The organism is Chlorobium sp. KB01, from assembly GCF_001975465.1.
GTDB lineage: Bacteria > Bacteroidota > Chlorobiia > Chlorobiales > Chlorobiaceae > Chlorobium.
The window spans coordinates 62,285-110,000 of sequence record NZ_MPJE01000115.1 but is presented as its reverse complement, the minus strand read 5'-3'; the positions used below and the strand labels follow the sequence as shown (position 1 = coordinate 110,000).

Annotated in this window: 63 protein-coding genes and 1 tRNA gene (2 of these 64 cut by a window edge); 6 read left to right on the top strand and 58 right to left on the bottom strand. The window is 49.0% G+C overall.

Going from position 1 to position 47,716, the window contains the following annotated elements:
• From BOO20_RS12490 to yihA, 7 genes are all read right to left on the bottom strand, one after another.
• A protein-coding gene (locus tag BOO20_RS12490) for a four helix bundle suffix domain-containing protein (protein ID WP_076793037.1) crosses the window boundary here: on the bottom strand, window positions 1–473 show its 5' portion. 112 nt of this gene lie to the left of the window's left edge; the window shows 473 of its 585 coding nt (coding positions 1–473); it begins with the start codon at window positions 471–473; the stop codon falls past the left edge of the window.
• Window positions 474–653: 180 nt separating this feature from the next.
• Window positions 654–1,481 carry a ferredoxin:protochlorophyllide reductase (ATP-dependent) iron-sulfur ATP-binding protein gene (bchL, locus tag BOO20_RS12485; protein WP_006366588.1) on the bottom strand — a complete coding sequence of 276 codons (828 nt, stop codon included), beginning with the start codon at window positions 1,479–1,481 and terminating at the stop codon, window positions 654–656.
• 34 nt (window positions 1,482–1,515) lie between these two features.
• Window positions 1,516–3,123, bottom strand: coding sequence for a ferredoxin:protochlorophyllide reductase (ATP-dependent) subunit B (locus BOO20_RS12480; protein ID WP_076793036.1), 1,608 nt, complete (start codon window positions 3,121–3,123; stop codon window positions 1,516–1,518).
• 39 nt (window positions 3,124–3,162) lie between these two features.
• Complete coding sequence (gene bchN / locus BOO20_RS12475; protein WP_076793034.1) at window positions 3,163–4,425, bottom strand: ferredoxin:protochlorophyllide reductase (ATP-dependent) subunit N; 1,263 nt, start codon at window positions 4,423–4,425, stop codon at window positions 3,163–3,165.
• Window positions 4,426–4,543: 118 nt separating this feature from the next.
• A complete protein-coding gene (locus tag BOO20_RS12470) occupies window positions 4,544–4,864 on the bottom strand; it encodes an MTH1187 family thiamine-binding protein (protein WP_006366585.1) in 321 nt (106 codons plus the stop codon).
• Window positions 4,865–4,882: 18 nt separating this feature from the next.
• Window positions 4,883–6,187: an adenylosuccinate synthase gene (locus BOO20_RS12465; RefSeq protein WP_076793033.1), complete on the bottom strand. Its 1,305-nt coding sequence runs from the start codon at window positions 6,185–6,187 to the stop codon at window positions 4,883–4,885.
• Between the two features lie 11 nt (window positions 6,188–6,198).
• On the bottom strand, window positions 6,199–6,777 hold the full coding sequence (gene yihA, locus BOO20_RS12460; protein WP_076793055.1) for a ribosome biogenesis GTP-binding protein YihA/YsxC: 579 nt from the start codon (window positions 6,775–6,777) through the stop codon (window positions 6,199–6,201).
• Between the two features lie 260 nt (window positions 6,778–7,037).
• On the opposite strand from yihA, the gene cysS reads away from it, so the two are divergent.
• Complete coding sequence (gene cysS, locus BOO20_RS12455) at window positions 7,038–8,483, top strand: cysteine--tRNA ligase (RefSeq protein ID WP_076793031.1); 1,446 nt, start codon at window positions 7,038–7,040, stop codon at window positions 8,481–8,483.
• A 117-nt stretch (window positions 8,484–8,600) separates the two neighbouring features.
• On the opposite strand, the gene BOO20_RS12450 is transcribed toward cysS, so the two are convergent.
• Window positions 8,601–9,722: a mannose-1-phosphate guanylyltransferase gene (locus BOO20_RS12450; protein ID WP_076793030.1), complete on the bottom strand. Its 1,122-nt coding sequence runs from the start codon at window positions 9,720–9,722 to the stop codon at window positions 8,601–8,603.
• Between the two features lie 157 nt (window positions 9,723–9,879).
• Here BOO20_RS12450 and rsmG point away from each other — a divergent pair, with 157 nt between their 5' ends.
• On the top strand, window positions 9,880–10,563 hold the full coding sequence (gene rsmG / locus BOO20_RS12445) for a 16S rRNA (guanine(527)-N(7))-methyltransferase RsmG (protein ID WP_083694701.1): 684 nt from the start codon (window positions 9,880–9,882) through the stop codon (window positions 10,561–10,563).
• Between the two features lie 62 nt (window positions 10,564–10,625).
• On the opposite strand, the gene rplQ is transcribed toward rsmG, so the two are convergent.
• The 35 genes from rplQ to rpsL all read right to left on the bottom strand — a co-directional run bounded on the left by rplQ (window position 10,626) and on the right by rpsL (window position 30,491).
• Complete coding sequence (gene rplQ / locus BOO20_RS12440; RefSeq protein WP_006366579.1) at window positions 10,626–11,084, bottom strand: 50S ribosomal protein L17; 459 nt, start codon at window positions 11,082–11,084, stop codon at window positions 10,626–10,628.
• 48 nt (window positions 11,085–11,132) lie between these two features.
• A complete protein-coding gene (locus BOO20_RS12435; RefSeq protein ID WP_006366578.1) occupies window positions 11,133–12,116 on the bottom strand; it encodes a DNA-directed RNA polymerase subunit alpha in 984 nt (327 codons plus the stop codon).
• 28 nt (window positions 12,117–12,144) lie between these two features.
• Window positions 12,145–12,756 (bottom strand): 30S ribosomal protein S4, encoded by a 612-nt coding sequence (rpsD, locus tag BOO20_RS12430; protein WP_076793027.1) that lies wholly within the window; start codon window positions 12,754–12,756, stop codon window positions 12,145–12,147.
• Window positions 12,757–12,793: 37 nt separating this feature from the next.
• Window positions 12,794–13,177 (bottom strand): 30S ribosomal protein S11, encoded by a 384-nt coding sequence (rpsK, locus tag BOO20_RS12425; RefSeq protein ID WP_006366575.1) that lies wholly within the window; start codon window positions 13,175–13,177, stop codon window positions 12,794–12,796.
• Window positions 13,178–13,221: 44 nt separating this feature from the next.
• A complete protein-coding gene (gene rpsM / locus BOO20_RS12420; protein WP_006366574.1) occupies window positions 13,222–13,599 on the bottom strand; it encodes a 30S ribosomal protein S13 in 378 nt (125 codons plus the stop codon).
• A 33-nt stretch (window positions 13,600–13,632) separates the two neighbouring features.
• On the bottom strand, window positions 13,633–13,749 hold the full coding sequence (gene rpmJ, locus BOO20_RS12415; protein WP_010933819.1) for a 50S ribosomal protein L36: 117 nt from the start codon (window positions 13,747–13,749) through the stop codon (window positions 13,633–13,635).
• Between the two features lie 109 nt (window positions 13,750–13,858).
• Window positions 13,859–14,077 carry a translation initiation factor IF-1 gene (gene infA, locus BOO20_RS12410; RefSeq protein WP_006366573.1) on the bottom strand — a complete coding sequence of 73 codons (219 nt, stop codon included), beginning with the start codon at window positions 14,075–14,077 and terminating at the stop codon, window positions 13,859–13,861.
• Between the two features lie 35 nt (window positions 14,078–14,112).
• The gene (gene map, locus BOO20_RS12405; protein ID WP_076793025.1) at window positions 14,113–14,910 is read right to left on the bottom strand and encodes a type I methionyl aminopeptidase; all 798 of its coding nucleotides are present in this window, start codon (window positions 14,908–14,910) and stop codon (window positions 14,113–14,115) included.
• 15 nt (window positions 14,911–14,925) lie between these two features.
• The gene (gene secY / locus BOO20_RS12400) at window positions 14,926–16,257 is read right to left on the bottom strand and encodes a preprotein translocase subunit SecY (protein ID WP_076793024.1); all 1,332 of its coding nucleotides are present in this window, start codon (window positions 16,255–16,257) and stop codon (window positions 14,926–14,928) included.
• Window positions 16,258–16,275: 18 nt separating this feature from the next.
• The gene (rplO, locus tag BOO20_RS12395) at window positions 16,276–16,833 is read right to left on the bottom strand and encodes a 50S ribosomal protein L15 (protein ID WP_076793022.1); all 558 of its coding nucleotides are present in this window, start codon (window positions 16,831–16,833) and stop codon (window positions 16,276–16,278) included.
• A 33-nt stretch (window positions 16,834–16,866) separates the two neighbouring features.
• A complete protein-coding gene (rpmD, locus tag BOO20_RS12390) occupies window positions 16,867–17,052 on the bottom strand; it encodes a 50S ribosomal protein L30 (RefSeq protein WP_006366569.1) in 186 nt (61 codons plus the stop codon).
• A 16-nt stretch (window positions 17,053–17,068) separates the two neighbouring features.
• Window positions 17,069–17,587: a 30S ribosomal protein S5 gene (gene rpsE / locus BOO20_RS12385; protein WP_006366568.1), complete on the bottom strand. Its 519-nt coding sequence runs from the start codon at window positions 17,585–17,587 to the stop codon at window positions 17,069–17,071.
• A gap of 23 nt (window positions 17,588–17,610) precedes the next feature.
• A complete protein-coding gene (rplR, locus tag BOO20_RS12380; RefSeq protein ID WP_076793020.1) occupies window positions 17,611–17,970 on the bottom strand; it encodes a 50S ribosomal protein L18 in 360 nt (119 codons plus the stop codon).
• Between the two features lie 57 nt (window positions 17,971–18,027).
• Window positions 18,028–18,567 carry a 50S ribosomal protein L6 gene (gene rplF, locus BOO20_RS12375; protein ID WP_006366566.1) on the bottom strand — a complete coding sequence of 180 codons (540 nt, stop codon included), beginning with the start codon at window positions 18,565–18,567 and terminating at the stop codon, window positions 18,028–18,030.
• 28 nt (window positions 18,568–18,595) lie between these two features.
• On the bottom strand, window positions 18,596–18,991 hold the full coding sequence (gene rpsH, locus BOO20_RS12370) for a 30S ribosomal protein S8 (RefSeq protein WP_006366565.1): 396 nt from the start codon (window positions 18,989–18,991) through the stop codon (window positions 18,596–18,598).
• A 63-nt stretch (window positions 18,992–19,054) separates the two neighbouring features.
• Entirely contained in the window at window positions 19,055–19,324 is a 270-nt protein-coding gene (gene rpsN / locus BOO20_RS12365; RefSeq protein WP_076793019.1) for a 30S ribosomal protein S14, read from the bottom strand.
• A gap of 16 nt (window positions 19,325–19,340) precedes the next feature.
• A complete protein-coding gene (gene rplE / locus BOO20_RS12360; RefSeq protein WP_076793017.1) occupies window positions 19,341–19,928 on the bottom strand; it encodes a 50S ribosomal protein L5 in 588 nt (195 codons plus the stop codon).
• Between the two features lie 57 nt (window positions 19,929–19,985).
• Window positions 19,986–20,228: a 50S ribosomal protein L24 gene (rplX, locus tag BOO20_RS12355; protein WP_006366562.1), complete on the bottom strand. Its 243-nt coding sequence runs from the start codon at window positions 20,226–20,228 to the stop codon at window positions 19,986–19,988.
• Window positions 20,229–20,262: 34 nt separating this feature from the next.
• A tRNA-Gly gene (locus BOO20_RS12350) sits at window positions 20,263–20,335 on the bottom strand.
• A 10-nt stretch (window positions 20,336–20,345) separates the two neighbouring features.
• Window positions 20,346–20,714: a 50S ribosomal protein L14 gene (rplN, locus tag BOO20_RS12345; protein ID WP_006366561.1), complete on the bottom strand. Its 369-nt coding sequence runs from the start codon at window positions 20,712–20,714 to the stop codon at window positions 20,346–20,348.
• Between the two features lie 38 nt (window positions 20,715–20,752).
• Complete coding sequence (gene rpsQ, locus BOO20_RS12340; RefSeq protein ID WP_233120986.1) at window positions 20,753–21,052, bottom strand: 30S ribosomal protein S17; 300 nt, start codon at window positions 21,050–21,052, stop codon at window positions 20,753–20,755.
• A gap of 32 nt (window positions 21,053–21,084) precedes the next feature.
• Complete coding sequence (gene rpmC, locus BOO20_RS12335) at window positions 21,085–21,291, bottom strand: 50S ribosomal protein L29 (protein WP_006366559.1); 207 nt, start codon at window positions 21,289–21,291, stop codon at window positions 21,085–21,087.
• Window positions 21,292–21,325: 34 nt separating this feature from the next.
• The gene (gene rplP, locus BOO20_RS12330; protein ID WP_006366558.1) at window positions 21,326–21,745 is read right to left on the bottom strand and encodes a 50S ribosomal protein L16; all 420 of its coding nucleotides are present in this window, start codon (window positions 21,743–21,745) and stop codon (window positions 21,326–21,328) included.
• A gap of 42 nt (window positions 21,746–21,787) precedes the next feature.
• The gene (rpsC, locus tag BOO20_RS12325) at window positions 21,788–22,543 is read right to left on the bottom strand and encodes a 30S ribosomal protein S3 (protein WP_006366557.1); all 756 of its coding nucleotides are present in this window, start codon (window positions 22,541–22,543) and stop codon (window positions 21,788–21,790) included.
• A 15-nt stretch (window positions 22,544–22,558) separates the two neighbouring features.
• On the bottom strand, window positions 22,559–22,918 hold the full coding sequence (gene rplV, locus BOO20_RS12320; protein WP_076793015.1) for a 50S ribosomal protein L22: 360 nt from the start codon (window positions 22,916–22,918) through the stop codon (window positions 22,559–22,561).
• 30 nt (window positions 22,919–22,948) lie between these two features.
• On the bottom strand, window positions 22,949–23,248 hold the full coding sequence (gene rpsS / locus BOO20_RS12315) for a 30S ribosomal protein S19 (RefSeq protein WP_076793013.1): 300 nt from the start codon (window positions 23,246–23,248) through the stop codon (window positions 22,949–22,951).
• Between the two features lie 33 nt (window positions 23,249–23,281).
• Complete coding sequence (gene rplB, locus BOO20_RS12310) at window positions 23,282–24,121, bottom strand: 50S ribosomal protein L2 (protein WP_076793011.1); 840 nt, start codon at window positions 24,119–24,121, stop codon at window positions 23,282–23,284.
• 31 nt (window positions 24,122–24,152) lie between these two features.
• A complete protein-coding gene (rplW, locus tag BOO20_RS12305; protein WP_076793009.1) occupies window positions 24,153–24,464 on the bottom strand; it encodes a 50S ribosomal protein L23 in 312 nt (103 codons plus the stop codon).
• A gap of 31 nt (window positions 24,465–24,495) precedes the next feature.
• A complete protein-coding gene (gene rplD, locus BOO20_RS12300) occupies window positions 24,496–25,122 on the bottom strand; it encodes a 50S ribosomal protein L4 (RefSeq protein ID WP_076793007.1) in 627 nt (208 codons plus the stop codon).
• 19 nt (window positions 25,123–25,141) lie between these two features.
• Window positions 25,142–25,771 (bottom strand): 50S ribosomal protein L3, encoded by a 630-nt coding sequence (gene rplC / locus BOO20_RS12295; RefSeq protein ID WP_076793006.1) that lies wholly within the window; start codon window positions 25,769–25,771, stop codon window positions 25,142–25,144.
• 21 nt (window positions 25,772–25,792) lie between these two features.
• Complete coding sequence (gene rpsJ, locus BOO20_RS12290) at window positions 25,793–26,104, bottom strand: 30S ribosomal protein S10 (protein ID WP_012507117.1); 312 nt, start codon at window positions 26,102–26,104, stop codon at window positions 25,793–25,795.
• A 77-nt stretch (window positions 26,105–26,181) separates the two neighbouring features.
• Window positions 26,182–27,363: an elongation factor Tu gene (gene tuf / locus BOO20_RS12285; RefSeq protein WP_076793004.1), complete on the bottom strand. Its 1,182-nt coding sequence runs from the start codon at window positions 27,361–27,363 to the stop codon at window positions 26,182–26,184.
• 69 nt (window positions 27,364–27,432) lie between these two features.
• Window positions 27,433–29,547 (bottom strand): elongation factor G, encoded by a 2,115-nt coding sequence (gene fusA, locus BOO20_RS12280; protein ID WP_076793003.1) that lies wholly within the window; start codon window positions 29,545–29,547, stop codon window positions 27,433–27,435.
• A 42-nt stretch (window positions 29,548–29,589) separates the two neighbouring features.
• Window positions 29,590–30,057, bottom strand: coding sequence for a 30S ribosomal protein S7 (gene rpsG, locus BOO20_RS12275; RefSeq protein ID WP_076793001.1), 468 nt, complete (start codon window positions 30,055–30,057; stop codon window positions 29,590–29,592).
• A gap of 26 nt (window positions 30,058–30,083) precedes the next feature.
• Entirely contained in the window at window positions 30,084–30,491 is a 408-nt protein-coding gene (gene rpsL / locus BOO20_RS12270; RefSeq protein ID WP_076793000.1) for a 30S ribosomal protein S12, read from the bottom strand.
• 431 nt (window positions 30,492–30,922) lie between these two features.
• Between rpsL and BOO20_RS12260 the strand changes: the two genes are divergently transcribed.
• Genes BOO20_RS12260 through BOO20_RS12250 form a run of 3 tightly spaced genes read left to right on the top strand, consistent with a single transcriptional unit; the run spans window position 30,923 to window position 31,922 of the window.
• On the top strand, window positions 30,923–31,258 hold the full coding sequence (locus tag BOO20_RS12260; RefSeq protein WP_083694699.1) for a helix-turn-helix domain-containing protein: 336 nt from the start codon (window positions 30,923–30,925) through the stop codon (window positions 31,256–31,258).
• A gap of 59 nt (window positions 31,259–31,317) precedes the next feature.
• On the top strand, window positions 31,318–31,575 hold the full coding sequence (locus tag BOO20_RS12255; RefSeq protein WP_076792996.1) for a type II toxin-antitoxin system HicA family toxin: 258 nt from the start codon (window positions 31,318–31,320) through the stop codon (window positions 31,573–31,575).
• Window positions 31,572–31,922, top strand: a complete 351-nt coding sequence (locus BOO20_RS12250) for a type II toxin-antitoxin system HicB family antitoxin (RefSeq protein ID WP_006367092.1) — start codon at window positions 31,572–31,574, stop codon at window positions 31,920–31,922. The genes BOO20_RS12255 and BOO20_RS12250 overlap by 4 nt, the downstream gene beginning before the upstream one ends.
• Window positions 31,923–31,931: 9 nt before the next feature.
• Here the strand turns inward: BOO20_RS12250 and BOO20_RS12245 are convergent, their stop codons facing one another.
• The 9 genes from BOO20_RS12245 to obgE all read right to left on the bottom strand — a co-directional run bounded on the left by BOO20_RS12245 (window position 31,932) and on the right by obgE (window position 41,455).
• The gene (locus tag BOO20_RS12245) at window positions 31,932–34,325 is read right to left on the bottom strand and encodes a hypothetical protein (RefSeq protein WP_076792995.1); all 2,394 of its coding nucleotides are present in this window, start codon (window positions 34,323–34,325) and stop codon (window positions 31,932–31,934) included.
• A 4-nt stretch (window positions 34,326–34,329) separates the two neighbouring features.
• Window positions 34,330–35,823 carry a flippase gene (locus BOO20_RS12240; RefSeq protein ID WP_076792993.1) on the bottom strand — a complete coding sequence of 498 codons (1,494 nt, stop codon included), beginning with the start codon at window positions 35,821–35,823 and terminating at the stop codon, window positions 34,330–34,332.
• The gene (locus BOO20_RS12235) at window positions 35,820–36,986 is read right to left on the bottom strand and encodes a glycosyltransferase (RefSeq protein WP_076792992.1); all 1,167 of its coding nucleotides are present in this window, start codon (window positions 36,984–36,986) and stop codon (window positions 35,820–35,822) included. Before BOO20_RS12235 ends, BOO20_RS12240 begins: the two co-directional genes overlap by 4 nt.
• Window positions 36,955–37,539 carry a methyltransferase domain-containing protein gene (locus BOO20_RS12230; RefSeq protein ID WP_076792990.1) on the bottom strand — a complete coding sequence of 195 codons (585 nt, stop codon included), beginning with the start codon at window positions 37,537–37,539 and terminating at the stop codon, window positions 36,955–36,957. Before BOO20_RS12230 ends, BOO20_RS12235 begins: the two co-directional genes overlap by 32 nt.
• Entirely contained in the window at window positions 37,529–38,386 is an 858-nt protein-coding gene (locus BOO20_RS12225) for a glycosyltransferase family 2 protein (protein ID WP_076792988.1), read from the bottom strand. The genes BOO20_RS12230 and BOO20_RS12225 overlap by 11 nt, the downstream gene beginning before the upstream one ends.
• Complete coding sequence (locus BOO20_RS12220) at window positions 38,386–39,531, bottom strand: glycosyltransferase family 4 protein (RefSeq protein ID WP_076792987.1); 1,146 nt, start codon at window positions 39,529–39,531, stop codon at window positions 38,386–38,388. The genes BOO20_RS12225 and BOO20_RS12220 overlap by 1 nt, the downstream gene beginning before the upstream one ends.
• A 99-nt stretch (window positions 39,532–39,630) precedes the next feature.
• Window positions 39,631–39,897, bottom strand: coding sequence for an HPr family phosphocarrier protein (locus tag BOO20_RS12215; protein ID WP_006367099.1), 267 nt, complete (start codon window positions 39,895–39,897; stop codon window positions 39,631–39,633).
• 75 nt (window positions 39,898–39,972) lie between these two features.
• Complete coding sequence (locus BOO20_RS12210; protein ID WP_076792986.1) at window positions 39,973–40,440, bottom strand: N-acetyltransferase; 468 nt, start codon at window positions 40,438–40,440, stop codon at window positions 39,973–39,975.
• On the bottom strand, window positions 40,427–41,455 hold the full coding sequence (gene obgE, locus BOO20_RS12205; RefSeq protein ID WP_076792985.1) for a GTPase ObgE: 1,029 nt from the start codon (window positions 41,453–41,455) through the stop codon (window positions 40,427–40,429). The genes BOO20_RS12210 and obgE overlap by 14 nt, the downstream gene beginning before the upstream one ends.
• Window positions 41,456–41,528: 73 nt before the next feature.
• Here obgE and xseB point away from each other — a divergent pair, with 73 nt between their 5' ends.
• Window positions 41,529–41,786, top strand: a complete 258-nt coding sequence (gene xseB, locus BOO20_RS12200; protein ID WP_076792983.1) for an exodeoxyribonuclease VII small subunit — start codon at window positions 41,529–41,531, stop codon at window positions 41,784–41,786.
• A 6-nt stretch (window positions 41,787–41,792) separates the two neighbouring features.
• Here the strand turns inward: xseB and gatB are convergent, their stop codons facing one another.
• From gatB to BOO20_RS12175, 6 genes are all read right to left on the bottom strand, one after another.
• Window positions 41,793–43,220, bottom strand: a complete 1,428-nt coding sequence (gatB, locus tag BOO20_RS12195; RefSeq protein WP_076792982.1) for an Asp-tRNA(Asn)/Glu-tRNA(Gln) amidotransferase subunit GatB — start codon at window positions 43,218–43,220, stop codon at window positions 41,793–41,795.
• Window positions 43,221–43,291: 71 nt separating this feature from the next.
• Window positions 43,292–43,828, bottom strand: a complete 537-nt coding sequence (locus BOO20_RS12190; protein WP_076792981.1) for a lipid-binding SYLF domain-containing protein — start codon at window positions 43,826–43,828, stop codon at window positions 43,292–43,294.
• Between the two features lie 164 nt (window positions 43,829–43,992).
• Window positions 43,993–46,194 carry a tetratricopeptide repeat protein gene (locus tag BOO20_RS12185; RefSeq protein ID WP_076792979.1) on the bottom strand — a complete coding sequence of 734 codons (2,202 nt, stop codon included), beginning with the start codon at window positions 46,192–46,194 and terminating at the stop codon, window positions 43,993–43,995.
• Window positions 46,195–46,198: 4 nt separating this feature from the next.
• Window positions 46,199–47,152: an ATP-binding protein gene (locus BOO20_RS12180; protein WP_233120985.1), complete on the bottom strand. Its 954-nt coding sequence runs from the start codon at window positions 47,150–47,152 to the stop codon at window positions 46,199–46,201.
• Between the two features lie 15 nt (window positions 47,153–47,167).
• The gene (locus tag BOO20_RS13195; RefSeq protein WP_233120984.1) at window positions 47,168–47,449 is read right to left on the bottom strand and encodes a hypothetical protein; all 282 of its coding nucleotides are present in this window, start codon (window positions 47,447–47,449) and stop codon (window positions 47,168–47,170) included.
• Window positions 47,450–47,640: 191 nt separating this feature from the next.
• Window positions 47,641–47,716 carry the end of a Clp protease N-terminal domain-containing protein gene (locus BOO20_RS12175; protein WP_076792977.1) on the bottom strand. Its footprint extends 1,250 nt past the window's final position, so only the last 76 of its 1,326 coding nucleotides appear in the window; its start codon lies beyond the right edge, outside the window; the stop codon is at window positions 47,641–47,643.

The following is a 47,716-nucleotide window of genomic DNA, read 5'->3' as shown; positions in this document are numbered from 1 at the left end:
TGCCGGTCAAGCAGGTAGTTTGCCTGATGAATCAGGCAAATAGCGATATTGGCAATCACTTCTGCAGGGCGGGTTTCAATGAACTCCCGATAAACTTCATAGCTGACATTTGCCTTGCTGCCAAGTTTTCTGACGTAATGGGCTTCTTTGGAATCTTTATCCCATACGGTAAAATCGCGCACCCTGAGAAAATCCTTATAATCTTCGAGCAGCTCATCAAGGCTTGCTCTGGCAACATTCGTCAGTTTGATCTCCGTCTCTTTGGAGGTTCCTGAAGCCTTGCATCCCTCAACAATATTCTGCTTGCCCGAGCGTGCAGCCTGCACCATCTGATCTATGGTACGATCACCACGAGCAAGGAAGCGCTGAGAGAAGCGAAAGGTAATATCGTAGATCACCTCCGCTTTCTGGTAAGAGAGAAGTGCCCGATAGTTGCCGTGAGGGAGAATGAACGATTTCGATGAATCTTTCATAAATTTTTCGCTTGTGTGATCAACCAATATCACAAGATAAAGCGAAATTTTCAAGTATTTCCTATAAGTCCTATGGGACCCATAAGACCTATAGGTCCTATAAATCTTCAACAACTTTCCCCTTGAACGCAAAAAGGCAGCCGGAAAGCTGCCTTTTTGTGAAATAATGTCCTGAAAAGCTTACTGCCAGCCGCCAACCATAGCGAATATTTCACGGTCACCGATCGGTACCGGTACTGCGGCAACCGGATTCTCCTGGATGAGGAAATCGGCAATTTCGTTGTATGGCTTGAGGCACTCGGGTTTGTCGGGGGTGTCATCCATGGCAAACATGGTTTTTCCGGCAAACCGGCTCTTGCGGATCAGTTCGTGGTAGGGCACTTTGGCAAGAAGCCTTGTTCCGACCTTCTCGGCAAACTGGTCGAGCATGTTGGTGCCGCCGCCAGTGGTATAGTCAACACGGTTGGCAACGATACCTGCCAGCTTCACCTTGTAGCGGGCACTCTTCTGCTGGATGGCCATACAGAGGCGATTGGCAGCAAAGATGCTGTCGAAGTCGTTGGTGGCAATGATGATGGCATAGTCGGCATAGTTCAGGGGGGCGCTGAAGCCGCCGCAAACAACGTCGCCAAGCACATCAAAGAGGATCACATCGTACTTGTCATACAGGCCGAGCTCCTGGAGCAGGGTAACGGATTCACCGACAACGTATCCGCCGCATCCGCTTCCGGCAGGAGGACCTCCGGCTTCAAGACAGTCAATACCGGCAAAACCGGTCTCAATGATATCCTCCGCACTCAGCTCCTCGTGATGAAAATCAACCTCTTCAAGAGCCTCGATAACGGTTTTCTGCAGCTTCCCGGTAATGGGGAATGTGCTGTCATGTTTCGGATCACAGCCTATCTGAAGAACCTTGGCGCCTTTCAGGGCAAGTGCCGCCGAAATGTTGGCACTGGTGGTGCTTTTTCCAATACCGCCCTTGCCATATACCGCTAATACTAAACTCATAATGATATCAGAGAAAATGATTGATAGTTAAACCTTACCCGCCAAGGGACTCCTTTGCCTGACGGAAAACCTCTACGGAGACCTCTGTTGCGCCGTTTTCGCGGGCAAAGGTCTCGGTGTTCTTTCTGACCTTCTTGCGGACAAAAAACGGAACTTTTTTCAGCATGGTTTCAGCATCGTCACTCCAGATCATATCACCCTCACCGGAACCCGGTTCCGCTGGAGCCGTAACACCATGTGCCGTATGACCGTTGCCGGAAGAGAGAGAAGTTGCAGCTGCATGCGGCTCACCGGAGGCGGAACTCTCCTCATATTCAAGGCCTGCATCACCGAAAAAGTCGATAAGATGCTTTTCAAGGCCGAGTTTGCAAGAGAGATAGACTCTGTCGGCAATAACATCAGAGCCGTCAAAACCGAAGAAGGGATAGTAACCGAGCAGATGATTTTCAATATGGGTCGGGGGACAGATCACCATACAGGGGACATCAAGCTTGCGACATGCGTGGCGCTCCATCTGGGTACCGCAGACCAGATCGGGCATCTCCTCATCAATCACTTTCGAGACATCCTGAAACTTGTCGGTCACCATAAGTTCACCGGGAAGGTACCCTTCAAGCTCTTTGCGTACCCAGTCGGCATGCTGTTCCAGATAGGTGCCTGCACCGATAATCTTCATGCCGAGTTCATCTTTCAGAAACTTGACAATACCGACCGTATGCGTTGCGTCGCCGAAAACAAAGGCCCGTTTGTTGCTGAAACTCTCCATATCAGCGGTTCTTGCAAACCAGGGAACTCCACTCGGAGCATTGATGCCGTCAAGTGAAAAGTTGTGGAGCTTCGGCATCGTAATGGGAGCAGCACCACGTTCAGCACCAACCCTGTTGAGCTGTTCAATCACGGAGCGGAGCCATTTCAGGGTAGGTTCAACGCCGATAGGTGCCTCATAGATCGCCGGCATGGCAAATTTGTCGGCAAGATATCCGGCCGCCGTGGTACCGATTTCACGGTAAGGGGCAATATTGAGCCATGCCGCAGGCAGCTTGCCGAGATCGTCAATTCCTGCACCCCAGGGAGCAACAACGTTGACCGTAACACCAAGGGTCTGGAGCATCCGGCGAAGAGAGGTGAGGTTGGCTCGCAGGTGAAATCCAAGCGAGGTAAAACCGAGCAGGTTCACTGAAGGAGCTGCGGTTTTTTCCTGCGGTGCAGCATAACGCTTGACCAGCGCGGTAAAGAGTCCGTCAGCCGCCTCATTTTCCGAGACCCTGAAGGGGTTGAGGGCATAGACCAGCAGCTTCTCCTCCGGTACGCCGGAGTGCAGCGCCAGCTGGTTGAGATCCTCCTGGAGCAGTGCGGTACTGCAGCTCGGAGCAATGACGGTAAGATCGGGATGATAGTGGTGCTCAACCTGCTGCAGTGTTGAAGGAAGCCGGGATACTCCCTGGGCCAGATCCCGTCCGCGGACAACGCTGATTGAGAGGCCCGGAAATGCCGGTGTCCGTTCAAGCATGGTGTAGGTTGCCGTGATGTAATCATCTCCCTGGGGAGCATGATAGACGGTGTGAACCCCTTTCATACTGTTGGTCACCCGGCTGATACCGTGAAGGGCTGTGCCCTCGTAGAGCCAGAAAGCTAAGCGCATACTTGTAAAACGTTTGTTATTGCATTTTCCTTCAGTGAATTATTCAGCGCTCGGCATGACCCCTTCAAGCCACACCTCCTCGTCAAACGCCGGCAGCAAGCTTCGGCGCTGGAGCGGTGATACAAACAAATTGGCCAGAGGAAAGACACCCGACCAGCTATGAATAGAGGTCAGCATGAACTCCATACTCCACTTCACAACAAATCCATGACCAACAAACGGGTTGGCGGTCATCAGGGAGGTAACAATCAGGTCCGGCTTGATGCGTTTGACATCCACAAGCTGTCGATGAAAGTTCGGCTGTTCGACCACGCGGACGCCTTCAAGCGCCTCAAGCTCACGTGAATGAAATTTCTTGTTGATGTAGGCACTGCTGCACTCCACAACGTCAGCTCCGGCATTTTTCAGGAAACGGCCCAGCGGCAGCTCCAGCATGGTATCCGCAGTCAGAAATACCTTCTTGCCCTTGAGCAGATCGGTCTGTTTGCGAATCTTCTCCCATGCGGCTTTTTCGCGGTCACGAAGATCGATGGTGATACCGAATTCCCGGGCGAGATCCTCCCAGAAGACTCTGGTTCCGTCAGGCCCGAAGGGGAAAAGCGAGTTAAGGACTCGGGCACCCCGCTCACGGGCAAGCTTGACGGCAACCCTTGAAAGGTATGGCTGGATCGGAGCCAGTACGGTATCAGGTCCAATCGCCGGCATCCTGTCAAAACGGGATTCAGGAAGAAAACCTCCTACAGCAATACCAAGCTCTTCGGCCTCAGCCCTGAGGTCATCGGCGGTGGCATCGTTGACTGATCCGAGAAAGACAACCTTTTTCTCTCCGGCGGGTGCTTCAGGGCAGAACGGTACCAGTGCATGAAGCACCGAATCCTCCGCCTGGGTAAAGTTATAGACCAGACCGCTGGCAGGAACAAAGAGCACCGGAACGTCCGGAGTGCTGAGATGGTGGGCAAGACCCTTGAAATCGACCTTCATAACCTCGGGTGTACATGACGAGAGCAGAAAGATCACTGAAGGGTGATGATCGGCCTTTATTTCACGGAGAATCTCCTCAAGGGTAGGCTCACTCTTGGAGAGATCACCCTCCTCAAGAAGGGCAATGCCAAAACGGGGTTTGGCAAAGATCATCATGCCGAGAGCATTCTGCAGAAAATGGGCGCAGGTATGTGTACCGAGAATGAGAAAAAAGCTGTCCTTGATCTTTTGATACATCCAACCGACACAGGCCAGGCCGCAAAAACTGTGTGTAACGTTATCTTCCTTGATTATCTGAACATCACCGGGAACCTGCATCATGAAGTATCTCCTCCTGATTGTTACTGGCCGCTGGTAACACCGCCTTCAGAGGGCGTAAAAAGGCGTTACAACGGTAAAACTTAAAGAAATTGAAGATAAAATATTTTCGGTAATCCCCCTACTCATCCAACGCCCTCTCTGAGGCTATTTTTGCTTTCACGGAAGCGGTTTTCTCACCAAGACGAACGGCCCGATCCCGGCGGTCATCAATTTTAATAACCGTGTAGACCCGCCTTCCTCCTTTGCTGAACGAATACTCATGGAGCTTCTGAGCCAGATCAAACAGGAGTGGTGCCGGTCCTTCAACCGTGGTCCCCATATCATGCAGCCTGAAGCTGCAGCCGCTTTCAGCCAGAAGCTCCTGAAGGCCGGCGACAAAGCCGCTCAGGCTCCCCTCCCTGCTGTCAAGGGGAATAACGGCAATATCCATCAAGGCCATGACAAACAGTTCTGAATGTTATCTGAAAACAGTCTCGTTACGGCCGGGTCCAACCGAAATAAAGGTAACCGGAAGCTGAAGTTCACGCTCAAGGAAGGTGACATAGTTTTGCGCTTCCGGCTGCATATCGGAAAAGGTGCGGGCATGCGCATTCGAGGCTTTCCACCCTTTCATAGTGGTAAATACCGGTTTGACTCTTGAAAGTGTGGGATGATCGGTCGGAAAATCATGGATCTCTCTGCCGTCGAGCATATAGGAGGTACACACCTTGACTTCGTCAAAAGTGTCAAGTACATCGAGCTTGGTAAGCGCAATTTCAGTAACGCCATTAACGGTAAGCGAGTAGCGCAGGGCAACAAGATCAATCCAGCCGCATCTGCGCTTTCGTCCTGTCGTGGCACCAAACTCGTGCCCGATACTGCCGAGCAGTTCGCCGGTTTCATCCTCAAGTTCGGAGGGGAATGCACCGTTGCCGACTCTGGTCATATATGCCTTGCTGATCCCAATCACCTTGCCGATATAGTTCGGAGCGATGCCGGATCCGGTACAGGCGCCACCGGATGTGGGGTTCGAGGAGGTCACATAGGGATAGGTTCCGTGATCCACATCGAGCAGGCACCCTTGGGCACCTTCAAGCAGAACCGTTTTTCCCTCCCTGAGCTGACGGTTCAGGTAGAACTGGGTATTGGTAACATAGGGGTCGATAATCTTGTCGAACTCCTGATACTCGCGCACCATCTCCTCAACATCAACCTCCTCCTTTTCATAGATATTTTTGAACACCTTGTTCTTGGCGGCAAGGTTCTCCCGAATCTTCTCCTCAAGCACCTGCGGGTTAAGCAGATCAACAACCCTGATGCCTTTTCGGGCAAACTTGTCCTCATAACTTGGTCCGATTCCACGACCGGTCGTACCGATCTTCTGGTCGCCCTGGGCGGTTTCGTGCAATGAATCAAGCAGTTTATGGTAAGGCATGATCAGGTGGGCATTGTGACTGATAAACAGCCTCCCTTTAACGGTGAAACCAAGCTCCTCGACTTTTTTAATCTCTTCAAGCAGCGCAACAGGGTCAATAACGACACCGTTACCGATAACACAGACACACCCTTCGTTAAAAATGCCGGAGGGGATCAAATGCAGAACAACTGTTTTATTATCGAAACAGATGGTATGGCCGGCATTCGCTCCACCCTGATAACGGACAACGATATCATACTTGTCTGAAAGGTAGTCTACAAGTTTTCCCTTGCCCTCATCACCGAACTGTGTGCCGACTATGACGGTTGCAGACCGGGAAGGTGTAATGAATTGATTTGGTTCCACGTCGATTGGTTTTAACGGATATAATGATCTAAATGAGCAAGCAGCTCGCTCTTCCCCTTTCCGGAAAAAGATGAATAATTTACAATAAATTTGGCTTTGGCCGCGCAACTTTCCATAATCCGCCTGGTCTTTGCCATCTCCTTTTGCGTCAGCTTGTCAAACTTGGTCAGCACAATACCATAAGGCCGCTCATGAAACTCAAGAAAATTGATCATTGCCCGGTCAGACTCCATGGCCGGATGACGGGAATCGAAAAGCAGCACAACCAGCGAAATGCTTTGGCGTTCTTCAATATATGATGAGAGCAGATGACCCCAGGCTGCTTTCTGTTCCTGGCCGACGGCCGCATACCCATATCCCGGAAGATCAACGAAATAAAACTCCTGGTTGATCAGAAAATAGTTGATCAGTCTTGTTTTTCCCGGTGTTGAGCTGGTTTTGGTAAGAGCTTTCAGCCCGGTAAGCGAGTTGAGAAGGGTCGATTTTCCTACATTGGATCGGCCCGCAAAAACAATTTCAGGAGTGGATTCTTCCGGCAGTCCGGAAAGAGCGGAAACACTGATGTGAAAGGCAGCACTGGTAATCTTCATACAAAAAGAGCAGTCAAAAGGGGTGCCCATAAAAAAGAGCAACAAAAAGGAAGCTAAAAACCTTGCGTTAAAAACCCAAATGTTTAACTTTCATCCGGCTTTTTACGTATTACATCAGGGCTCCTCTATAAATCGTCGTGATGCCCGATAGTTTCGGGAGATGAAAGTTTCTTTGCCGGCCTGCCGGAAGAACGAAGCAGTCGCAGTACATCATAAATTTAGAGCGGTGCTCATCCTCAAAAAGGAAGGAAAGAGAGAAGATGTCACTCTTCATATACAACTCCCTCAGCAGAACCAAAGAGCAGTTTGAACCCCTGCACCCCGGATTTGTCAGCATCTATGTATGCGGACCAACCGTCTATGGCCACTCCCACCTTGGTCATGCAAAAAGCTACGTCTCGTTTGACGTAGTCGTACGATGGCTGCGTCACTGCGGGTATCAGGTAAAATATGTACAGAACATCACCGATGTTGGTCACCTGACCGATGATGCCGATGAGGGTGAAGACAAGATCATGAAGCAGGCCCGGCTGGAAAAAACCGACCCCATGGAGATCGCGCAGTTCTATACCCGCAGTTTCTATGAGGATATGGATCGGCTCAGCATTCTCCGGCCCAACATTGCTCCGGCTGCGACCGCCCATATTCCGGAACAGATTGCACTGATTGAGCGACTGGTGGAAACCGGTCACGCCTATGAGGTCAACGGCAACGTCTACTTTTCCGTAGAGTCGTTTCCCGGATACGGCCGATTATCGGGACGAACCGACATGGAAGCGCAGCAGTCCGGCAACCGGGTGGAAGTGCGCTCTGAAAAACGGCACACATCTGATTTTGCGCTCTGGAAAAAAGCCGAAGAGAACCATCTGATGAAGTGGCGATCCCCCTGGGGTACCGGTTATCCCGGCTGGCACCTTGAGTGTTCGGCCATGTCGATGAAGTACCTCGGCGAAACGATTGACATTCACGGTGGCGGGATGGAAAACAAGTTTCCACACCATGAGTGTGAAATAGCCCAGGCTGAATCTGTCACCGGCAAACCCTACGTCAGGTTCTGGATGCACAACAACATGGTAACGGTCAACGGAATTAAAATGGGTAAATCCCTGAAAAATTCTGTCAACCTGAAGGAGCTCTTTTCAACCTTCGATCCGATTGTCATCAGATTCTTCATCCTGCAGTCGCATTATCGCTCACCGCTCGACTTCTCGGACGTTGCAATCCGTGCTTCGCAAACCGGCCTCGAAAAGCTGCATGAGACCTACCGGCGGCTCATGGAAACAAACTCCGGAAGCGGTATGTTTGCTGTTGAGCCTTATCTGGTCCGCTTTAACGAAGCGATGAATGATGATTTCAATACGCCGATTGCCGTTTCGGTTCTCTTTGATTGTGCAAAAGCACTCAATACGGCTCTTGACCGGAGTGAAGGCGTATCGGAAACCGCAAGAGAGGAAGCCGGGAAATTTCTGGATATGGCGGGAACGGAGGTTCTCGGAATCCTGCAGCCCGCGGGCAGGTCCGGTGATAAACAGAGTGAAGAAACGGGCAAAGCACTTGATGGTGTTATGGCTCTCATTCTTGAGCTTCGGGCAGAAGCCCGAAAGAACAAGGATTTCGCGCTCAGTGACAAGCTGCGCGACCGTCTGCTTGAAGCGGGAATCGAAATAAAGGATACCAGGGAAGGCGCTACCTGGTCAGCAAAATGAGTTGAATGAACAAACTGCTGACCTGGAACGAAAGAACGGGGCGATTGGGGAGATGAAGCAGATGACGATTGAATCAGAATTTATTCATCTTACCATAAAGTCCACCGCGTCCATTCTTCAAAGGTATTGCTGCAGCCCCTCCCTCCTCAGCACATCGGCTACCTCTTCTACACGATGAGAGAGCCCTTTGTTGCAGACCAGCAGTGCATCCTCTGTATCTATAATAATAACGTCACTGACACCTATGGTACAGACAATCTTGCCCGCAGGTTTTCTGACATAGATATTCTCACAATCTATCTGCACCAGACTTTTGCCGGAGTTGACTTCACCAAGCAATGCGCGACTCCCCGCAACCTTCATCACCTCATCCCAGGAGCCAAGGTCGGTCCAGCCAAACTCACCGGTCAGCATTAAAACCTCTTCAGCCTTCTCCATAACTCCCACATCTATTGAAACAGGGTGTATCCAGGAGTAGACATCCTCTATCACTTTCTTCTCTTCAGAAGTGCCAAGATGATGATAAATATTGAGCAGATCCTTGTGGAGATCAGGCATTGAACGTTCAAATGCCAGAGCAATGGCATCGATATGCCAGATAAAGACCCCGCTGTTCCAGAAAAAATCCCTGCTTTCCAGAAAATGAACCGCTGTCGTATAGTCCGGTTTTTCCGCAAACGCCTTTACCTTGAAGAACCTGAAATCATATCCCCCCGATAATGCAGCCGGAAGCGGCAGCTCCTCATCGGCCTGAATATAGCCGTAGACCGTTTCAGGCCTGTCGGCGTTTATGCCAATCGTAACAAGAGCATTTTTTTCCCGCGCCATCTCGATGCCTGCATCAACAATGGTTATAAATGCATCTTCATCGAGTACAAGATGATCGGAAGGGAGTACAACGGTAATGGCATCGGGATCCCTTTTTTTTATGTGGGCGGTTCCGAGAGCTATACACGGGGCTGTGTTGCGGCTTGAAGGCTCAACAATGATATTTTCAGGCAATATCCCGCATGGCGTATCCAAAAGCAGCTTACGACCGTTTTCTCCCGTTATAACCAGAATATTCTCATCCCTTACTGAACGCCGTATCCTCTTGACCGTTTGGGCAATCATGGTCCCTTCATCAAAAAGATCAAGAAACTGCTTTGGAATTTTTTTTCTCGAAACAGGCCACAGATTCCTGCCTGCTCCCCCGGCCATTATCAAGGCAAAAACATGATGAGTTGAACCGTCTTTCATGGATCCTGATTTCCTGTCGTGTTACTATTGCGGTGCTCACCGTTGAGCTGTTTATGAAATTTACGATTATTTACAGGCAAATGGATTGCTGTGAACGGGTGAAAGTCAAGTCTCATTTGTCATTCATCCTAAAATGTCGTTTTTTGGGGGTAAACCAATGAACAGAAGGATTACCCTGATGGAACAATTGCATGATGAGTTAACAACACTGCAGGCATTATGTGCAGAACACTCAATAGAACTTGACACCGAAAAGCTTGAAAAGCTGGTGCATTACGGCCACCTCCTCGAAGAGTGGAACCTTAAGGTAAACCTGATCAGCCGCAAGGAGGATTCGCCGGTCATCATCAAACATATCTTTCATTCGATTCTGATAAGCAGCTATCACTCGTTCAGAAAGGAGGAGAGAGTTCTTGATCTCGGTACAGGAGGGGGACTGCCGGGAATACCGCTCTCCATTGCATTTCCCGATACCCGATTTCTGCTTGTTGACGCAACAGGTAAAAAAATCACAGCCTGCCAGGCTATGATCAAGGAGCTTGGCATTACAAATGCCATAGCGATGCATACCAGGGTGGAGGAGCTAAAAGGGGTGGTGTTCGATACCGTACTCTCAAGACAGGTTGCCCCTCTTGAGCAGCTTTGCCGGTATGCAGCAAGATTGTTGAAGCCCGATGGTACTCTTATCTGCCTGAAGGGCGGAAACCTCGACAGGGAAATTTCCAAAGCAATCGAGTCGAGAGAAAAAAACAACGGATTGCCGTTGACTGTAGAGCTGCACCCGATAAGCGCTGTCAGCTCCTTTTTCTCGGAAAAACAAATAGTCATTGCCCGGAGATAGCGTCTATCTGTCAGGCAATGACTACTATATTTTCAAAACAGGTCGGTGCAGTCAGACCTCTGTCAGGCTGTTGCTGCTGCTGCTGTTTCTTCTGTCTTCTTGGAGCCTTTAACACGTTTTGCACGATCCTGCTTGCCTGCTTTTGGCGCTGCGGGATAGGCTTCCACATAATCAACAAGCTCAATAACGGCCATTTTTGCTGCATCACCAAAACGGGGAGCAAGTTTGATAACCCTTGTATATCCTCCGTTACGAGTGCCGACTTTGGCAACAATCTCTTCGAAAAGAATTCTTATTACCTGCTTGTCGCGGATATCCTTGAAGATTTCGCGCTGTGCATGAACGGTACCAACACGAGCTTTGGTAATGAGCTTTTCTGCTACGCGGCGCAACTCCTTTGCCTTTGCCTCAGTCGTCTCAATACGCTTGTGGAGGAACAGCTGTGTCGACAGGTTGCTGAGCGTTGCCTTTCTATGGGCAGCGGTTCTTCCGAGTTTTCTTGCCGGCTTAACTTTACGCATGACTTGTATCTGTTCTCAATATTTCTAAAAATCGGTAACTGTACTTTTCTACTTCATCTGATACTTGGTAATATCCATACCAAATTTCAGGTCAAACTTTTCAAGCTGCTCCTTCAGTTCCGTCAGGGATTTCTTGCCGAAGTTCTTGTAGTTGAGCAACTCATCCTCCTTGCGTGAAACCAGATCGCCGATGGTATCGATTTCAGCAAGCCTCAGGCAGTTATGTGAACGTACCGAAAGGTCAAGGTCTTCGATCTTGGTGTGCAGCAGTCTGCGCATGGTCTCAAACTCATCATCCTGCTGTTTGAACTCCTCTTCGGTAAACTCCTCCTCGGTTGGGGAGAAATTCGCAAAGAAGGTTACGTGATCGGTGATGATCTTTCCGGCAAGACTGATAGAGTCATCAGGGGTTACGGAGCCATCGGTTTCAACATCAAGAATCATCTTCTCATAATCAGTACGCTGGCCTACACGGGTATTCTCAACGGTAAACCTGACATTTCTGATCGGAGTGTAAATGGCATCAATAGCAATATATCCAATAGGCATTCCTTCGGGTCTGTTCTCCTCTGCAGGTACATAACCACGTCCACGTCCTACATAAAGGTCGATTTTCAGGGTTGCGCCGGCATTGACCGTAGCAATATGCATATCCTTGTTCAGCACCTCAAACTCGCCTTCCTGCGCAATAATATCACCGGCCGTAAACTCCTTTGGACCGACAATGGCCAGCGTGGTCTTGCAGTTTCTTTTACAGGTGGACTTGAAACGAACCCTCTTGAGATTCAGCACAATTTCCGGAACATCCTCGCGAACGCCATCAACTGCGGCAAACTCATGAAAAACGCCATCTATTTTCAGACCTGTTATTGCAGTTCCCGGAAGTGAGGCAAGCAGAACCCGTCTCATAACGTTCCCAAGGGTAACGCCGTAACCGCGCTCGAGCGGCTGAGCGATGAACCTGCCGAAACTGTCAGTATGATTGGCTTCGTCAACCTCTATTTTTGCAGGCATCTGCATCTGGTATATCATAGTATTTATACCTTTGAATTCGTTAAAATCACTTGGAATACAGCTCTACCACCAACTGCTCGTTATAGGGCTCCTGTATTTCCACTCTCTCTGGTATGCTCAGGAACACCGACTTCTGATTAGCCTTGTCTACCTGTATCCATGTTGGAATACGTGACTCCGGTGCTTTGTTGAGCGAATCCGTTACGGCATCCATGTTCTTGCTTCTCTGACGGAATTCAATCAAATCGCCGGGCGAGACAAGATAGGATGGTATGTTCACCTTCTTGCCGTTAATCAAAAGATGGCCATGTGTCACAAGCTGACGCGCACCTGCTCGGGAAGGAGCAAATCCGCTGCGGAATACAACATTATCAAAACGTCTTTCAATAAGCTTGACAAGGTTATCACCGGTTACACCTCTCTGCGATGCAGCCTTCATGAAGTAGTTGCGGAACTGCTTCTCAAGAATTCCGTAAATATACTTCATCTTCTGCTTTTCTCTAAGCTGCAGAGCATACTCGGATACTTTCCCTTTCCGGGACTGACCGTGCTGTCCGGGAGGAAACGGACGTCTTTCGAGATATTTTTCAGCCTTGGGTGTAAGTGCTACTCCCAACCTGCGTGATACTTTTGTTATCGAACCTCTGAATCTTGCCATATCAATTGCTTCATTGAAATTCTATGAATATATAAAATCAGACCCTTCTGCGTTTGGGAGGCCGACATCCATTATGAGGAAGCGGAGTGATATCCTTGATGGTACGCACATCAAGACCTGCTCCCTGTAACGCTCTGATCGCTGCATCACGTCCGGCACCAGGGCCTTTGATAAAGACATTGACATGCCTCATACCAAGGTCATAAGCTTCCTTTGCTGCGGCTTCCGATGTAATCTGGGATGCATAAGGGGTATTCTTTTTTGACCCTTTGAACCCGTTCTTACCGGCACTCGACCAGGAAACGGTGTTGCCCTGAAGATCGGTAATGGTTACCATAATATTATTAAAAGATGCCTTGATGTGTACAGCACCTTCCGGGGTAACCTTGACTTTCTTTTTCTTCCTGCTTATTGTAGCCATGAACTTACATTCTTTAGTCTCGAAGATTTATTGCCTGAACTCTACTACTTCTTGGCCGCCTTTTTCTTGCCGGCAACGGTCTTGCGCTTACCTTTTCTGGTCCTTGCATTTGTGGACGTTCTCTGACCGCGAACAGGCAGCGAACGACGATGACGCAGACCACGGTAACAACCGATATCCATAAGGCGCTTTACAGCGAGCTGCTGCTCACCGCGAGCCTGCCCTTCTACCTTGTAACTCTCAGCAATAATTTCTCTTATCGCATGCGCTTCTTCATCATTCAGCTCAGAGATCTTGCGGTCAGGAGCAATTCCTGCTCTCTGCAAAATGTTCTCCGCTGACACTCTCCCTATACCATAAACGTGCGTTAAAGCGATAACCGCATGTTTGTTTAACGGCAAATTTACCCCAGCTATCCTCATATGCTCTTTAAAGTTCTATTGTTTTTCTGAAGATCAACCCTGGCGCTGCTTATGGCTTGGATTCACTTTGCAAATCACAAATCTCTTACCTTTGCGCTTGATAATGCGGCAGTGCTCGCAACGTTTCTTAATAGAAGAATATATTTTCATAATAAATCCGAAATACAATAATTAATCCGAATAGTCCGAAATCTGAAAAGGCATGTAATGTAAATAATAATGATCAAAGAATCAAGATCAAGATCACTTATTTCGACACTTATTTGTATCGATAGGTGATCCGTCCTTTTGATATATCGTATGGAGATATCTGTACTTTCACCTTGTCACCGGGCAGAATCCTGATATAGTGCATCCTGATTTTTCCGGAAACATGCGCCAGGACTTCAAGACTGTTTTCAAGCTTTACCTTGAACTGCGCATTTGGAAGCGCTTCCAGAATTACGCCTTCAATCTCTATTGCTTCTTCCTTGGCCAAATTATTCTCTCCTTTGTTCTGTTCTGTTTTTTGCCTCAAGCCTCTTCAGTATTGAGAAAAGTGCGGGTCAGCACTTCTGCTTTTCCCGGCCTGACAACTATCGTATGTTCAAAATGTGCAGCGTGCTTTCCATCCTCTGTCACAGCAACCCATCCACCCCTGCGGCTGACAGCTTTGCGTGAGCGGCCGAGGGCGATCATCGGTTCAATGGCAAGCGTCATGCCTTCACGAAGCGGCACTCCTGTATGCTTCTTTCCATAATTCGGTACAGCCGGATCCTCATGCAATTCACTGCCAATGCCGTGCCCGACCATATTCTCTATCACACTGAACCCGAATGAACGGGCATAATCCTCAATAGCTGATGAGATGTCATGCAGGCGATTACCGGTTACTGCCATGGCAATCCCCCGTTCAAGACACTCCCTGGTAACATCAACAAGCTGCTGTACCTTCTCGTCAATAACACCAAGCACAAATGTTCTTGCGGCATCTCCGTGATAGCCACCCTTATAGGCACCACAGTCAACCGAGACAATATCACCCTCCCTTACGACACGCTTCTGGCTTGGGACTCCGTGAACAACCTCTTCATTGATCGATACACAAAGCGTTGCCGGATAGGGAGTCACATCGGGATCGCCTTTCGGAGCATAATTGAGAAAGCTTGGCACGCCATTATGGTCCCTGATAAACTCCTCCGCCATAGCATCAAGCTGCTTGGTGGTCATGCCCGGCTGTATTTCCTGCTCAAGAAGATCAAGAGCTTTTGCCACAAGGGCTCCGGACTCTCGCATCAACTCAATTTCGCGCTCGCTTTTAATCGTGATCATATCGTATATCCAGGCTTACCTGCCCTGTCGTCCGCGGGTTTTACCCGACTTCATGAAGCCGTCATAATGGCGCATGAGCAGATGGCTTTCAACCTGCTGGAGAGTATCAAGTCCGACACCAACGATGATGAGAAGACTTGTACCGCCGAAAAACTGTGCGAATCCGGGTGTCACGTTACCGAACTTTGTCAGAAAAGTCGGAAGAATAGCGATAATTGCAAGCGATATGGCACCAGGCAGTGTAATACGGGTGAGGATATTATCTATAAACTCAGCCGTGCCTTTTCCGGGCCGTACACCGGGAATGAAACCACCTTGGCGACGCATGGTATCGGCAACCTCCTTGGGGTTGAACGCTATCGCTGTATAAAAATAGGTAAAGAAAACAATCATGGTACCGAACATCAGCGCATACCACCAGGAATCATAGGCAAATACCGTGGCAATTTTCTGCATGACCTCACTGTCAGGAAAGAAAGAGACAAAGGTTCCGGGCAGGAACATAATCGACTGGGCGAAAATGATCGGCATGACTCCGGCGGTATTGATCCTCATGGGTATATACTGGGTACTGCCGCCATAAACCTTGCGCCCGACAACACGCTTTGCATGCTGAACAGGAATGCGCCGGGTTCCGACGGTAAGGACAACGACAAAAGCCACGATGGCGGCCATCATGGCAAGAATGATGATCTCTATAATCCAGTTCTTGCTCCCGAGCGATACCGAACGGAACTCGGCAACAAGCGCTTGTGGAAATCTTGCAAGAATACCGATCATGATAATGAGCGATATGCCGTTACCAATACCGCGTTCAGTAATCTTCTCACCGAGCCACATCACAAAAACCGTTGCTGATGTAAGAAGAATCACCGCCGTTATGGTAAAGAAAACACCGGGATCCGGCACAACAATCTTGCCGAATGATGATGGACTGGAGAGGCTCACACTTACACCCCATGACTGAAGTGCTGCAATCAGAACCGTACCGTATCTTGTCATCTGGCTGATTTTCTGGCGGCCATCCTCTCCCTCTTTCTGCAGTTTCTGAAAATAAGGGGTAACCGCACCAAGCAGCTGAACAATAATCGATGCTGAAATGTAGGGCATGATGCCCAGAGAGAAGATCGATGCCCTTGCGAATGCACCGCCTACAAAGAGATCAAAGAGTCCGAAGAGATCGTTGGAGTGGGCTTGTGATGCGCCTGATACTGCAGACGCATCTACACCGGGAATAGTAATGTGAGATCCAAGCCTGTAAACAAATAACAGAAGAAGCGTATAAAGGATCCTCTGACGAAGTTCAGGGATTTTATTTATGTTGCTTATACTTTCAGTAAGCTTCATAGCGGCCTTTTAACAGATTCAGGGCTTTGTGGATTTTTTGGCTCTCTTGACCAGCTTAGCCTTTGGTTTCAAGAGGGCATCTTCTACCGAAAGATCCCTGACTTTTGATGCCTCTTCAAGGGTACGGAATGCTTTTACCGCTTTACCACCGGCGGCCGTTATTTTTTCCTCTGCACTTTTACTGAAAGCATGTGCAGTGATAGTAACAGCACTGGTCAGTTCCCCATTTCCGAGAACCTTGAAATAATCTGCGTTGCTGGCATGAAGAAGTGCCTTGAGATCAAGGACGGTAATCTCTTTTTCGATGAGTCCGTCTTCAATCCATTTATTGATCTGGGCAATATTGACCGTACTGACCGGCTTTCTGTCTATCGGTGTGAAGCCGAATTTAGGAAGCCTGCGATAGACAGGTACCTGTCCACCCTCCATAATCGGTCTTTTGTAGCCGCTTCTGGCCTGCTGACCCTTGTTACCTTTGCCCGCTGTAGTTCCATTACCTGAACCCTGACCGCGGCCGACACGTTTAGTTGCTTTAACAGCGCCACCTTTTGCTGGACGAAGTGAGCTTAAATCCATGGTTTCAATTCCCGACTTGCTATTAGTAAAATCTTAGACTTCTTCAACCTTCACAAGGTGCTGAACAACCCTGATCTGTCCTCTTGTGCAGGGATTATCCTGCCGGTCTACATGGTAGTTTGGTCTGCCAAGTCCAAGTGCCTTGATGGTAGCCTTCTGCTTTTTGGTACCACCGATAATGCTGCGCACCTGGGTAATCTTTATTTTTTTCTCACTCATGATCACACTCTTTCGTTTAGCTTTCAAAAACCTCTTTCAGGCTCTTTGACCGTCTCTCTCCAACATCATAAGCATCAGATATACTCTGCAAGCCCAGGATTGCTGCTTTAACCACGTTGTGGGGGTTCGATGAACCAAGCGATTTGGTCAGAATATCATGGATACCAGCCATTTCAAGAACAGCTCTAACTGCTCCACCGGCAATAAGACCGGTACCGGGTGTTGCCGGCTTCATAAGTACCTTGGCAGATCCGTACTTGGCAATGATCTGATGAGGAATTGTTCCCTTGACAATCGGCACCTTGATGACATTTTTCTTGCCATCCTCAACACCTTTTGCAATTGCATCCTGAACTTCGTTTGCTTTTCCAAGCCCGTAGCCGACATGTCCCTCTTTATCGCCAACGACAACAATAGCATTGAATCCGAAACGTTTACCGCCCTTCACAACCTTTGCAGTCCTGTTGATATGTACCAGCTTCTCTTTCAGATTTAACTCACCGGGCCTGATACTCTTAGCAGATGTTTTCGCCATTTACCTATCTCTTTGAAAAGTTTTTAAAAGATCAGTCCTGCTTCTCTCGCGCCATCAGCCAATGCCTTGACCCTGCCGTGATAACGAAAACCATTCCTGTCAAATACTACATTTGTTATTCCTGCTGCGAGAGCTTTCTCTCCGATCTGCTTTCCGACTGTGCGGCAGCGATCAGATTTGGAACCCTGCAACCCTTTGTTCTCCTTCGACAAGGTCGAAGCGGCTACCAGGGTTTTGCCGTTCACATCATCAATCAGCTGTGCGTATATCTGGGAAAGGCTACGGTAGACACAAAGTCTCGGCTTTGCCTGTGATCCCTGGACACTGCTTCTGCTTCTGTCCTTGATTTTCTGCCTCCGGGAGGCTTTATCGATTTGACTCATTCTCTTGAACCGTTGTATAATGTTATTGCGTAAATTCCTGAACGCTTCATTCCACCCTTACTTGCCTGCAGCCTTTCCTTCCTTGCGGCGGATCACTTCCCCTTCATACTTGATACCCTTGCCGCGATATGGCTCCGGCTTCCTGAATGAGCGGATCTTGGCAGCAATCTGACCTACAAGAGCTTTATCAATACCACTGATAAGAATGGTTGTCTGATCCGGCACCTCAATTTTGATCTCGTCAGGAGCCTTGAAATAGATCATGTGTGAATAGCCAAGTGTGAGAGCAAGAAGATCGTTCTTCAGTTCCGCACGGTATCCTACACCTGATATTTCAAGCTTCCTCGTAAAGCCTTTGGTCACACCATCGATCATGTTGCTGATCAGCTGGCGATAAAGACCATGCTGTGCCTTGGCCTTCTTGCTCTCATCAATGCGCTGAACTGTAACAATACCGCCATCCTGTGTAACGATAACCTGATCGGTAAGCTGTTGTTCAAGAGCACCTTTTGGTCCTGATACCCTGACGCTTGACTCACTGATCTCTATCTTCGCCTGATTGCTCAGGGGTATTGGCATTTTTCCTATTCTTGACATGGTATTCTAATGCTCTTTGACTTATGAATTAATAGATACGGAACAGGATTTCACCACCAACACCCTGTACACGAGCCTCTTTATCAGTTATAACACCTTTCGATGATGAAAGAATGTAGAGTCCAAGACCGCCAAGATATTTTTTGATATCCTTTCCGTCATAGACACGACGCCCAGGCTTGCTGACCCTCGTAATTTCCTTGATAGCCGGATCACCCTGAGCAGTGTACTTCAGGTCAACACGGATAAAAGGAAACTTTTCAGCGGTAATGACCGTGAAGTTCTTGATGTATCCTTTTTCAAGAAGCAGTTGCGAGATATTCTCTCTAAGCTTCGAATACGGGATATCGGTCGTTTTATTTTTTGCTCTCCCCGCATTTCTGATCCGGGTGATATAATCTGCTACAGAATCCGTTACAGGCATAGCTAACGTTGGTTACTTTCGAAAATGATCAAATACCTTACTTTTTAAAACAGTCCGGGTGATTTACCAGCTTGCTTTTTTAACACCCGGCAGTTTTCCTTCAAGAGCGAACTTGCGGAATATATGCCGGCACAATCCATACTTCTCATATACACCTCTTCCACGGCCGGTAAGCACACAACGGTTGCGAACCCTCGTAGCAGAACTGTCTCTCGGCAGTTTGCGAAGAGCTTCGTAATCACCGGCTTTCAGCAGCTCTTCACGAAGAACAGCATACTTCTCCACAAGCCTTTTCCTTTTTTCGTTCCTTGCTATAACGCTTTTCTTGGCCATCTGATTTCTGAATTATTTAGTTGTTCTTCTTTTTGAATGGCATTCCAAGTTCCGAAAGCAGCACGTAAGCCTCTTCGTCTGAAGCTGCTGAAGTGACAAAGCTGATATCCATTCCGGATATTCTCGGTACTTTATCTATGTCTATTTCCGGAAAAATAATCTGCTCGCGAACACCGATGGTGTAATTGCCACGACCATCAAAACTGGTATCGCTCAGACCGCGGAAATCGCGGATCCTCGGAACCGCAAGACTGACAAAACGGTCGAAGAACTCATACATGGCCTTACGACGAAGGGTAACACGGCATCCGATAGCCTGTCCTTCACGAAGCTTGAAGTTGGATATTGCTTTTCTCGATTTACGTACCTGCGGTTTCTGTCCGGTAATCTGGGCAAGCTCCTGAATGGCGATTTCGAGCAGCTTTGGCTCGGAAGCAGCTTCACCAACACCGATGTTGATTGAGATTTTTTTTAGCCTCGGCACTCTCATTACATTCTTGTACTCAAAGCGCTCGATAAGCTTTGGTGTCACTTTTTCCTTATAGAAGGTCTCAAGCCTTGCTAATGAAGAACCTGCCGGTGTCGTCTCTTTGTTCTGGGCCATCGTATTCTTTATCTGTTTACCAGGATGGTCTTGGTCATCCTGTCTTTAGTGGAAAACTTAACTTTTCTTCACGTTGGAAGCATGAATAGGAAACTCGCGTTCGATAATTGCACCCTGCGGGTTTGACTGGGTCGGACGCGTATGGCGCTTGCGGATATTTACCCCTTCAACAATCACACGGGTTTTCAACGGGTAAACTTTCAGAATCTTTCCGCTCTTTCCTTTATCGTTGCCGCTGATAACGACGACTGTGTCGTTCTTTCTTACATGCAGCTTAACCTTTTTAATCCCTGTTTTCATTTTTCACTTATATGATTGTATTCATAAAATCCTGAGCGGGAGACGAGACTCGAACTCGCGACCAACAGCTTGGAAGGCTGTGACTCTACCAACTGAGTTACTCCCGCCTGTGACACATCAGAGAACCTCTGGTGCCAGCGAAACGATCTTCATATACTTTCTGTCGCGAAGCTCTCTTGCAACCGGTCCGAAAATACGGGTACCTCTTGGCTCGCCCTGCGCATTGAGAAGAACAACAGCATTTTCGTCAAAACGGATATACGATCCATCTTTTCTTCTCTGTTCCTTGACGCAGCGTACGACAACAGCCTTGCAGACATCCTTCTTTTTAACTACACCACCAGGTACAGCTGCTTTGACCGATACGATAATCTGATCACCCAATGAGGCATATCGCCTCCCGGTTCCGCCGAAAACATGAATGCAACGAACCTTCTTGGCTCCGCTGTTATCGGCAACAACCAGATTTGTTTCTTTCTGGATCATCCTGTTTCAAACTTTGTTAAATGTATAAAAATCGACTCTTACCTGGCTTTTTCGATAATCTCAACCAAACGGCAGCTCTTTCTCTTGCTGAGCGGACGGCACTCGACAACCTTTACAAGATCACCGATTCCAGCTTCATTCTTCTCATCATGAGCCATAAGTCTGGTGGTTTTCTTGAAATATTTCTTGTAAACCGGATGCTGAACCCTGCGCTCGACAACAACGACAATAGCCTTGTCCATCTTGTCACTGACAACCTTGCCTAACCAGCTCTTTTTTCTTCCCCTTACCGCAGCATTCTGTTCCATAGATGCACTGCCTGTTTTATTTTCTTCCATGTAAGTAAACAGTTTTTTGGTTTGCCTTGCCCTCAACCCTTGACCGCTTCAGCGGTTGCGAGTTGATGAAGCCGGGTTTTCATGCGCGCAATATCCCGCTTGGAATTGCGGAAAACCATCGGATTCTGCGGCTGCTCAATAACCTTATAAAAATTGATATCAGCGACCCGGTCTTCAAGCTCTTTGATCCGGTCGACCAGCTCCTGCTTGCCTAATGCCGCAATTTCATACTTTTTCATAATATGTAACCCTCTTGTCGAATTAGTTGCTCGGTTAATCTTCGTAATCAGGACGGACAATGAACTTCGTCTTGATCGGCAATTTCTGTGCTGCAAGTCTGAAAGCCTCGGTTGCTACCTCTCTTGGTACACCATCAGCTTCAAACATGATTCTGCCTGGCTTGACAACCGCTACCCAGAACTCGGGCGAACCTTTACCGGAACCCATTCGGGTTTCAGCTGCTTTCTTGGTTACCGGTTTATCCGGGAAAATTCTGATCCAGATTTTACCATCCCTCTTCATGAATCTGGTCATTGCCACACGTGCAGCTTCAATCTGACGGCTGGTAATCCATGCTGACTCAATAGCCTTTAAACCGAAAGAACCGAAAGTTACCAATGTTCCTCTGCCGGAATTGCCCTTCATCCGGCCTCTCATTGTCTTTCTATATTTGACTCTCTTTGGCATTAACATACCGGCGACTCCATTCGTTTTCTGATTTGTTGGTACTTGTAATTATGCTCGCTTGGTGCGACGACGGCGCTTGCTGTTGCGGCCATCACGATTTCTTGCACCGGCATCATTGCGTCTCTCCTTGATTCTCTTCAGCTCATCCTCTTCAATAGCATCAATACGCTGAACAAGTACCTCACCTTTGTAAACCCAGACCTTTATACCGATAGTACCGGCAATGGTATGTGCAGTGACACTTGCATAATCAACATTGGCACGAATAGTATGGAGCGGAATCTTGCCTTCCTTGTACTGCTCTGCACGGGCAATTTCAGCACCGCCAAGACGGCCTGCACAACGGATTCTGACTCCTTCAGCTCCGGAACGCATAGCCTGCTGTATAGCCTGTTTCATCGCCCTTCTGAAAGAGACACGGTTTTCAAGCTGATAGGCAATGTTGTCGCCGATAAGCTGTGCCTCGATCTCCGGCTTGACGACTTCAACAACATCAATTTTCACCTCTTTACCGGTGATACGGCTAAGTTCCTGTGAAAGATTATTGATCTCTTCGCCTTTTCTTCCAACCACTGCACCCGGACGGGCTGCATAGATATTGATCTTGACATGCTTTGTCGTTCTCTCTATAACGATACGGGCAATACCTGCTCTCTCTCTTTTCAGTCTTGCAATAACATAGTTACGGATAACATGATCCTGTTTGATCTTTTCAGATATAACAGGGCTGTCATCATACCAGCGTGAGGTCCAGTCCCTTATAATTCCAAGCCTGAATCCAGTAGGATTAACTTTCTGACCCAATGCGCTCTCCTTATTTTATTTAGTTACTGGATTTTTAACCTTATCAATGACAATCGTCAGATGATTCGATCTTTTGCGAATCCTGTATGCCCGGCCCATAGGAGCAGGAAGCATTCTTTTCAGTGTCGTTCCCTGATCAACAAATATAGCCTTGACGAATAGCTCCTGATCACTGACCCGCTCATCGGGATTCAGCTGCGCGTAATTGGCAACGGCTGATTTGAGCGTCTGCATGAGATTGCGTGACGCCGACTTTGTTGAGTTGAGCAGTATAGCCTTTGCCAGATCGACCTGCTTTCCACGAACGAGGCCAGCCACAAGACGCATCTTTCTTGGCGATGTTGGCGTGTGCCGTAAAATTGCTTTAGCTTCCATTATAATCTTTACCCTTTCGCGTTATTCAATTTATTTTTTCCTTGGAGCCGAGCCGCCTTTTTCAGCCTTACCGCCACCCGCATGGCCGCGAAACGTTCTTGTCGGGGAAAACTCTCCAAGCTTATGACCTACCATATTATCACCAACGTAGACCGGGACATGACTTTTGCCGTTGTGTACAGCAATCGTGTGACCTACAAAATCAGGCGAAATCATTGTACTTCTGGACCAGGTTTTGACAACCTTTTTTTCTCCCTTGCTGTTCATGTCAAGGATCCGTTTTTCCAGTTTTATATCAATGAACGGTCCCTTTTTAAGTGATCTTGGCATAGTTCCTCTGCTTGTTGTTATTAACCCCTATAGTTATTTGGCGTTTCTGCCGCGTACAATCAATTTCTGTGAAGCCTTCTTCTTGTTTCTGGTCTTGAGACCCTTGGCAAGCTGACCCCATGGTGACTTCGGATGCTTGCGTCCACCACCCGACTTCGACTTTCCTTCACCACCACCCATCGGATGATCGACCGGGTTCATAGCCATACCTCTGGTCTGCGGGCGAATTCCAAGCCAGCGGCTTCTTCCTGCCTTGCCGAGAACAATGTTCTCATGATCGGCATTTCCAAGCACACCAATGGTTGCACGACACTCAACCCTGAGCTTGCGGATTTCACCGGAAGGAAGCTTCAGTGTGACATAATCGCCTTCACGGGCTGCAAGTACGGCAAATCCACCTGCCGAGCGAACAATCTGACCGCCCTTTCCAGCCTTCATCTCAATATTATGAATATCCGTACCAAGCGGGATGTTTTTCAGCGGCATGGTGTTTCCGGTCTTGATTTCGACCTTCTCTCCGCTCTCCACCTTGTCACCGACATTCAAACCTTTCGGGGCGAGAATATAACGCTTTTCTCCATCAATGTAATGCAATAATGCAATTCTTGATGAACGATTCGGATCATACTCAATAGCAGCAACGGTTGCAGGCACGCCATCCTTGTTGCGTTTGAAATCGATAATCCTGTAATGGCGTTTATGTCCGCCGCCTCTATGCCTTGAGGTCTTGCGTCCCGCAGCATTACGTCCACCGGATTTCTTTAAGGGCACAAGCAGGCTTTTTTCAGGCGTGCTTTTTGTGATTTCATCGAATGCAGGGTATGACATAAACCTTGACCCTGGCGTGACCGGCGCTAATTTCCTTATAGCCATTTGAATGTATGATCTATCCTTTTATTGATTTCTATCCTTCGCTCTTCTGGGCTGTACCAGAGTAATAATCGATCGACTGTCCCTTGGCAAGGGTAATGATTGCCTTCTTCCAGTCACTCTTCTTGCCGGAAACCACGCCTTTGCGCGTATTCTGACGACGTGACTTGCCAAGGCAGTATACCGTGCGAACTGATTTAACGTCTACTCCAAACTTCTGTTCTACCGCAATTTTGATATCTGTTTTATCTGCATCCGGCTTGACAACAAATACATACTGTCCTTTCTTCTCGGTCAATCCAGTACTTTTTTCAGTCAACCACGGACGCAACAACGGGTTTTTCATCTCTTTAACTCCTTTTTCTGGAAACTGCAGGTTACCCTAAAGTGTCTTCTATTGTTTTCAACGCGGCCTTCTGAACCAGTACGGTCTGACTGTGCAGTATATCGTACGTTGAAGCCTTGTCGGCTGTCATGATATTAAGTACCTCTATATTTCTGCCGGAGCGAGCGATAATCATATCGTATTCCGGAGTCAAGAGCAGTGTTTTTTTCTCGGCAAGTCCGAGATTCTTCAGTATCTGTGCAAACGGCTTTGTTTTGATGTGGTCGAATTTGAAATCTTCAACGACAACAATCTTTCCGTCTTTTGCCTTGGCGCTCAATGCAGAACGACGTGCAAGAAGCTTTACCTTCTTGTTGACCTTCTGATCGTATCCATGGGGGGTTGGTCCAAAGATGGTACCGCCGCCGCTGTTGAGTGGCGAACGGGAAGAACCCTGACGAGCATTACCGGTACCTTTCTGACGTAACGGCTTTCTGCCGCCACCCCGTACTTCAGCCCGGGTTTTCGACTTGTGCGTTCCCTGCCTCCTGTTTGCAAGAATCGCCTTGACATCGAGATAGATCGCATGTTCAGATACTTCAGCGCCGAATATATCGTCACGGAGCGTTACCACTTCCCCGGTTTCAGTGCCGCCGGTATTTAAGACTTTAAGTTCCATAGCTACGAGCATTCAGCATTTACTTTTTTATAGAAACAATCTTGACATAGGAGTTTCTTGGTCCGGGAACAGATCCCTTGATGACGATAAGATTGGACTCCGGCAGAATCTTGACAATTTCAAGATTCTTGACGGTAATATTATCCGATCCCATTCGTCCGGCCATTCTGGTACCCTTGAAAACCCTTGATGGATCAGATGAACCACCAACAGAACCCGGTGCTCTGAGCCTGTCTGACTGACCATGGGTTCTGGAACCGCCGCCAAAGTTATAGCGCTTGACAACGCCGGCAAATCCTTTGCCTTTTGAAACACCGAGAACATTGACCTTCTCGCCTTCCGTAAAGGAATCAACACTGACAGGGCTGCCCAGTTCAAGCTCCTGATTGAGTTCGGTAAAATCAAACTCGGTAAGCTTGAAACCAGGGGTTACACCTGCTTTTTTGTAGTGACCCTGCAAAGGCTTGTTGATCTTTTTCTCACTTCTTTCACCGATACCAACCTGATAAGCATCATAGCCATCTGTATCAACACGCTTAACCTGCGTCACAAAGCATGGACCTGCCTCAATAATCGTGCAGGATACAGCTTCGCGTTTATCATTGAATAAACGGGTCATGCCGATTTTCTTTCCAAGAATCGCACCCATATAATTAGCTTTTCTAATTCTTTAAGACTTAATTTCAACATCAACGCCGCTTGGAAGCTCAAGCTTCATCAGCATATCAATGGTTCTGGATGTCGGATTTATAATTTCAATCAGCCTCTTGTGGGAGGAGAATGAAAACTGCTCACGCGACTTCTTGTCAACATGTGGCGACCGGTTTACGGTATACACGTGCGATTTTGTGGGCAGCGGTATTGGACCAAAGATGATAGCATCTGTCTGCTTTACCACATCAATAATCCTTAAAGCCCACTTGTCAACCAGACTATGGTCGTAAGATTTGAGCTTGATCCTTATCTTTTGCTGTACAGCCACTTGTCAACCCTGTTTCTATGTTATCAATAAAAAGGGACGGGATTTTCGGCCCCGTCCCGGGACGCCATACAATCTGTTTACTCGATAATCTTTGTTACGGAACCTGCACCAACGGTACGGCCACCCTCACGGATAGCGAAACGCAGTGCTTCATCCATAGCAATAGGCGCAAGAAGTTCAACCTCAACGGAAAGGTTATCACCAGGCATAACCATCTCGACACCTTCAGGAAGCGTAACCGAACCGGTAACGTCTGTGGTACGGAAGTAGAACTGGGGACGGTATCCGTTGAAGAACGGTGTGTGACGTCCACCCTCTTCTTTTCTCAGAATGTAAACCTCAGCCTTGAACTTGGTGTGCGGCTTGATGGTTCCGGGTTTGGCGATAACCATACCACGCTCGAGCTCAGTCTTGTCAACACCGCGAAGAAGAAGACCTGCGTTATCACCTGCCTGACCTTCATCAAGAAGCTTCTGGAACATTTCGATTCCGGTAACAACTGATTTACGGGTAGGCTTGATTCCAACGATCTCAACCTCTTCGTTGATCTTGATGCGGCCTCTCTCGATCCTTCCGGTACCGACAGTACCACGTCCGGAGATAGAGAATACATCCTCAACCGGCATAAGGAAAGGTTTGTCAACGTCGCGGACAGGCTCAGGAATGAACTCGTCAACCGCGTCCATCAGTTCCATTATCGATTTTTCGGCTTCAGGATCACCATCAAGTGCCTTGAGAGCGGAACCTTTGATGATCGGAATATCATCGCCGGGGAAGTTATACTCGGTAAGAAGCTCTCTGAGCTCAAGCTCGACAAGCTCGATAAGTTCAGGATCTGCGATGTCAACCTTGTTCAGGAATACAACAAGCGCAGGAACGTTTACCTGACGGGCAAGCAGAATGTGCTCGCGGGTCTGAGGCATAGGACCATCGGTACCGGCTACAACAAGAATTGCGCCGTCCATCTGGGCAGCACCGGTGATCATGTTTTTAATGTAGTCAGCGTGACCGGGACAGTCGATGTGCGCATAGTGACGCTTTTTCGTCTGGTACTCAACGTGTGCAGTTGAGATGGTGATACCACGCTCTCTCTCTTCAGGAGCCTTGTCAATGCTGCCGAAATCGCGCTGCAGTGCAAGACCCTGCTTTGCAAGAACCGAAGTAATTGCTGCAGTCAAGGTTGTTTTGCCATGGTCAACGTGACCAATGGTTCCGATATTGACATGAGGTTTATCCCTTTTGTAGGACTCTTTTGCCATAACTTATCTCCGTGTCGGTTATCTGTTATTGTTTTGTAATAGTTAAAACTGCTTACAGGCAGTGCCTGCTTATTCCGAATCCTTGCTTACCCGCTTCTCCTGCAAAGCCTCCGCTATATTGCGCGGCACTTCCCGATAACAGTCAAATTCCATTGAGTAGTTTGCCCGTCCCTGACTCATTGAACGAAGATCGGTTGAGTAACCGAACATCGCTGAAAGAGGCACCTTGGAGTTGACAAACTGTGCTCCGGCTCTCTGACCCATACCTTCAATATGACCACGGCGGCTTGACAAGTCACCCATCACATCACCGAGATACTCTTCAGGGGTAACAACCTCAACCTTCATGATCGGCTCAAGCAGAACCGGATCAGCTTTTTTGGCTGCGCCCTTGAATCCGATGGAACCGGCAATCTTGAATGCCATTTCCGAAGAGTCAACCTCGTGATATTTTCCATCAAGAAGGGTAACCTTGATATCCTGCATCGCAAACCCGGCAACAACACCGCTCTTCATAGCCTGCTGTACACCGGCATTAACCGCAGGAATATACTCCCTCGGAATAACTCCGCCCTTGATCGCATCGACAAATTCATATCCCTTGCCCTCTTCAAGCGGTTCAACCCGGAGTACGACCAGACCGAATTGACCTTTACCACCGGACTGGCGGACAAATTTTCCTTCAAATTCAACAGACTTTCTGATGGTTTCACGGTAGGCAACCTGCGGCTGACCGACATTGGCCTCTACCTTGAACTCACGCTTGAGCCTGTCAACCAGAATCTCAAGGTGAAGCTCACCCATACCTGCGATAAGGGTCTGCCCTGTTTCATCATCAGTCTTGACCTTGAAGGTCGGATCCTCTTCAGCAAGCTTTGCAAGTGACATGCCAAGCTTGTCATTATCAGCTTTTGTTTTAGGCTCGATAGCAATCTCGATAACCGGCTCAGGGAAAACCATTTTCTCAAGAACCACCGGATTGTTTTCATCGCAGATCGTATCACCGGTTCTGACATCCTTCAAACCGACAGCCGCAGCGATATCGCCAGAGTAAACACAATCAATATCCTCTCTCTTGTTTGAGTGCATCTGAAGGATACGACCAATGCGCTCCTTCTTGCCTGTCATGGTGTTCAGTACATAACTGCCCGCCTTAAGAACACCGGAGTAAACACGGAAAAAGGTAAGCTTTCCAACGAACGGATCAGTAGCAATCTTGAAGGCAAGACCGGCAAACGGCTCTTCGTCCTTAGGCTCTCTGGTTACAGGCTCCTCGGTACGCGGATGGTGACCCTCGACAGCTCCGACATCAACCGGAGATGCAAGATACTCGACTACAGCGTCAAGCATAAACTGAACACCCTTGTTCTTGAATGATGAACCGCAAAGTACCGGAATAATAGTAACCTTGAGGGTTGCCTGACGAAGCACGTTGCGAACTTCCTGCTCCGTAATCTCCTCTCCGTTCAGATACTTCTCAAGGAGCGTATCGTCAACCTCGGAAACCGCCTCAAGCATATTGATGCGCCATGTCCTTGCTTCATTCTGCAGGTCATGGGGAATTTCAACCTCATTGTAGGTACTGCCGTCTTCCTTGTCATAGATAATACCCTTCATCCTGATCAGATCGACAAAACCGGCGAATATCTCGCCTTCGCCGATAGGAATCTGAAGCGGAACAGGGTTTGCTCCAAGCCTCTCCCTGATCGCCTTGACGGTATCAAAGAAGTCAGCACCGGTACGGTCCATCTTGTTGACATAGGCAATTCTCGGAACACCGTACTTGTTCGCCTGGCGCCAGACCGTCTCGGACTGTGGCTCAACACCGCCGACCGCACAGAAAAGCGCAACCGCGCCATCAAGCACACGCAGGGAACGCTCAACCTCAACCGTGAAGTCAACGTGACCCGGAGTATCTATAATATTGATTCTGTGATTTACGCCGGAATAGTTACCGAACTTCGGTACCCAGAAACAGGTTGTTGCAGCGGAGGTAATGGTGATACCACGCTCCTTCTCCTGCTCCATCCAGTCCATCGTTGCACCACCATCATGCACTTCACCCATTCTGTGCAGACGACCGGTATAGTAGAGTATCCTCTCTGTCGTCGTTGTCTTTCCAGCATCAATGTGAGCCATGATGCCGATATTGCGAACTTTATCTAAATCAACCAGCCTTGCCATAACAAATTATTAGCCTTTTATTCAACACTTTCAAAAAACATCCTAGAACCTGAAATGCGCAAACGCCTTGTTTGCATCAGCCATACGATGAACCTCATCACGCTTTTTCACCGATGCACCCTGCTCGTTGGCAGCATCCATCAACTCGGCAGCAAGTTTCTCAGCCATGGATTTACCTCCACGCTTTGCCGCATAGAGCTTCAGCCAGCGGAACGCAAGCGCACCTCTCCGGGAAGCCTTGACCTCCATCGGAATCTGATAAGTCGCACCGCCAACCCTCTTGCTGCGAACCTCAACGACCGGAGCAATGTGAGACATCGCCTTGCGATAAACCTCCAGAGGATCCTCGCCACTCATCTTCTCGGCAATGATACCAAACGCATCATAAACAATCTTCGTAGCGACAGCCTTTTTGCCATCAAGCATTACCGCATTGATGAAACGGGCAACACTCTCATCGCCGTAGCGAAAATCGACACCGACTCTTTTATAGCCACCTTTTTTTGACATGCTCTTCTCTGAATTTATGATTCGACTTATCTGCCTTTACCCTTGACAGGAGCGGCTGCACCAGCCTTGGGCTGTTTGGCTCCATACTTCGACCGACTCTGCTTGCGATCAGCAACACCGGACGTATCCAGCGAACCACGCACGATATGATAACGTACACCAGGAAGATCCTTCACCCTGCCGCCACGAATCAAAACAATTGAATGCTCCTGCAGGTTATGACCTTCACCAGGAATATAGGCTGTAACCTCAATCTTGTTGGACAACCTGACACGCGCAACCTTGCGCAGTGCAGAGTTAGGCTTTTTAGGAGTAGTCGTGTAAACACGCGTACATACACCACGCTTCTGCGGGCATTTCTCAAGCGCCGGTGACGCTGTTTTTGACGCTTTTACACTTCTTCCGAGCCTGATGAGCTGCTGAATCGTCGGCATACTAAAACTCTCTTTCTATTTAAAAACCTATGATTACGAAAAACGCAATACACTAAAAATCCATAAGGACAGACAATGTAAGCGAATTATGAAAAAAAACAAAACCTAATTCAACATTTTTCAACTCATGAAATAATAATCAACACGGCCTTATCTCCACTCGCTTCAAACAGCAAAAATGCCCGTATTTACAGCGCTTTCTGCCATCTTCGGGGTGGTTCGTAAACGTAGCCGATGCAAAGGAAACAGATCAAAGGAATTGGTCAAAAGGGGGGAAATCATCAAGAGAAATGAACTACAGAATAATGATCTTTTTAAGCATTACATGAAGATATTTTGCATTCATCTTTACGGCTATCGTATTATAAATTTCATATAACGGTAATGATATTTTACAAATGATAGTTATTATGTAAATATTAATTATCGTTATGAAAAACAGAGAGTCGCCACCATATCCTGCATCACAAAAAGAGCTGATCGCTCTCGGAGCACGCCTCAGGGATGCACGGCTCCGTCGCCGACTCTCCATGGAGGCAGTCTGCCTCAAGGTTGACATGTCGCGACCAACGCTTTATAAAATCGAGAATGGCGACCCTTCGGTTGCTATAGGCTACTATGTTGAGGTGCTTCGTCTGCTCGGACTGCTCGAAGATGTGTCGTTAATAGCCAAAGAGGATGCTCCCGGCCGCCTCCTGCAGGATGAATCGCTTCCCCGGCGAAGAAGGGCTCCGCGCAATAAGCTACAGAGAGGAGAAAGCGATTGACCTGCCAAGCGCAACCGATTCGCAGTTGCAATTATTGTACCTATGTTGTACGTTAGAATATGAGTAAAGACCAAAAGCTGATATTAAGGCTTCTTTCAAGGCCTAAAAACTTTACATATAATGAATTATGTAGAGTTCTGAACTCATTTGGTTACGAAGAGAGTCAAAAAGGAAAAACATCTGGATCAAGAGTGGCATTTATTGATAAAAGTACCCGGCATATTATCCGTTTACATAAACCACATCCGGGTAATGAGTTAAAACAATATCAAATTGAACTGGTCATTGAGGAACTGAAATCAAGGGGGCTTGTATGAAAGACGTTCTGCTCTATAAAGGCTATATAGGATCGGTGCACTTCAATGCAGATGACGAGGTGTTTTTTGGCAAGATCGAGGGGATCGAAGATCTTGTTTCATTTGAAGGCAATAGTGTGATTGAACTGAAAAAGGCATTTCATGAGGCCGTAAACGATTACATAGAGCTATGTAAAGAAATCGGTAAGAAAACTGATAAATCTTACAAAGGAAGTTTCAATGTCCGAATAGCTCCTGACTTGCACAAAAAAGCAAAAAGACTTGCTCTAATGAAGGGAATCTCTTTAAATCAGTTCATTCAAAAAGCGGTTGAAGAAGAAGTAATTCGTGAACACAGTAATGTATAAATCATCCCCTCAGTTCGACATCTCCCCGCCCTTCTGCTGAAAACGCCCGATGAACACTCCCCCGGCAACCATCAGCAGCGCAACGCCAAACGCACCGAGCGAGATGCGCCGGGCGGTTTCAAACAAGCTTCGATCATAATAAAAAAGAACCTCCCTGCTTCCGGCAGGAACCCTGACTCCTCGCAAGAGCCCGTTAACCTTGACCAAAGTAGCTGGCTTGCCGTCCACCGTCACCTTCCAGCAAAGAGGATAGTAGATCTCGCTCACCACGAGAAAAGCATCAGCGGGGGCCGAAACCTTCAGGCGCATCGATTCGGATCCCCGCTTCATCGACAGTACTGTTGCCGCAGCAAAGGTTCTGGTTCCGCTCCAGAGTGATCCATCGACAAAAGCCTCACCCTGAGGAGCCGCGTCATCAAGCAGGCGCAGAAAGAGCTCGTCGCTATCCCGCACACCGGTAACCCGCTCTGCAAACCGGACCCGTGGAAGTGTTGACTGCAACCGATAGACCGTGACCGGGACCGGGCCGCCCGCCAGTTGCAGGGTGCCGGTTTTCACCGGCTCAAGGGCCGGGTGGCTGAGCGGGACAGGAGTGATAATGTAGCCGACGTTAAGCATCCTGAGAACGTTGATACTCGCGAGATTCCCGGTTTTTGCAAGAAACTCCTCGTAAATTTTAAGTTTGGCGGGGTGGTAGCCGCCGACTGACTCGATACCGGAAAGGGCAAACTTGTTCTCGGTGAAGAGCGGCCCGGCAGGGTAGATTCTGAAATCACCTTTCTGTGCTGCCAGGTATCGGGTGATGTCGTCAGGCTGAAAGGCCGGCGCCACCATGCGGCTCTCCGCAAAGACCGGCGAGCGCAGGGAGCTGTCAGATGGATAGATAATCTGTATGTCAATCCAGAGCAGATCAAGCAGCGCCAGAAGAAAGATGAGCAACCCCGTCATTTTGTGGGAGAGCTTCCCCTTGATGCCGAGCCAGAGCACACCCGTAAAGAGCAGAAGCGTAAGCAAAGCGATCAGGAGGCTTCCTTTCAGATGCTCCCAGCGCACCTTGTTGATCATAAAGGAGAGATCAAAACTCTCGACCGAAGGATCAGGAAAGAGTGAGCGGAAAAAACTCTCCATCGGCGACTGAAGTGCAAGCAAGAGCAGCAGAAAAAACGCCATGAGAAGCGCTCCGATCCGGATCGGTTTCAGCAGCCGTTCAGTTGAGCGCTGCAACAGGTCGTTCACTCCTATGGCTGCAAGAGAGGCGATGATCAGGTAGAGCATGATGAGCGCCATGGAGGGCACCCTGAAACGGCTGAAAAGCGGCGCAAAATGGTAGAAAAGATCAAACACCGGGCTGAAATACCTGCCGAAGGAGAGCAGCAGGGCAAGCAGTGCACCAGCACTGAAAAACCATATCATCGCATCTTTTCGCCTACGGTATGCGCCAGCAACCGCAAGCAGCAGAACTATAATCCCGGCATAATTGGGAAAATCGGTGAACGGCATAAAGCCCCAGTAGGTCACACCACCGAATCCGAAAAAACCCGGCACGAGAAAAGTCAGCAGCTCCAGAGGGTGCATTGACCAGAGGGTGGCATACTCCCACGACGAAGCCCCTCCCGCTGCGGCCATCCCTCTCACTGAATACGGAGCATACTCCGAGGCCGGCAGATAAATTGAGGCCGACATGGCAACCCCGCACCCGAGCGCTGCAATCAATAATAATATTCTGTAGGGGCCGCCCTTGTGGCTGCCCTCACTTTTACATGAATCCCGATCGAACACAAACAGCACAATGGCAAGCAGCAGGGCAAGCATCCATGAGTAGTAAGCAATCTGGACGTGTGAGCGCTGCAGCTGAAATCCGGCAATGATCGCCAGAACCCCTGCATCAACAAGTCCACCGCGCTGTATGAGCCGCATAACAGCCCAGAGCATCCATGGCATCCAGGCCGCCGTCATGAGCTGACTGCCATGACCGTGCACCAGCATGGCCGTCATATAGGGATTCAGCATGAAGAGTGCCCCGCCCAGCGGTGCAGCAGGAGTAGTCAAACCATACTGGCGGAGAAAAAGAAACACTCCCACTCCCGCAAAGGCAAGATGAAGAAGCTGGAGGATAATACCATCGGTATGGAAAAGGCTGAAAACCATGTTGGGAAAATAGAGCCCGCTGATATAGCTGAATGCTTCAACGGTCGGCATGCCTGAAAAGAGCCAGGGCTGCCAGAGCGGGTAGATTCCTGTTTCGCCCTGTAATTTGTCAAGCGCCAGGGTCGAGACGTGGGGAATAAGCGAGTCCGGCGCAACAAGCGTGCTGGACTGAAAAACAAGCGGAAAGAAGAGCAGGATCAGAAGAAGGGTATAGATCCCGAAAACCGTGAGCAACGAGAGAATCTTTTTTTTCACTGCGTTATCGCTTTGGCTTTTTGTCAAGAAAGGGCATAAATTTTAAAATAATCGTCCGCTCATCCTCTTCCAACTTCAGAAGCAGCATCGCTGCTGCATAACTGCCGGTGCAAAGAGCTGCTCCCGCTCCTAACCCGATGAACGGAGGGAGTGCGATCAACGAGGGCCTTGCAGCAAAGAGCAGCAGTGCGGAAAGCAGGGCGGAAACAACGGGCTTCCAGAGCTCTTTTCCGAATGGATGAATTTTCAGAAAGTGATGAACCTCCATGAGCCGGAATGCGGAGATCAGCAAGAAGACTATCAGGGTTGCAAGAGCCGCGCCATTGATGCCCATCAAGGGTATCAACAGATAGTTCAGACTAACCTGCAAAACGAACGCGCCAAGAGCATTGAGCAGGCTGAGCCGGGAATACCCCGACATGGCGAGCACCGTTGAAGAGAGACCGAAAGAGACCTGCAGGAACGAAGCAACCGTCAAAAGCAGCAGAACCGTGCTGCCTGGAGCGAAGCGGGGTCCGAACAGCTCAAGCACCGGACCGGGAAGCAGAGTGAAAAGCAGTACCGGAGGGATCACCACAGCGATAATCCAGCGCGTCACCATCCTGTAGATCCGCTCTATCTCCACACGCTCTCTTCCGGCGTGCAGCTCGGCAATCATCGGTGCGGCAATTCCTGAAAAAGCAAGCAGCACCGCTCTGATGAGACCTGCGGTTCTGGCGGCAGGATGATAGATTCCGACCGTTGCCGTGTCGGTAAACATGCCAAGCATAACAACATCAAGCCAGTGCGTCATCATGCTTAACAGCGAAACCCCCATAAACGGCAGCGCATAGGCAAGCATGGGGCGATCACTTCGGGCACGAAGAATATCCGGGGTAACAACACCGGCGACTCTTTCGAGCGTTGGCCGGATCCAGAAAAAGGCGCCTGCGGAAGCAAGCACAAAGGGAAAGAGCAGCGCTTCATCATGGCCCGCTGTAAAGCGGAAGAGAAAAGTCAACAGCAGCAGGAGCAGCGGGGCAACAATCTGGGTTGCAATAATTTTCGGCTGCAGCTTCTGGAATCCCTGAGTGGCATGGCCGTAAAGCTGTGTTGCGGCATTGAAGGGGATGGCTGCCGCATAGCAGCAGATAACGAGCCGGAGTAGCCTGCTGCCGATAAAAAGTGAAGCAATCGCCCCTGAAAAAAGCACAAGGAGGAGTGCAACGGCAATGGAAAGCACAAGACTTGTTTTCAGGGCAGAAGCGATAACAGCCTTCTGTCGCAAAGGATCACGCTGATAGAGATTGACAAAACGCAGGAGAGCCGAATCAAGACCGGCAACGGCAAGCACTTCTGCTATCTGGATAACGGCAATGGCAATCGCATAGGTACCAAGAGCCTCGGCACCGAGTGCTCTGGCAACAAGCAGATTGAAGGCGAACCTTGATGCCTGGCCGAAAAGAAATCCTCCAAAAGAGAGTCCTGCCTGGCCGGCTATGACCCTGTTTCGTCTCAAGAGTTCAGCTCCCGATACCGCTTCAGCAACTCCTGCTCCATGGTTGCTGCAATTGCATCCCAGCTGTGCCTACGGGCAAAGGACTGCCGCGCCTCACGCCGCCGGTCAGCCAGCGCTTCCGGCACCATACGGACAAACGCATCCCTGGTATCGGCAACATACACCACCTCCCGCGCTTGATCAACAGCACTGCAGTAGTTCATTGAAAGCACAGGCACGCCCGCTGCGGTATACTCATAAAGCTTGTTGGGATGGGAGACCTCCTTGAGCCGGTTACTCAGCAGCGGCATCAAGGCAAGATCAAAATGCTGTACCCTTGCCGGCAGCTCACCGTAATCAATGCGACCGAAATAGTGTACATTGGAAAGGGTGTTGAGCTGCTCCTGCCTCTTCCACCAGTTCTGCTCATAGGCAGGACCAAGCAGCACCAGAGAGTACTCCGGCCATGCTTTCGCCGTCTCCTCAACAAGGGTGGTATCAAGCCAGTCCATCGCCCCGGCATAACCGAGAATTGGCCTCTTGAGCCCGCCAAGTTCTGAGGGTGCGCTGCCTCGCGGGTCGGCGAAATGGCTGAACTCGACCCCGTTTCCAAGCTCAACAGTGCGCACGCCGGATGGAACCGCCAACCGGGCAGTCAGCTCCGGTGAGACGCTAAAGAGCAGATCTATCCGCGAAAGCCAGGCATCAAGATATCCCTTCAGCCAGGAAGGGGTAGCCGGAAAGGCCAGATGATCATCATTGGCGTCATAAAAACGGAACCGGCAGGAGAGACGTGAGGCAACCCTTCCCCAGTAGATATTGGAGAGCCCGATAATGCGGTCTGATGAGGCAAAACCAAGCATCACGACCCAGAAGAGCATAAGCAGAATACCCGGCAGAGAGAGCAGATTACGCAGCAGCGGATGGTCAAGGAGTCGCCCGATCCGGAACGGAACCGTTTTCAGAAAAGGAACCGTGACAACCCATACCCGCCCTCTTCTTACCGGCAGCCAGTGATGGCTGCGCCCGAGCGCAAACGGCTCAATAAAGAGAATCCGCCACCGCTCCGAAAAGCGCCCGAGTAAACGCTGCTTTCGGGTCGAAAGAAAGTCCCACTGTATTTCGGAAAACCAGACAAGCCTGAGGGAAGCGTCAGCGGTGTTCCTCTGAAACGGAAAGTTCATAAATCTGCACCTTTTCATACCATGCCCGCAAGAGCGGCTTTAGACCTGTAAGATAAAACAACGGGTGACGGATACGAAACTGGCCGCTCCGTTCCACCCGGAACCCGGCACGCCTGAAAAGCGAGAGCGCCTCGTCTCGACTCATCTCGTGAAAATGGTCGGCGCTTTTCAGTGATGCCGGCTTTGCAATCGGCATCGACACAAAAAGCCGACCACCCGATCCATGAAGTATCTTGCGGACTTCGAGCAGCAGATGAAGCGGATTGTAGAGATGCTCCAGCACCTCAAAGGCGGTTACCACTGCATAGGAACCCGAAAGAGGCTCAACATCAAGATCAATGGTTGTGCTCTCGAAAGAGCACCCGAACAGTTGCTCCAGCGATGCAGTGAGCGGTGTCCGGTCACCCAGATCGAGCCCGGACAATGCAGGGGCGGTCAAGAGTCGGGAAGAGCCCGAACGACCGACAAATTCGATGGTTTTCTGCCACCGAACCCGGTGAGCAGGTTCGCTGAGATACTCCTCACTCACCGGCGTTCTGAAATTATCCTTCATGGCCGCTCTTTATCCGGGTTGAACTGGAGAAAAGTGCCGAGGCAGAGCTGACTGCAAGGCGAAAAGGGAGAAGCAACAGAAAGAGGAGCGCTCCTCCCCATGCCCGGTGCTTGATGAAAAGACGAAGTGAAGCGGCACTCTTTTTCGCCAGTTTTTTGAACGGAGTTCCGGAAAGAGAGGCAGAGACCTTATGCCAGACCACTGAACCGGGCTCGTAGCGGACAGTCAGCCCCAGAGCTCTCACCCGGAGGGAGAGATCAACATCCTCGGCATACATGCCAAAGTGTTCATCAAAACCCCCGACCCGCTCAAAATCCTGGCAGCGCATGGTAAAACAGCACCCCGTTGCATAACCGGTTACTCCGGGACGGTTGAACTCCGCAGCATCCGATTTTCTGATCCCGTTGTGGCGGATCAGCCCCGTGGAGAGACGGACAACGCCGCCTGCATACCAAAGCGAATGTGGACGGGCGTGATAGAATATTTTCGGAACGGCAATTCCTGCTGAAAGATCACTCCGCAGGGCATGAATCAGCGGAGCTGAAAACCCTCTTTCAACAACGGTATCGTTGTTCAGAAATATCACGAACTCCGCCTGAAGCTCCATAACCCGTCGGAATCCGGCATTATTGCCACCTGCATAACCGAGATTGAGCGGCAGAGAGAGGATCTCGGTATCAGGAAAAGCCGCCCGGATCCGGGAGAGCGAGTCATCGGTTGATCCGTTATCGACCACAAGCACCATGCTTGAAGGCGAGAGCGATCCCGACAGTGAGTGGAGACACGCAATCGTATCCCCGGCTCCGTTCCAGTTCAGAACCACAATGCAGAGTTCAGGTCTCTTCATCACGTTCGGGATACTTCAGTTTCAAGAAAACGGCCTGCTCCGGCCGCAAAAGCCTCCCAGGAGAACTCCCGGCAATACTCCTCAACAGCCGCATGGATGGCAGGCAGCTCTCTCCGGCTGTCGAGAAACTCCCCTATAGCCCCTGCCAGCCCGGCCGCTGAACTTTCACGGGCAATCCAGCCGGTAATCCCGTGACGAACCACCTCGGGAAGAGCTCCGACCGGCGTCACAATAACGGGAATACCACAACCATAGGCCTGCTGAACCACGCCCGACTGGGTTGCGCTTCGGTAGGGGAGCACAACGCACTCTGCGGCAGCAAAGAGCAAAGCACTCCGTTCACGGGAAACATAACCCGGATAAAGATCAACGCTTTCCGCAAGACCCAGCTCCCGGATCAAACTCCGGTAGTGCTCCGGATCTTCAAAAAACTCACCGGCAACAACCAGCTTGAGAGAGGGTTCGCGCTGCAACACCTCCAGCAAAGCCCGAAGGAGCAGATCAAGCCCTTTATAGTGGCGAACATAGCCGAAAAAAAGCAGCACAGGTGCAGCCTCTTCGAGTTTCAGCGCACTGCGCGCCTCAGCTCTGGTTGGCATTGCTGTTTCAGGAAGATAGAGCGGATGAAAAAGCTGCAACACCCGGGCTCCGGGCACAACAGCAAGCAACTCCCGGGAAACCGCCGATGAGAGGGTCAGAAAGGCATCGGAGGATGCAGCAAGCAATCGCTGCATAAATGGCTCAATAAAAAAAGATTCGTGGGAAGTGAAATTATGAAGCAGCACAACAACCCGGATACCGGTAAGGTGGCGGAGCAGATAACAGAGCGGAGCCAGAAAACCGCTCCAGTATGCTACAAGCAGAAGATCAGGCTTCAGTCGCCGGAGACGATGGATCGTTGCAAGCCAGGTAAAGGGGTTGTAGAGCGTCAGCCGGGCATCTGATAGTGACGAGGATGGTGCAGGCGCTTCAGCGGCTTCTGCTGCACGCTTAAACAAAAAAGCCGGGTAGAGCGCCCTGTACCCGACAGAGATAACGTCGTACCCAATGGCAGAGAGGGCCTCCCTTAACAGACCGCTGAACCGGGAAATACCCCCCTTAAGAGGGGAAAAGGGGGTGATAAATGCTATCCGGAGTGCTTTCAAGGGTGTTCCCTGACTATGTTCAGTCCATCATGATAAGCCGCCGTGCGGCGTGACAACATCGGGAAATCGAAAAAAAATATACAGCATGCTCTTTCAGAACTACTGCTCTCCAAACCCCTGTTCAAAAAACTCCACAAGTTGGCGGGCAGCCTCCGGCGCATCCTCACCATCAAGCTTGAGCGTAAGGCGGGTACCTTTCGGAGCAGCAAGACTCATGACGCCGATAATGGATTTAGCATTGATCTCAACGCCCTGCATTTCGATAAAAAAATCGGATTTAAAACGGGATGCCAGCTTTACTACTGCGGCAGCGGGTCTTGTATGCAACCCTGCATTGTTTTTAACGATAACTTCCTGAACTATCACAACTATATTCGACCTGTTTATAATGTTTAAGGGACCACGCAAACCGCTTTCTCTGAGGGTTTCAGCGTTGCTCAATCAGAGTTTTTTTACCATAGCAATTTCATCGCAAGCCATCAGCTTCGGACAATGAGTACAATCCCTCCATATTTTCTGGGGAAAATACTCTTTGCTGATTTCACTGTAGCCAATGCGTCCAAAAAAAATACGGTTCAAGGTCAGAACAAAAACCTCTGTAACGCCTTCCTCGCGCAAAACCATCTCGGCCTTTTCAACCAGCAGACGACCTATCCCCTTCAGGGTAAACCGGTTAAACACAGCAAGCGAGCGAATCTCTGCCAGCTTCTGGGTATAGAATGCAATGGCACAGCACCCTATCACCTCACCATTGTACTCGGCGACAAAAAAATTACGGATATTTTCGATAATATTCTCATCAGAACGCTCAAGCATAATACCCTTGCGGGCATACTCCGCTGTAATAGCGGAAATTGCCCCGGCATCAGCCAGGCGCGCATACCTGACAAAAAGTTCAGCCTGCTGCATCGTTACCGAGACCCTCTTCTGACGGTTCAGCACTCCTCTCCCGGGCAGAGACCTCTTTCCAGATCTCATCCTTGAGATCCTTGAGGCCATGGCCGGAAACGCTTGAGATCGGAAGCACCTTTACACCCTCTTCAAGCATTGGAATTTCAAGATCTTCCGATGCGATATCCATTTTGGTAATAACCGCGATCCTCGGTTTGTTGAGCAACCCCTCATCAAATTTTTCAAGCTCTCCAAGCAGTGTCTTGTACTCCGCTGTAATATCGGGTGAATCAGCCGAAACGAGAACCGCAAGTATTTTAGTCCGTTCAATATGACGCAGAAACTGGAGACCGAGTCCCCTACCCTCTGATGCTCCTTCAATAATTCCCGGAATATCAGCCATCACAAATGACTTGTACTCCTCATAACGCACAATACCGAGATTCGGCACCAGTGTTGTAAAGGGATAATCGGCAATTTTCGGTTTCGCGGCGCTTATCACTGAAATCAGGGTAGACTTTCCGGCATTGGGAAATCCGACCAGACCGACATCGGCCATCAGCTTCAGCTCCAGATCAAGCACCAGAGCCTCTCCTTTTTGACCCGGCTCGGCAAAACGGGGTGCCTGACGGGTCGGGGTGGCAAAATGCTGGTTGCCTTTTCCGCCCTTGCCCCCTCTGGCAATCAGAAACTCCTGCTCCTCGCCGGTCAGGTCGGCAATCACCTCCTGGGTTTCAGCGTTCCGCACAAGCGTTCCGCACGGTACCTGAATAACAATATCAGCTCCATCCCTGCCGGTTTTCCGTGCACCCTGCCCATGGACGCCACGATCAGCTATATACTTTTTCTTGTACTTGAAATCGAGCAGTGTGGTGAGCTGCCGGTTTGTTCTCAGCCATACATGACCGCCACGACCACCGTCACCGCCATCGGGACCACCCTTTGGTACAAATTTCTCCCTGCGAAAACTCACACAGCCATTGCCGCCATCTCCAGCCGCTATAACAATGGAGGCACTATCAACAAACTTCACGTATACTCCTGACTTTTGAATAATCTTCCAACATTACCTATTTTCATCATCAACATCTAAACCAGACATATCCATGGCAGCAGCACATTCCGGAAAAACCACTATCGAAGAGCTGATATCGCGGCTTGAGGACATAACCCGGAATATTGAAAATCCCGATACCGGTCTGGAAAACTCCATCTCGCTCTACGAGGAGGGACTTGCCATTGCCGGACAGTGCAAAAAACGGCTACTGGAGGCCAGAAAAAAAATCGAGGTTATCAATCCTGATCTTGCCAAAACCTGGCCTGAAGTCGGCCGCATCAAAGACCTCTTCGACAGCGAATCCTGAAAACGCTCACCCTTCGAGCTTTTTCAGCAGCACCTCATTGACCATCCGGGGATTAGCCTTGCCTTTCATCCGGCTCATGCACTGCCCGACAAAAAATCCGAGCAGCTTGGTCTTTCCCTCGCGATAGGAGGCAAGTTGTCCGGGATTGGCATCAAGAATCTCCTGGACAACCGATTCGATTGCCCCTGAATCCGAGACCTGCGCAAGACCTTCACGCTCAACAATCTCCGAAGAAGAGAGCCCATTCTGCTGCATCAGCTCAAACACCTGTTTGGCAATAGTGTTACTGATGGTACCCTTTCCAATGAGCGCGATAAGCCCGCCAAGCCGCTCGGAAGAGATGGCAAACTCGGAAATATCGAGATACTTCTCCTTAAGGGTTCGCAATACCTCACCCATCACCCAGTTTGAGGATGCCTTGCCGTCACCCGACACCCTGACTGTCTCTTCATAATAGTCAGCCACCTCCCGCTCAACGGTCAGCACTGCGGCATCATAGGCCGGAATGGCATACTCCGTGACAAAACGGGCAGCACGAACTTCGGGAAACTCCGGAAGCTGGCTCTTCATCCGGTCAAGCAGCTCCTGGTCAACAAGCACCGGAACCAGATCAGGATCAGGAAAATAACGGTAGTCATGGGCAAACTCCTTGCCCCTCATTGAACGGGTCTCACCTTTGTCGGCATCCCAGAGGCGGGTCTCCTGCACAATAACACCTCCGCCATCGAGAATTTCGCGATGGCGCTCAGCCTCGTACTCGATAGCCTTCTCGACATTCTTGAAGGAGTTCATGTTCTTGATCTCGGTACGGGTGCCATATTCCGTCGCTCCAACCGGGCGCAGGGAGACGTTTGCATCGCAGCGAAGACTTCCCTCCTCCATATTGCCATCCGAAATGCCGAGATATTTCACAATCTGGCGAATTTTCTGCAGATAGGCCGAAGCCTCTCTCGGGGTGCGCATATCGGGATAGCTCACAATTTCAAGCAGCGGAACTCCGCTCCGGTTGAGATCGATATAGGTATCATCTCCGATATCATGAATCGACTTGCCGGCATCCTCTTCAATGTGGATTCGTATCAGCCTGATATCCTTGCGCCCTTCACCGGCATCAATATGAATATTTCCCTCACTGCAGATCGGCTCCTCAAACTGCGAAATCTGGTACCCTTTCGGCAGATCGGGATAAAAATAGTTTTTCCGGGCAAGCACGGAGTGAGGTGCAATCGTGCATCCCGTTGCAATTCCGAGCTTCACGGCATCTTCAACCACCTGGCGGTTAAGCACCGGAAGAGCACCCGGCAAAGCCAGACAGACCGGGCAGACATTGGTGTTTGCCGGTTTTCCAAACTTTGCCGAACAGCCGCAAAAGGCCTTGCTGGCAGTATTAAGCTGACAATGGACCTCAAGGCCCACCACTAATTCATACTTCATTGAAACAATCACGTTAATGAACGACGCCGATTAAAAAGCCCGGTAGCCACTCTGTCTTATAAAAATCCTGTCTAATACGGCTTGTAGGAAAATTTCTGCCCGCCTACGGTCGCTTCCGCCATGACTCCGGCCTTTGGAAGAACAAAAACCGCTACGCCATTTGAAAAATCAATATTGGTCGCAGTACCCGCTGAAACAATAATTGCTGCAACCTGGGCATTCATCTCATAATTACCTTTTTTAAAGCGGTCGAGATCCTCCTTGCCCTTGAAAAAAATGATCTCTGCAAAAGACTGGCCTCCGAACTGGGGGCCTACATTGAGCTGGGTAATGGTTGAACTGCCAACAAGAGTGTTCTGCTCATAGACATATCCCTTGCCGTGCCCTCCGCCGAACATAAAAAGCCCCCCTTTGTAGACATCAGGAAAAACAACATAGCCGAATGCCTGCTCAAAAAAACGGTTCAAATCGGGAGCATTTTTTTTGAAAAAGTCAACGGATTCATTCGCCCTCTCTTTATTTGCAGGTTCCCACCCTGCTTCCGCAGGAGCAACAGAGAGAGCGGTCAGCATAAAAGCCAGCGCAAAAAGCTTCATTAACTTCATCATACAGGTTTATTTTTCATGTTCAAGTAAAATAAAACCGTAAAAATCCTTACCATGACGTACAATTCTGCAATGTACGATTTTCACCCCAATAAATCACCTCAAGGAAAAGCAATCAAAGACAGCAAGGACAACCGGGACTGCAAGGATAAGAACCAGGATTGTATCTACTGAACTATGGCTGCCTCAGGTTCACCACTATTAATGCGTTGCATGGCATTTTTCCTCTCCTCAATCTTTTTGACGACATCCTTTGCCACTTCCTGTATCTCAACTGAACTTTTCACTTCTTGACCCGTATATAAACGCAAGGCAACAACAAGTGGCTCAAGGTGCTGCTCCGCAGGTGAATCAACAAGAATCTCAAGAGCCTCTTTAGCGAACCCTGACGCTGCAAGCGCTACAAAAATAGTTATAGCAACCGATATTGATGTCTGAGGAGTGTAAACATAGTTTTTGATCAACTCAAGTACATTCTTTCGACTCTCTTCCAATTCAATTGCCTGTTGAAAAGCAGATATTGCCGCCTGAAATTTTCCCTGATATCCAAGTATTAGGCACTTGAAAAACATGGAGCCTGACGCCACCCTTACAATCTCATTTTCGGAACGACCCCTGAACATCGCTATCAGTTCATCGAACGCCTCAAGCGCTTCTGCCAGGCGCCCCATACTTCCAAGTATACAACCCTTATTGTCCATTGCTTTGGCAACTTTCGCCGCAAACAATACTTCTTCACGATCTTTGTACTTTGCTAGCAATTCATCATACACCTCAAGTGCTTCAGCCAAGCGCTCCATTCGTCCAAGTACCACGCCTTTGTTAAACAATGCCTTGGCAACTTGCTCTGCAAGTGATACTTCTTCACGACCTTTGTACATTGCTATCAGCTCATCCAGAATTGCAATTGTTTTTTCATATAGTCCATCCTTGAAAAACAGATAAGCCTTTTCAAGCAATCCGGTTATTTCCTTAAGCTCTTCACTCGTTTCTTCGCCGATACTCTTCTTCGATGCAGTTACATTCTCAACAACCAAACTATTTTTTACCTCATCACCAAGATAAGGTGACTCAAGAAAACTTTTCGGCGTAGCCAAGCCTATTTCCTCAAGAAGCTGACGATCAGAGATACTCTTGATCACCTCTTCAAAAGCGGCATAATGGTCTCGGCACTGCTCTGGCTGAAGGCTGCCTGTCTCATCAATCAATATTCTTGCCGCTGAAACCGGATCATAGAGGCTAACCATAAACTTCACTGCTGCCCTGACACGTGCGGAAGGGCCTCCATGTCGCCTCATGAGGTAGTAGATGTTGTAAATTCCTTCCGATATGCGGTACCATTTTGTCCTTTTCCCTCTTTCCTCAAATACAACTTTTCCGCGACTGACAAGTCTGCTAAGCAGGGCACTCGTAGAGTTGACATCCATTCGCGCCACCTCAGAAACCTCTTTTGCTGTCGAGAGACTCCACAGTTCAGCAAGTGCCAGGTAAACTTTCCTCTCTTTGGAAGCCATTGCGTCAAGATGGCTCTTGAAATAATCGGTATGCTCATCAATCAGGTCAATCAGATCATCCATCAATTGCCGAAAAGAGCGTTTGGCGCCAAATCTGGCGATGAGCGCTATCAGACGTGCATTTCCCCCAGTCAGAATTCGTACCGGCCTGATCTGCTCACCCGGAAGCTTCTCTCCGGCTATGAGTTCCCAAATAGTATTACACTCCTGATCATCAAGTGCCTTGAGTTCATGAATTTTAAACAATTCGAACATGGCATGTGTCGGATGATCGATCTCCTCTGATCTTCCGATTGCTGTGGCAAGCAACATTAAACGAGGCTCGTTCATCAGCGTATGTCGAAGTTTCCATGCCTCCTGCTTATCTGAAAACTCAGAAAGAAGCATATCAAGATTTTCTACAACAAGCAGAATCCGCTTACCGATCTTGTCGGCAAAATCAAGTAACAGCCCAAGGGCACGCTCTCCGAGACGCTGTTCATCAGGGTCACGACGGAGTTCATGATAGGTGCGCATCTTTTGTGCATCTCCTGTCTGTTCAGCAAGATGAAATAGTGCTTCAAGCCAGAAATCAGCAGCGGAAACAGCATTGTAGCTCTCTTCTGCAAATACAAGAGGATAACAGACTGTCTTCAATTCCTGATCACGCTCCACTTCCAGTGCAACCCGATGAACAAGCGTGGTTTTTCCACTACCTCGCGGGCCGATAACCAAAACATGCTGATTCGACGCTAAAGTATTATCCCGAATAATCCTCATGATCATCCGAAAGTCGATCAGCCTGACAACAAAATTTCCTGTCAGTTCATCGCCCTCAAGAAAAGCAGGGTTATATTTAACAAAGCGCTTTACCATTTTTTTATTTCCCCCTCTTGTTCACCGGTACATAAAACTCGGAATGAGCCTTTTTCCACCAGTCTTTCAAGAGATTTGATTCATACCTGTAAGACTCCCCACTCTTCTTGAGATAACCATCATGCTCAAGCACCCGGAGAACCTCCTTGATTGTGTCTTCGCCATCAGCATCTTTCCCTGCATACTCATGCTGAAGAGCTCGAAGTACAGGAACGGTCAAATCTCCTGCAATTGCGGTTTCCGTTAAAATAGCCAGCACAAGAGGCACTCTTTCCTTGCTGAAAAACAGTTCCAACCTTTCCTGATAGTGAGTAAGTTCAGCATGCCCTCTGATACCAAGCATCTCATGTTCATAAAGATCGTCCACCTCATCAGCAGAAAAGCATAGGTTACTTCGCCTCTCACAGCAATCCAGGACATGCGAAAAAAACAATTGGACGTGGTGAGGAATACAGTAACCAAGTTTTCTGATCATAGTCTCTTCTGCTCCACCAAGGAACTCTACCCCATAGTGCAGACTTAACGCACGCAAACATCCTTTAGCTGTCTCGGCATCCCATGGCCGGAGATCGTAGGGCTGATAATTATTGATCGTCGAACTTAGTCTTGCCTGCCTCAGCACCGGTTCAAAACCGATACTGCCCGAAAGCATTATCCTGACTTTCCCTTGATGTTCTATACTGTTTTTCCTGAGCCATGACATGAAGCGATCTACTTCTGCTATTCTCTCTTTGGTAATGACAAAATCATCACCTTTCAGCATACGATTCACCATCAGCGGCACTTCATCAATCATAAGAAGAACCGGTCGATCAGATTTCGCAAGAATCGAGAATAACGCATCACCCTTCTCCATCCAGTTTCCCGAGTTAAGCCCGGCCCTTAATTTGATGCCGATATCACCATAGCTGACCTCTTCAATACTTCCTGATACCGCGCCCCACACATTGGCAAACAAACTTTTTACCGTCTTCTAAAGTGATTCGTATGGCTTGAGTGAAAGACTGAGTTGTGCAACAGCATCTGCAGGTTCGGAATCTTTTTGAAGATCAATAAACAAGCAGATATAGCGATCAGAAAGTCTGAGCTGCAACTCCTTCATGAGACTGGTTTTCCCCATACTTCGCTGAGCGACAAGAGAGATATGCGCTCCTTCATCGATCTTTCGTGTCAGAATCCGGATATCATCCGCCCTGCCCCAGAATCGATCCCCTTCAACCCAATTTCCCTGAGCCTGTTGAAGCTTTCTTTCCATGCCATGCCCTCCTGATCAAATTCCAACATTTTTGCTGCCAACGTATTTGTTGGAATATCACAAAAACAAAACGAACAAACAAATCTATAGCCAACATTTTTGCTGGCAACAAAAGTGTTGGCTATAGAGACGGTTAATTTGTCGTTATTCGCAGGGAAATCCCGCAATGGGCAACCACAAGGGATTGCCTCCTACATCCCCCCTGCTTCCAGCTCGCGCTTCAGGGCTTCGCGCTCGATTTCGAGGCGGCGGATTTCGCGGTTAACC

What these genes read in the sequence shown, in the direction of transcription:
- rplQ (WP_006366579.1), bottom strand. Translation starts at nt 11,084, where the DNA reads ATGCGTAAAGTTAAGCCGGCAAGAAAACTCGGAAGAACCGCTGCCCAT.
- BOO20_RS13195 (WP_233120984.1), bottom strand. Translation starts at nt 47,449, where the DNA reads ATGGAAAGAAAGCTTCAACAGGCTCAGGGAAATTGGGTTGAAGGGGAT.
- rplR (WP_076793020.1), bottom strand. Translation starts at nt 17,970, where the DNA reads ATGAGTCAAATCGATAAAGCCTCCCGGAGGCAGAAAATCAAGGACAGA.
- rplV (WP_076793015.1), bottom strand. Translation starts at nt 22,918, where the DNA reads ATGGAAGCTAAAGCAATTTTACGGCACACGCCAACATCGCCAAGAAAG.
- rplD (WP_076793007.1), bottom strand. Translation starts at nt 25,122, where the DNA reads ATGGAACTTAAAGTCTTAAATACCGGCGGCACTGAAACCGGGGAAGTG.
- rplX (WP_006366562.1), bottom strand. Translation starts at nt 20,228, where the DNA reads ATGAAAACAGGGATTAAAAAGGTTAAGCTGCATGTAAGAAAGAACGAC.
- BOO20_RS12230 (WP_076792990.1), bottom strand. Translation starts at nt 37,539, where the DNA reads ATGAAGGATAATTTCAGAACGCCGGTGAGTGAGGAGTATCTCAGCGAA.
- rplN (WP_006366561.1), bottom strand. Translation starts at nt 20,714, where the DNA reads ATGATCCAGAAAGAAACAAATCTGGTTGTTGCCGATAACAGCGGAGCC.
- rplP (WP_006366558.1), bottom strand. Translation starts at nt 21,745, where the DNA reads ATGTTAATGCCAAAGAGAGTCAAATATAGAAAGACAATGAGAGGCCGG.
- gatB (WP_076792982.1), bottom strand. Translation starts at nt 43,220, where the DNA reads ATGAAGTATGAATTAGTGGTGGGCCTTGAGGTCCATTGTCAGCTTAAT.
- rpmJ (WP_010933819.1), bottom strand. Translation starts at nt 13,749, where the DNA reads ATGAAAATATATTCTTCTATTAAGAAACGTTGCGAGCACTGCCGCATT.
- BOO20_RS12260 (WP_083694699.1), top strand. Translation starts at nt 30,923, where the DNA reads ATGAAAAACAGAGAGTCGCCACCATATCCTGCATCACAAAAAGAGCTG.
- rplE (WP_076793017.1), bottom strand. Translation starts at nt 19,928, where the DNA reads ATGGCCCAGAACAAAGAGACGACACCGGCAGGTTCTTCATTAGCAAGG.
- BOO20_RS12450 (WP_076793030.1), bottom strand. Translation starts at nt 9,722, where the DNA reads ATGAAAGACGGTTCAACTCATCATGTTTTTGCCTTGATAATGGCCGGG.
- rplC (WP_076793006.1), bottom strand. Translation starts at nt 25,771, where the DNA reads ATGGGTGCGATTCTTGGAAAGAAAATCGGCATGACCCGTTTATTCAAT.
- rpsE (WP_006366568.1), bottom strand. Translation starts at nt 17,587, where the DNA reads ATGGCGAAAACATCTGCTAAGAGTATCAGGCCCGGTGAGTTAAATCTG.
- rplW (WP_076793009.1), bottom strand. Translation starts at nt 24,464, where the DNA reads ATGAAAAACCCGTTGTTGCGTCCGTGGTTGACTGAAAAAAGTACTGGA.
- xseB (WP_076792983.1), top strand. Translation starts at nt 41,529, where the DNA reads ATGGCAGCAGCACATTCCGGAAAAACCACTATCGAAGAGCTGATATCG.
- tuf (WP_076793004.1), bottom strand. Translation starts at nt 27,363, where the DNA reads ATGGCAAAAGAGTCCTACAAAAGGGATAAACCTCATGTCAATATCGGA.
- rpsM (WP_006366574.1), bottom strand. Translation starts at nt 13,599, where the DNA reads ATGAGGATAGCTGGGGTAAATTTGCCGTTAAACAAACATGCGGTTATC.
- BOO20_RS12210 (WP_076792986.1), bottom strand. Translation starts at nt 40,440, where the DNA reads ATGCAGCAGGCTGAACTTTTTGTCAGGTATGCGCGCCTGGCTGATGCC.
- rplO (WP_076793022.1), bottom strand. Translation starts at nt 16,833, where the DNA reads ATGGATTTAAGCTCACTTCGTCCAGCAAAAGGTGGCGCTGTTAAAGCA.
- BOO20_RS12480 (WP_076793036.1), bottom strand. Translation starts at nt 3,123, where the DNA reads ATGCGCTTAGCTTTCTGGCTCTACGAGGGCACAGCCCTTCACGGTATC.
- BOO20_RS12435 (WP_006366578.1), bottom strand. Translation starts at nt 12,116, where the DNA reads ATGATATACCAGATGCAGATGCCTGCAAAAATAGAGGTTGACGAAGCC.
- BOO20_RS12190 (WP_076792981.1), bottom strand. Translation starts at nt 43,828, where the DNA reads ATGATGAAGTTAATGAAGCTTTTTGCGCTGGCTTTTATGCTGACCGCT.
- rpsK (WP_006366575.1), bottom strand. Translation starts at nt 13,177, where the DNA reads ATGGCTACAATAAGCAGGAAGAAAAAGAAAGTCAAGGTTACCCCGGAA.
- rplB (WP_076793011.1), bottom strand. Translation starts at nt 24,121, where the DNA reads ATGGCTATAAGGAAATTAGCGCCGGTCACGCCAGGGTCAAGGTTTATG.
- secY (WP_076793024.1), bottom strand. Translation starts at nt 16,257, where the DNA reads ATGAAGCTTACTGAAAGTATAAGCAACATAAATAAAATCCCTGAACTT.
- rpmD (WP_006366569.1), bottom strand. Translation starts at nt 17,052, where the DNA reads ATGAGTGAGAAAAAAATAAAGATTACCCAGGTGCGCAGCATTATCGGT.
- rpsS (WP_076793013.1), bottom strand. Translation starts at nt 23,248, where the DNA reads ATGCCAAGATCACTTAAAAAGGGACCGTTCATTGATATAAAACTGGAA.
- BOO20_RS12225 (WP_076792988.1), bottom strand. Translation starts at nt 38,386, where the DNA reads ATGAAGAGACCTGAACTCTGCATTGTGGTTCTGAACTGGAACGGAGCC.
- fusA (WP_076793003.1), bottom strand. Translation starts at nt 29,547, where the DNA reads ATGGCAAGGCTGGTTGATTTAGATAAAGTTCGCAATATCGGCATCATG.
- rpsD (WP_076793027.1), bottom strand. Translation starts at nt 12,756, where the DNA reads ATGGCAAGATTCAGAGGTTCGATAACAAAAGTATCACGCAGGTTGGGA.
- BOO20_RS12255 (WP_076792996.1), top strand. Translation starts at nt 31,318, where the DNA reads ATGAGTAAAGACCAAAAGCTGATATTAAGGCTTCTTTCAAGGCCTAAA.
- rpsQ (WP_233120986.1), bottom strand. Translation starts at nt 21,052, where the DNA reads ATGGAAGAAAATAAAACAGGCAGTGCATCTATGGAACAGAATGCTGCG.
- rpsH (WP_006366565.1), bottom strand. Translation starts at nt 18,991, where the DNA reads ATGCCTGTAACGGATTCTGTAGCAGATTATATCACCCGGATCAGAAAT.
- rpsN (WP_076793019.1), bottom strand. Translation starts at nt 19,324, where the DNA reads ATGGCCAAGAAAAGCGTTATAGCAAGGAACGAAAAAAGGAAAAGGCTT.
- rsmG (WP_083694701.1), top strand. Translation starts at nt 9,880, where the DNA reads ATGAACAGAAGGATTACCCTGATGGAACAATTGCATGATGAGTTAACA.
- map (WP_076793025.1), bottom strand. Translation starts at nt 14,910, where the DNA reads ATGATCACGATTAAAAGCGAGCGCGAAATTGAGTTGATGCGAGAGTCC.
- cysS (WP_076793031.1), top strand. Translation starts at nt 7,038, where the DNA reads ATGTCACTCTTCATATACAACTCCCTCAGCAGAACCAAAGAGCAGTTT.
- rpsG (WP_076793001.1), bottom strand. Translation starts at nt 30,057, where the DNA reads ATGTCAAAAAAAGGTGGCTATAAAAGAGTCGGTGTCGATTTTCGCTAC.
- bchL (WP_006366588.1), bottom strand. Translation starts at nt 1,481, where the DNA reads ATGAGTTTAGTATTAGCGGTATATGGCAAGGGCGGTATTGGAAAAAGC.
- BOO20_RS12250 (WP_006367092.1), top strand. Translation starts at nt 31,572, where the DNA reads ATGAAAGACGTTCTGCTCTATAAAGGCTATATAGGATCGGTGCACTTC.
- rpmC (WP_006366559.1), bottom strand. Translation starts at nt 21,291, where the DNA reads ATGAAAAAGTATGAAATTGCGGCATTAGGCAAGCAGGAGCTGGTCGAC.
- yihA (WP_076793055.1), bottom strand. Translation starts at nt 6,777, where the DNA reads ATGAAGATTACCAGTGCTGCCTTTCACATCAGTGTTTCCGCTCTTTCC.
- BOO20_RS12235 (WP_076792992.1), bottom strand. Translation starts at nt 36,986, where the DNA reads ATGAACTTTCCGTTTCAGAGGAACACCGCTGACGCTTCCCTCAGGCTT.
- BOO20_RS12185 (WP_076792979.1), bottom strand. Translation starts at nt 46,194, where the DNA reads ATGGTAAAGCGCTTTGTTAAATATAACCCTGCTTTTCTTGAGGGCGAT.
- rplF (WP_006366566.1), bottom strand. Translation starts at nt 18,567, where the DNA reads ATGTCAAGAATAGGAAAAATGCCAATACCCCTGAGCAATCAGGCGAAG.
- bchN (WP_076793034.1), bottom strand. Translation starts at nt 4,425, where the DNA reads ATGATGCAGGTTCCCGGTGATGTTCAGATAATCAAGGAAGATAACGTT.
- rpsL (WP_076793000.1), bottom strand. Translation starts at nt 30,491, where the DNA reads ATGCCGACGATTCAGCAGCTCATCAGGCTCGGAAGAAGTGTAAAAGCG.
- BOO20_RS12470 (WP_006366585.1), bottom strand. Translation starts at nt 4,864, where the DNA reads ATGGCCTTGATGGATATTGCCGTTATTCCCCTTGACAGCAGGGAGGGG.